This window comes from Nonomuraea candida, from assembly GCF_000725485.1.
In the GTDB taxonomy this organism is placed as follows: Bacteria; Actinomycetota; Actinomycetes; order Streptosporangiales; family Streptosporangiaceae; genus Nonomuraea; species Nonomuraea candida.
The window spans coordinates 57,154-101,517 of record NZ_JOAG01000025.1; the positions used below are offsets into that span (position 1 = coordinate 57,154).

The 44,364-nt window shown below is 73.7% G+C and carries 40 protein-coding genes (1 of these 40 only partly in view); 21 read left to right on the top strand and 19 right to left on the bottom strand.

Features of this window, described 5'->3' with window-relative positions; translation table 11 throughout:
- Positions 1-558, top strand: the 3' end of a protein-coding gene (locus IO39_RS23880) for a cysteine desulfurase-like protein (protein ID WP_043627346.1). The gene continues 621 nt to the left of window position 1, outside the view; 558 of the gene's 1,179 nt are visible here — the last part of the coding sequence; the start codon falls outside the window, past its left edge; its stop codon occupies positions 556-558.
- Here the strand turns inward: IO39_RS23880 and IO39_RS23885 are convergent, their stop codons facing one another.
- From IO39_RS23885 to IO39_RS23900, 4 genes are all read right to left on the bottom strand, one after another.
- Entirely contained in the window at positions 559-1,389 is an 831-nt protein-coding gene (locus tag IO39_RS23885; protein WP_043627349.1) for a sugar phosphate isomerase/epimerase family protein, read from the bottom strand.
- 69 nt (positions 1,390-1,458) lie between these two features.
- Complete coding sequence (locus IO39_RS23890; RefSeq protein WP_043627351.1) at positions 1,459-2,295, bottom strand: carbohydrate ABC transporter permease; 837 nt, start codon at positions 2,293-2,295, stop codon at positions 1,459-1,461.
- Positions 2,289-3,176, bottom strand: coding sequence for a carbohydrate ABC transporter permease (locus tag IO39_RS23895; protein ID WP_043627353.1), 888 nt, complete (start codon positions 3,174-3,176; stop codon positions 2,289-2,291). Before IO39_RS23895 ends, IO39_RS23890 begins: the two co-directional genes overlap by 7 nt.
- A gap of 12 nt (positions 3,177-3,188) precedes the next feature.
- The gene (locus tag IO39_RS23900; RefSeq protein ID WP_043627356.1) at positions 3,189-4,505 is read right to left on the bottom strand and encodes an ABC transporter substrate-binding protein; all 1,317 of its coding nucleotides are present in this window, start codon (positions 4,503-4,505) and stop codon (positions 3,189-3,191) included.
- 265 nt (positions 4,506-4,770) lie between these two features.
- On the opposite strand from IO39_RS23900, the gene IO39_RS23905 reads away from it, so the two are divergent.
- The 5 genes from IO39_RS23905 to IO39_RS23925 all read left to right on the top strand — a co-directional run bounded on the left by IO39_RS23905 (position 4,771) and on the right by IO39_RS23925 (position 9,077).
- The gene (locus tag IO39_RS23905; RefSeq protein ID WP_043627357.1) at positions 4,771-5,772 is read left to right on the top strand and encodes an SIS domain-containing protein; all 1,002 of its coding nucleotides are present in this window, start codon (positions 4,771-4,773) and stop codon (positions 5,770-5,772) included.
- 4 nt (positions 5,773-5,776) lie between these two features.
- A complete protein-coding gene (locus tag IO39_RS23910) occupies positions 5,777-6,649 on the top strand; it encodes a PfkB family carbohydrate kinase (RefSeq protein ID WP_043627359.1) in 873 nt (290 codons plus the stop codon).
- A gap of 15 nt (positions 6,650-6,664) precedes the next feature.
- Complete coding sequence (locus tag IO39_RS23915; RefSeq protein WP_043627362.1) at positions 6,665-7,753, top strand: LacI family DNA-binding transcriptional regulator; 1,089 nt, start codon at positions 6,665-6,667, stop codon at positions 7,751-7,753.
- Positions 7,754-7,845: 92 nt separating this feature from the next.
- Positions 7,846-8,061: a hypothetical protein gene (locus tag IO39_RS23920; protein ID WP_043627363.1), complete on the top strand. Its 216-nt coding sequence runs from the start codon at positions 7,846-7,848 to the stop codon at positions 8,059-8,061.
- A 224-nt stretch (positions 8,062-8,285) separates the two neighbouring features.
- Positions 8,286-9,077 (top strand): hypothetical protein, encoded by a 792-nt coding sequence (locus IO39_RS23925; RefSeq protein ID WP_043627368.1) that lies wholly within the window; start codon positions 8,286-8,288, stop codon positions 9,075-9,077.
- Positions 9,078-9,196: 119 nt separating this feature from the next.
- Here IO39_RS23925 and IO39_RS23930 read toward each other — a convergent pair whose 3' ends face one another.
- The 7 genes from IO39_RS23930 to IO39_RS23955 form a co-directional block, all read right to left on the bottom strand.
- Complete coding sequence (locus IO39_RS23930; RefSeq protein ID WP_043627371.1) at positions 9,197-10,840, bottom strand: helix-turn-helix domain-containing protein; 1,644 nt, start codon at positions 10,838-10,840, stop codon at positions 9,197-9,199.
- A gap of 55 nt (positions 10,841-10,895) precedes the next feature.
- The gene (locus IO39_RS23935) at positions 10,896-12,023 is read right to left on the bottom strand and encodes an S-methyl thiohydantoin desulfurase family protein (protein ID WP_211267139.1); all 1,128 of its coding nucleotides are present in this window, start codon (positions 12,021-12,023) and stop codon (positions 10,896-10,898) included.
- The gene (locus IO39_RS59020; protein ID WP_281200127.1) at positions 12,017-12,145 is read right to left on the bottom strand and encodes a hypothetical protein; all 129 of its coding nucleotides are present in this window, start codon (positions 12,143-12,145) and stop codon (positions 12,017-12,019) included. Before IO39_RS59020 ends, IO39_RS23935 begins: the two co-directional genes overlap by 7 nt.
- Complete coding sequence (locus IO39_RS23940) at positions 12,124-13,236, bottom strand: S-methyl thiohydantoin desulfurase family protein (RefSeq protein WP_043627373.1); 1,113 nt, start codon at positions 13,234-13,236, stop codon at positions 12,124-12,126. The genes IO39_RS59020 and IO39_RS23940 overlap by 22 nt, the downstream gene beginning before the upstream one ends.
- Positions 13,233-14,303, bottom strand: coding sequence for an S-methyl thiohydantoin desulfurase family protein (locus IO39_RS23945; RefSeq protein ID WP_043627379.1), 1,071 nt, complete (start codon positions 14,301-14,303; stop codon positions 13,233-13,235). Before IO39_RS23945 ends, IO39_RS23940 begins: the two co-directional genes overlap by 4 nt.
- Positions 14,304-14,306: 3 nt before the next feature.
- Complete coding sequence (locus IO39_RS23950; protein ID WP_043627381.1) at positions 14,307-15,884, bottom strand: hydantoinase/oxoprolinase N-terminal domain-containing protein; 1,578 nt, start codon at positions 15,882-15,884, stop codon at positions 14,307-14,309.
- A 183-nt stretch (positions 15,885-16,067) separates the two neighbouring features.
- Positions 16,068-17,393 (bottom strand): purine-cytosine permease family protein, encoded by a 1,326-nt coding sequence (locus tag IO39_RS23955; RefSeq protein ID WP_043627382.1) that lies wholly within the window; start codon positions 17,391-17,393, stop codon positions 16,068-16,070.
- Positions 17,394-17,712: 319 nt separating this feature from the next.
- On the opposite strand from IO39_RS23955, the gene IO39_RS23960 reads away from it, so the two are divergent.
- A complete protein-coding gene (locus IO39_RS23960) occupies positions 17,713-21,849 on the top strand; it encodes an nSTAND1 domain-containing NTPase (protein ID WP_052423293.1) in 4,137 nt (1,378 codons plus the stop codon).
- A gap of 19 nt (positions 21,850-21,868) precedes the next feature.
- Here the strand turns inward: IO39_RS23960 and IO39_RS23965 are convergent, their stop codons facing one another.
- The gene (locus IO39_RS23965) at positions 21,869-23,524 is read right to left on the bottom strand and encodes a SulP family inorganic anion transporter (protein WP_043627450.1); all 1,656 of its coding nucleotides are present in this window, start codon (positions 23,522-23,524) and stop codon (positions 21,869-21,871) included.
- Positions 23,525-23,730: 206 nt separating this feature from the next.
- Positions 23,731-24,735: an AraC family transcriptional regulator gene (locus IO39_RS23970; RefSeq protein WP_245642172.1), complete on the bottom strand. Its 1,005-nt coding sequence runs from the start codon at positions 24,733-24,735 to the stop codon at positions 23,731-23,733.
- A 72-nt stretch (positions 24,736-24,807) separates the two neighbouring features.
- Between IO39_RS23970 and IO39_RS23975 the strand changes: the two genes are divergently transcribed.
- Together IO39_RS23975 and IO39_RS23980 are read left to right on the top strand one after the other, a co-directional pair.
- Positions 24,808-25,671: an SDR family oxidoreductase gene (locus IO39_RS23975; protein ID WP_043627384.1), complete on the top strand. Its 864-nt coding sequence runs from the start codon at positions 24,808-24,810 to the stop codon at positions 25,669-25,671.
- 32 nt (positions 25,672-25,703) lie between these two features.
- Positions 25,704-26,048, top strand: a complete 345-nt coding sequence (locus IO39_RS23980) for a nuclear transport factor 2 family protein (protein ID WP_211267140.1) — start codon at positions 25,704-25,706, stop codon at positions 26,046-26,048.
- 96 nt (positions 26,049-26,144) lie between these two features.
- Here IO39_RS23980 and IO39_RS23985 read toward each other — a convergent pair whose 3' ends face one another.
- Positions 26,145-26,774, bottom strand: a complete 630-nt coding sequence (locus IO39_RS23985) for a TetR family transcriptional regulator (protein ID WP_043627452.1) — start codon at positions 26,772-26,774, stop codon at positions 26,145-26,147.
- 65 nt (positions 26,775-26,839) lie between these two features.
- Here IO39_RS23985 and IO39_RS23990 point away from each other — a divergent pair, with 65 nt between their 5' ends.
- From IO39_RS23990 to IO39_RS24015, 6 genes are all read left to right on the top strand, one after another.
- Entirely contained in the window at positions 26,840-28,843 is a 2,004-nt protein-coding gene (locus tag IO39_RS23990) for a HelD family protein (protein ID WP_052423294.1), read from the top strand.
- 87 nt (positions 28,844-28,930) lie between these two features.
- Positions 28,931-29,317, top strand: coding sequence for a hypothetical protein (locus IO39_RS23995; protein ID WP_157548814.1), 387 nt, complete (start codon positions 28,931-28,933; stop codon positions 29,315-29,317).
- Positions 29,318-29,391: 74 nt separating this feature from the next.
- The gene (locus IO39_RS24000; RefSeq protein ID WP_052423296.1) at positions 29,392-29,988 is read left to right on the top strand and encodes an NUDIX hydrolase; all 597 of its coding nucleotides are present in this window, start codon (positions 29,392-29,394) and stop codon (positions 29,986-29,988) included.
- 322 nt (positions 29,989-30,310) lie between these two features.
- Positions 30,311-30,970, top strand: a complete 660-nt coding sequence (locus IO39_RS24005) for a lysophospholipid acyltransferase family protein (protein WP_245642173.1) — start codon at positions 30,311-30,313, stop codon at positions 30,968-30,970.
- A gap of 78 nt (positions 30,971-31,048) precedes the next feature.
- On the top strand, positions 31,049-32,650 hold the full coding sequence (locus IO39_RS24010; RefSeq protein ID WP_043627389.1) for a penicillin-binding transpeptidase domain-containing protein: 1,602 nt from the start codon (positions 31,049-31,051) through the stop codon (positions 32,648-32,650).
- Positions 32,651-32,919: 269 nt separating this feature from the next.
- Positions 32,920-33,189: a TetR-like C-terminal domain-containing protein gene (locus IO39_RS24015; RefSeq protein WP_211267141.1), complete on the top strand. Its 270-nt coding sequence runs from the start codon at positions 32,920-32,922 to the stop codon at positions 33,187-33,189.
- Here IO39_RS24015 and IO39_RS24020 read toward each other — a convergent pair.
- Positions 33,186-33,917: a TetR/AcrR family transcriptional regulator gene (locus tag IO39_RS24020; protein WP_043627392.1), complete on the bottom strand. Its 732-nt coding sequence runs from the start codon at positions 33,915-33,917 to the stop codon at positions 33,186-33,188. The genes IO39_RS24015 and IO39_RS24020 overlap by 4 nt on opposite strands.
- A 96-nt stretch (positions 33,918-34,013) precedes the next feature.
- On the opposite strand from IO39_RS24020, the gene IO39_RS24025 reads away from it, so the two are divergent.
- Positions 34,014-34,760 carry a siderophore-interacting protein gene (locus IO39_RS24025; protein WP_245642175.1) on the top strand — a complete coding sequence of 249 codons (747 nt, stop codon included), beginning with the start codon at positions 34,014-34,016 and terminating at the stop codon, positions 34,758-34,760.
- 210 nt (positions 34,761-34,970) lie between these two features.
- Here IO39_RS24025 and IO39_RS24030 read toward each other — a convergent pair whose 3' ends face one another.
- Entirely contained in the window at positions 34,971-35,252 is a 282-nt protein-coding gene (locus tag IO39_RS24030; RefSeq protein WP_043627398.1) for a DUF3040 domain-containing protein, read from the bottom strand.
- Between the two features lie 134 nt (positions 35,253-35,386).
- On the opposite strand from IO39_RS24030, the gene IO39_RS24035 reads away from it, so the two are divergent.
- The 4 genes from IO39_RS24035 (at position 35,387) to IO39_RS24045 (ending at position 41,634) form a co-directional block, all read left to right on the top strand.
- The gene (locus IO39_RS24035) at positions 35,387-36,421 is read left to right on the top strand and encodes an Rv2578c family radical SAM protein (protein WP_043627400.1); all 1,035 of its coding nucleotides are present in this window, start codon (positions 35,387-35,389) and stop codon (positions 36,419-36,421) included.
- 303 nt (positions 36,422-36,724) lie between these two features.
- Positions 36,725-36,847: a hypothetical protein gene (locus IO39_RS59025; protein WP_281200128.1), complete on the top strand. Its 123-nt coding sequence runs from the start codon at positions 36,725-36,727 to the stop codon at positions 36,845-36,847.
- 146 nt (positions 36,848-36,993) lie between these two features.
- Positions 36,994-40,182, top strand: coding sequence for a S41 family peptidase (locus IO39_RS24040; protein WP_043627402.1), 3,189 nt, complete (start codon positions 36,994-36,996; stop codon positions 40,180-40,182).
- Between the two features lie 159 nt (positions 40,183-40,341).
- Entirely contained in the window at positions 40,342-41,634 is a 1,293-nt protein-coding gene (locus tag IO39_RS24045; protein ID WP_084773389.1) for a glycosyltransferase family 4 protein, read from the top strand.
- A gap of 158 nt (positions 41,635-41,792) precedes the next feature.
- On the opposite strand, the gene IO39_RS24050 is transcribed toward IO39_RS24045, so the two are convergent.
- The 3 genes from IO39_RS24050 to crcB (IO39_RS24060) form a co-directional block, all read right to left on the bottom strand.
- Positions 41,793-42,014, bottom strand: a complete 222-nt coding sequence (locus IO39_RS24050; RefSeq protein ID WP_043627405.1) for a PDZ domain-containing protein — start codon at positions 42,012-42,014, stop codon at positions 41,793-41,795.
- Between the two features lie 545 nt (positions 42,015-42,559).
- Positions 42,560-42,919: a fluoride efflux transporter CrcB gene (gene crcB, locus IO39_RS24055; RefSeq protein WP_043627407.1), complete on the bottom strand. Its 360-nt coding sequence runs from the start codon at positions 42,917-42,919 to the stop codon at positions 42,560-42,562.
- Between the two features lie 135 nt (positions 42,920-43,054).
- Positions 43,055-43,519 carry a fluoride efflux transporter CrcB gene (gene crcB, locus IO39_RS24060; protein ID WP_043627409.1) on the bottom strand — a complete coding sequence of 155 codons (465 nt, stop codon included), beginning with the start codon at positions 43,517-43,519 and terminating at the stop codon, positions 43,055-43,057.
- A 72-nt stretch (positions 43,520-43,591) separates the two neighbouring features.
- On the opposite strand from crcB (IO39_RS24060), the gene IO39_RS24065 reads away from it, so the two are divergent.
- Positions 43,592-44,305 carry an HNH endonuclease family protein gene (locus IO39_RS24065; protein ID WP_211267142.1) on the top strand — a complete coding sequence of 238 codons (714 nt, stop codon included), beginning with the start codon at positions 43,592-43,594 and terminating at the stop codon, positions 44,303-44,305.
- Positions 44,306-44,364: the final 59 nt, after the last annotated feature.

Genomic DNA, 44,364 nt, shown 5'->3' on the forward strand with positions numbered 1-44,364 from the left:
ACCAGCGCCTACAAGTGGTCGGGCCCGCACATCGGCGCGGTGGTCGCCGACCCGGCGCTGCTGGAGACGCTCGCCCCGGACAAGCTGGCCTGCTCGTCCGACACGGTGCCCGAGCGGTTCGAGACGGGCACGCTGCCCTTCGCCGACCTCGACGGGGTGACCGCCGCCGTGGACCACCTGGCCGCCATGGTGCCGGGCCCGGGCAACCGCCGCGAGCGCCTGCTCGCCTCGATGGCCGCCGCCGAGGAGCACGAGCAGGCGCTGTTCGCGGTGCTGCTCGAAGGGCTGGAGACGATGCCGCACGTGACGGTGTACGGCAAGCCGGCCAGGCGCACCGCCACCGTCTACTTCAACGTGGCCGGGCACAGCCCGCGCCGGGTGGCCGAGCACCTGGCCAAGCAGGGCGTGAACGTGTGGAACGGCCACAACTACGCCTGGGAGCTGACCGCCGCCCTCGGCGTGCGCGACTCGGGCGGCGCGGTGCGCGCGGGCCTGGTCCACTACAACGACCGCTCCGACGTGGACCGCCTCCTGGACGGGGTGGCCCGCCTGGGGTGATCAGGAGAGCGCGCGCACGGCGTCGAGGCAGCGCCGCACGGCGGGCCTCGGCGCCATGGCGTACGTGCCGTCCCCGAACAGCTCGAACGTCATGAGCCCGCCGTATCCCCGCCGCTCCAGGGCCTCCAGGTAATCGGCCAGCGGCAGCTCGCCGTCGCCCCACGCCAGGTGCCCGGCGGGCCGGCCGTCGATAAGGTGGACATGGCGGACCCGGTCGCCGAGCGCGTCGAAGTAGTCGTCCACGCTCTCCCCCGCCACCGCCATCGCCACGGTGTCCAGGACCGCGCCCAGGTTCGGCGCGCCGATCTCGGAGATCATCCGGGCCAGCGCCCGGGAGTCGTTGACCAGGTTCGACTCGGCGCGCTGCAACGCCTCCAGCACGCACGTCACGCCGAGCGTGCCCGCGTACGCGGTGATCTCGCCGATCGCGTCGGCCGCGCGCCGCCAGGCGTCCGCCACCGGCTCGTCCTCGAAGCCGCGCCCCGGCGTGAGCAGCAGCAGGCCCGCCCCGAGCTCGGCGCACAGCTCCGCGGCCCGCCGGAACATCGCCACGCTGCGCGCCCGCAGCCCGGTGTCCGGCGAGGCCAGGTTGACCGGGTACATCACCTGCTCGGGCGTCAGGCAGGCGACGGACAGGCCGCGCGACTCGGCGGCGCGCCGCACGGCCCGCGCCCCGGCGTCGCTCAGCTCCGGGACGTGCAGCTGCGGCGCGATGCCCCACAGCTCCAGCCGCTGCCTGCCGAGGTCGGCCGCGTCGTCGAGGAAGCGCTCGAACGGCAGGTGCTGGTAGGCGAAGTTCGACCCGGTGAACCGGTCGAGCGGGAACGTCACGACAACTCCTTCATCGTCTACTTGCCGATCCCATCGGCGCTGCTCACTTGCCGATCCCATCGGCGCTGCTCACTTGCCGATCCCATCGGCGAGGCCCTTCACGATGTAGCGCTGGCCCAGGAAGAACAGCAGCACCACCGGCAGCGCCGCGATCACCATGCCGGCGAACACGACCGGATAGTCGGTGCCGTGCTTGCTCATCAGGCTCGTCAGCCCGACCGGCAGCGTCTGCACGCCGGACCCGCTGGTGAAGATCATCGCGAACAGGTACTCGTTCCAGGTGAACAGGATGTGCAGCAGCACCGTCGAGGTGAGGATGGGCTTGCACATCGGCAGGATGACCCGCCAGAACGCCGTCCACCGGCCCGCGCCGTCCATCTCGGCGGCCTCGTCCACCTCGCGCGGCAGGTCGATCATGTACGCCCGGATGAGGAACGTGGTGAACGGGATGCGGAAGGCGGTGTAGAGGATGAGCAGCGCCCAGAACGTGTTGTACAGGCCCATCGACTGGAACAGCTTCACCAGCGGCACGAGCGCCACGGTCGGGGCCAGCATCAGCCCGCCGAGGATCGCCGCCGTGAGCGTCCGGTTCATCGGCACGTCCACCCGCGTCAGCCCGTAGGCGGCCCACGCGCTGACGAACACGGTCGCCACCGTCGAGGTCACCGTGACCAGCACGCTGGTGGTGAGATAGTCGCTGACGCCCCGGTTCCACGCCTTGGCGTAGTTGTCGAAGCTCCAGTCCAGCGGCAGCGCGAACGGGTCGCCGAACAGCTCGGCGTTGGTCTTGAACCCGTTGAGCGTCATCCACAGCAGCGGATAGAGCACGACCACCGCCAGGGCCAGCAGGAACGCCCACATGAAGACGCGGGCGATCACCCCGAGGAAGCTCAGGCGCGTCACCATTCCACCCTTCTCCTGCGGGTGAACCAGAGCTGCGCCACCGCCACGCCGAGCGTGATCACGAACAGCACGGTGGCGATCGCCGCGGCGTACCCGAAGTCGTTGCGCACGAACCCGCTGCGGTACAGCCAGGTGCCCAGCACCTGGGTCGAGTTGTCGGGCCCGCCTCCCGTCATCACCATCACCTCGTTGAACACCTGGAACGCGCCCGAGAGCGTGACGATCGCCATCAGCCCGGTCATCTCGCGCACGAGCGGCACCGTGATCCGGAAGAAGCGGCCGACCGGGCCGACGCCGTCGATGGCGGCGGCGCCGTAGATCTCGGCCGGGATGCGCTGGATCGCCACCGCGAACAGCAGCGTCGAGTAGCCGAAGCCCTGCCACTGGCTCATCGCGATGATCGCGGACATGGCGGTGCTCTCCTGGCCCAGCCAGGCCTGGGCGAGCTCGCCGAGGCCGGCGGCCCTCAGCGCGTGGTTGAGCGGGCCCAGGTTCGGCTCGTAGATGAAGTAGAACAGCAGGCCCGCGACGGTCAGCGAGATCGCCGACGGGATGAAGTAGACCGCCCGCAGCGCGCGCTGCCACCGCTGGCTCCGCACGCCCTCGATGAGCGCGGCGAGCAGCAGCGCGCCGAGCACCTGGAAGACGATGGAGATCGCCGCGTAGAGCGCGTTGTTGCCCAGGGACGACCAGAAGACGGGGTCCCCGGCCAGCTTGGCGTAGTTGGCCAGGCCGGCGAATTCCTGGCTGCCGCTGTAGATGTCCCACTCCAGCGTGCTGAAGCCCAGGTTCTGCACGAGGGGCAGGTAGACGAACACTCCGACGAGCACGAGGGCGGGCAGGACCCACGCGAGCCCGAGCGTCCTTCGCAGGGTGGCGCGCACGCGAGGACTCCCCTACCTGGCCGATTCCGAGGCCCGGCGCACGCTGTCGAGCACCTGCTCGGCCGTCTTCCCGCCGCTGACCAGCGCCTCGCCGCCGGCCAGCCACGCGTCGGCCACCTCGGGGACGGTGACGGTGTCGAGCCAGACGGCCAGCTTCGGCGCCTTGTTGACCAGCTGCATGCCCTCGTGGACGGCCTTGCTGGAGGTCTCCTCCGTGACGGCGCCGACGACGGTGCTCGGCTGTCCGTACGGCGGGGCGGACAGCGTCTTGGCGTTCTCCAGGCTGGTGGCGAACTTCATGAAGTCGACCGCGAGCGCGACCCTGGGCGACCTGGCGTTGATCAGGTAGCCCTCGGGCGACCCCTCCAGCACCGCCGGGTCACCGGCCGCGTTCGCCGGGACGGGGAGCGGGAAGATGCCGAAGTCGTCCGGTTCGAGCTTGCCGCCGGAGGTGGCGTTGTCGAACTCCAGGATCTCCTGGTAGTACATGGCGGCCTTGCCGCCGGCGAACGCCTCCTGGGCGGAGCTGTAGAGCACGCCGTTGGTGCCCTCGCGGGTGTCGGTGCACTGGCCGACCAGCGTCTTGAACTGGTTGAGCGCGGTGACGTAACCGGGGTGGGCGAGCTTGGCGGTGGCCGGGTCGAAGTCGGCCTGGAGGGTGGCGTCGGGCACGTTGTAGGCGAAGAGCTGCTGCAGGTAGTGCAGGGCGGGCCAGCCGTCCTTGTTGCCGAAGGCGATGGGCTCGTACCCGGCCTTGCGCAGCGGCCCGCAGGCGGCGATCAGCTCCTCGAACGTCTTGGGCACCGCGACGCCCGCCTTGGCGAAGGCGCTCTTGCTGTAGCCCATGAACTTGCCGTTGCCGTAGAGCGGGATGCCGTAGTACTTGCCGTCGCGGGCGAAGGCGGCCAGCGAGCCGGGGCTGAAGGTCTTCCCCCACGCGGTGTCGGGGCCGATCACCTTGGTCAGGTCGGCCGCGCGTCCGCCGCGGATGTAGTTGTCGGCCCAGTTGCCGGTCCAGGTGAAGTAGATGTCGGGCAGCGCGTCGGAGGCGGTGAGCGTCTTGAGCTTGTCCTTGACGCTCTGGTCGGTCTCCTGGATCAGCTCCACCTTCACCTGCGGATGCTGCTTCTGGTACGCCGCCGCGAGGTTCTCGAAGTAGGGCCCCGTGGGGTCGCCGGCGAACTTGGTGAGGATGCTCAGCGTGCCGGAGAACTCCGGCGGGGCGGCGGCGTCGGCCGCCGGGGCCTGGGGGGTTCCGCCGCCGGAGCAGGCGGCCAGGGTGAGTGTCCCGAGGAGTGCCGCGAACGTCGGCAGGGCGCGAGGGCGCATGGGCTTCCTTTCTCTACCGGCAAGCCGTGCGTGGTGTTGGCCGACCCTACAGCTCACCTGATACCGGTACCAGACCCGTAAGCCAAGATCTTTTCTTCGTTGCCCCGGCGTGACCTGGCGACACCGACAAGGCTCCAGCTCAGAACCGGTTGTACGAGAAGGGAGGTTGACGCCGTCCGGGACGGTGTGCCAACGTGACCCCCGCGTGATACCGGTATCAGGTCCCATTTGAACGGACGCCGGAAATCCCGGAAAGGACACGAAGATGCTCGGATTCGACGAGCCGGAATTTCTCTCCCAGGCAGCCAGCGCGGTGGCCCTGCGCCCGCGCATCGAGGAGCTGGTCGACCGGCTCGTGGACGAGGGGTTCGACACCCTGCTCCTCGTCGGGGCCGGCGGCACCTACGCGCAGATGTGGCCGTACGAGCACCTCGCCCGGCGCAGCTCGACGCTCGACGTGCGCGCGGTGATCGCGGCCGAGCTGGTCGCCTCCGGTGACGCCCGGCTGGGCGAGCGCACGGTGGCGCTGTTCACCTCCGTCTCGGGCACGACCGACGACAGCGTGCGGGCGATGGAGTACTGCAGGTCGAAGGGGGCGTACACGATCTCCTTCACCGGCCACCCCGACTCCCCCGTGGCCGCCAAGGCGGACACGGCGCTGATCTCCGAGCCCAAGACGTGGCCGTTCGACTTCCAGCTGCTGCTGTTCATGGGCCGGCTGCTGGCCCGGCGCGGCGAGTTCGACGGCTACGAGCGCCTCGCCGCCGAGCTGGCCGGGATCCCGCAGGTCCTGGTGGAGGTGGCCAGGCAGGCCGAGCCGGTGGCGGCCGCGTTCGCCGAGGCCCACAAGGACAGCGACTACTACTTCCTCATCGGCGGCGGCAACCTGTGGGGCTTCACCTACCTCTACTCGATGTGCATCCTCGAGGAGATGCAGTGGCTGCGCACCACCCGCGTGCACAGCGCCGAGTTCTTCCACGGCTCGCTGGAACTGCTGGAGGAGGACACCAGCGTGATCGTCTTCCAGGGTGAGGACGAGACCCGCGCCCTGACCGACCGCGCCGAGGCGTTCGCGCGGCGCGTCTCCAAGGACGTCACGGTCTTCGACACCCGCGACTACCCGCTGACCGGGATCAGCCCCGAGTTCCGCGGCCTGCTCGCGCCGCTCGTGCTCGACACCGTCATGAGCCGGGTCAGCAAGCACCTGGAGCGGGTCCGCGACCACTCGCTCGACCTGCGCCGCTACTACCGGGTCATGGACTACTGAGCCGATGAGAGTGCTCGGCTTCGGCGACAACATCGTCGACCGGTTCGTCGACCGGGGCATCGACTACCCCGGCGGCAACAGCGTCAACGTCGCCGTCTACGCCCGCAGGCTCGGCGTGGAGGCCGCCTACCTGGGAGTCTTCGGTGACGACGGGCTCGGCGGGTTCCTGCGCGAGTCGATCGCCGCCGAGGGCGTGGCCGTGAACCGCTGTGTCGTACGGGCCGGGGAGAGCGGCCTCTCCCGCCTGCGGGTGGACGACGGCGACCGCGTCTTCCTGGGCTGGAACGGCGGCGGCGTCACCGTGCGGGAGCCGCTGGTGCTCGACGCGGACCTGCTCGGCTACGTGGCGGGCTTCGACCTGGTGCACTCCAGCGTCTACTCGCGCAGCGAGCCGGAGCTGCCCAAGCTGGCCGGGCGCGGCCCGCTGGTCAGCTTCGACCTGTCCAGCGAGGAGGAGTTCCGCGACGCGGCCTACCTCGACCGCATCTGCCCGTACGCCGACCTGGTGCTGCTGTCCTGCTCCCACCTCGACGAGCGGGCCACGGCGGACCTGCTCGCCGAGGTGGTGGGGCGGGGCGCCGGGCTCGCGCTCGGCACCCGTGGCGTGGCCGGCGCGCTCGCCCACGACGGCCGGGTGACGGTGCCGGCCCCCGCCCGGCTCGCCGAGGGCCTGGTGGACACGATGGGCTGCGGCGACGCCTTCCTCGCCGGGTTCGCCGTGTCGCTGCTGGGCGACGGCTGGGCGGTGGGCGCGCCCGCGAGGCCCGCCGCGATCGAGCGGGCGCTGCGCCAGGGGGCCGAGGCGGCGTACGCGCAGTGCTTCGTCGAGGGCGCCTTCGGGCACGGCCGGGACAGTATCCTGTCCGGATCAAGGTGACGAGGGACGGGACGCATGCCGACTGACCGCGGCCAGGCGGGGCCGACGATCTCCGAGGTGGCGGCGGAGGCCGGCGTGGGCCGCGCCACCGCGGCCCGCACGCTGGGCGGCTACGGATACGTCAGCCCCGAGCTGCGCGCGCGGGTGCTGGCGGCGGCCGAGAAGCTCGGCTACCGCGCCAACAGGCTGGCCCGCAGCATGTCCACGGGGGTCAGCCACACGCTGGGCGTGATCGTGGCCGACATCGGCAACCCGTTCTTCGCCGGGCTGCTGCGGGGCGTCTCCGACACCTCGCGGGCGCGGGGGTTCGACGTGATCGTGCTGAGCACGTACGAAGACCTGCGGGAGGAGGTGGCGGCCACCAACGTGCTGATCGACAAGCGGGTCGACGGCGTCATCGTGGCCTCGGCCGCGCTCGGCCGCGACCAGGTCGCGCACCTGCGGGCCGCCATCGACCGGGGCATCCCGGTGGTGCTGGTGGACCGCGCGGTCCCCGCGCTCGACCTCGACGCCGTCGTCATCGACAACCGCGACGCGGCCCGCGAGGCCGTGGAGCGGCTCATCGCCGCCGGGCACCGGCGCATCGGCTTCGTCTGGGGGCCGCCGGTGGCGCAGGCCCCCGCCACCAGGCGCGAGCTGCTGGCGGCGGCCTCGCGCAACCTGTGGACCGACGGCGAGCGGCTGCGCGGCTACCTCGACGCCCTCGACGACGCGCACATCCCGTTCGACCCGCGGCTCGTGATGGTCGGCCCGAAGACCGAGGAGCGGGTCGTCACCGAGGTCGGCCGGATGCTCGCGCTGCCCGACCGGGTCACCGCCGTGTTCTGCACCGAGACCGACGGCATGACCGGCTCGCTGCGCGCCCTGCGCCAGGCGGGGCTGTCCTATCCGCGTGACGTGGCGCTGATCGGGTTCGACGACAGCTCGTGGGCGGCGGTGATGGACCCGCCGCTGACGATGATCGCCCAGCCGGTGCATGAGCTGGGCGCCAAGGCCGCGCAGGTGCTGCTCGACATCCTCGGCGGGGCCGAGCCCGCCCGCGAGATGCACACCCTGCGCTCCCGCCTGATCGAGCGCGCCTCGGTGGCCCCGCCGGGCTCCTGACGGCCGCTGTCGCTCTACCAGACGATCCTGGCCCACCGCGCCCCGCGAGAGACCGCCGCGCCGGAGACGCCGCCGGCCCGCCGGGCGCCCCGGTGGCCGGCGGTGGCCGTGCTGGCGGCCGGGACCGCGGGCGCGGCGACCCTGGGCTGGGTCCTGCTCACGCCGTCGGCGGGGACGGGAGCCCTGCGGGCACGTGCGACGACGACCTGATCGACACCCTGGCCGCCTGCTCCGCCCTCTACTCCACCCCGGCGGTCAGCCGCTTCCAGGACTTCAACGGCCCCCGCTCCTGGGAGTGCTGGGGCTGACTTCGGATGCGGCCGCCTTTCGTACCGGGACGGCCTGGGCACGTCAAGCCGGTCTCAGCGCCAGAAAGTCCTATATCCCGGCATGACTATACACCATCTGTTATAGCTCAATTACTTTATGTAGTTATAGCAGGTCGCGAGGGCATGACAGAGGACATCCATCGCATACGAAATCAGCTCGTGATGGATCAGGTTCCTCCACCCCCCACGAGAAAGGCCCCGCCATGGATCCCTCCCAGCACGTGGACGACATCAACCACCCCCACGACGACGAACACGGCTCCCCCGCCGCGGCGGCGGACCTCGCCGCCCAGCCCTGGGACCCGCCCGGCCGCAGAATCCGTTTCGCGGACACGGCGTGCATCGCCTTCAACGGCACCGGGCGCCCCGACGACCCCATCACCGCCGAGCCGGTGCTCAGCCCCGAGACGTGCAACGCCTTGCGCTGCACCGCCGACGGCCTGCTCGTGCCGGAGACAGGCATCGAGGCCGGGCCGGGCCTGCGCGTGACGCCCCCGGAGGAGGGCGACTGCCCGCAGGTGTGGCGCGTCGACGTGAACGGCGCGTGGACGCAGACCAGCGCCACGCTGGCCTTCCGGCACGACCTCACCTCCGGTGCCCGGGAATGGGAGATCCTCACCGAGGTTCCCACCCTCACCATCCCCCGCGCCGGCGTCTGGGAGGTCAACTTCCAGGTGCGCGGCTGGGTCTCCCTACCGGCACCGGTACGCGCCCAGGCGACCGGAGTCACCGCCGGCATGTACAAGAACGGCACGCTGGTCAACGGCACGGAACTCATGGTCGTCCACATCAGCGAGCCGAGCGGCGGCCCGGGCAATCACGTCCAGGCGACCGGCTCGCGGCAGTTCATGCACGGGTTCGACGCCGGGGACACCATCCGGCTCGCCGCACGCCGCACCACCACGGCCGGATCGGCGGCCGTGGTGAGCAACCTCGACGGCCGCACCTATCTCACGGCACACTGGGTCGCCCCCGCAGGGGACACGGCGGGATAGCGGAAGGCTCCCGCCGGCCCGGCCAACGGTCGCGCAAGGCACCGGCCGGCACGCCTACCGGTCCCGCAAGGCACCGGCCGGCACGCCTACCGGCCGCGGAAGGCACCGGCCGGGCGTGCCTACCGGCCGGGGAGGGTGACCGTGCGGCAGGCCAGGTGCAGGGCGAGGCGCTCGTCCCGGTGGCCGAGGTCCACGCCCAGGAGCCGCTCGACGCGGTCGATGCGGGCCGCCACGGTGTTGCGGTGCACGCCCAGCACGGCCGCCGTCTCCGCGATCGACGACTCGGCGTCGAGGTAGGCCGACAGGGTGCGGACGAGGTCGCCCGGCTGGTCGCGCAGGGGCGCCAGCAGCGCGCGGGCGGCGGGCTCGAAGGTGTCGGTCCTGGTCCACTCCAGCAGGAGCTGCGCCATGCCGAGCTGGTCCACCTGGAGGAAGTACCCCGCCTCCGGGCGGGTCGCGGCGAGCCTGGCCGCGTCGGTGGCTTCGGCGACCGTGCCGGCCAGGCCCTCGGGCCAGGGGTGCGGCCGGCCGACGCCCATGTGGTCGGCGATCGCGCCGCGCAGCTTGCGGTGGGCGGCGCGCAGCCGGCCCGCCAGGGCGCGGACCCGCGCCGGGGTCGGCTCCTGGGCGAACGAGGTCCACCCGGTCCATCCTTCGCCGTGCTCCACGACCACGGCCTCGACACCCTCCGCGCGCAGGACGCGGGAGATCTCCGCCGTCCTGGGCACCAGGTCGAGCGTGGAGACCGCGCCGATGCGCAGCCCGACGTGCCAGCCGCCGAGTTGCCAGCCCGCGTCCGCCACGCGCCTGCGGAGCTGGGCCGAGGGCTCGCCGTCCAGCCGCAGCAGGTCGCCCAGCAGCGCGGTGCGGGCCCGCGCGTCGCGCTCCAGCTCCAGGCGGTGGGCCAGCAGCCAGCGCTGCACCGCGACGGCCGCCACGGACAGGGCGGGCGGCACGATCTCCGCCCGCGCCGCCGCCGTCCCGCGCAACTCGGCCACCAGCCAGAACGTCGGCCGCGCCGGATACGGCAGCATCGCCGGGTGGGCCAGCAGCACCCCGTCGGCCAGCGCGACCCGCTGCGGGACGAACTCGTCCACGCGCACCGCGCCGGGCTCGGCGAGCCGGCCGGCCAGCGGCTGCCCCCGGTCGTCGAGCAGCGCCACCGGCACGCCGAGCAGGTCGCCCAGCCTGCGCATCACGTCCTCGGGCGCGCAGGCGCGGTCGTCGAAGGCCCGGTGCGCGGCCAGGACGAGCCGCGCGCGGTCGATCTCGGGCTCGGCCAGCAGCAGGCGGGCCGTGACGACCAGGTTCAGCGGGTCACCGCCGGCGGCCCCGAGCAGCGGCAGCCCGAGCCGCTCGGCCAGCAACACCGTCGCCCGCGCCGCCCCGGAACCCGCCACCACCCCGGAACCCATCACCGCCCCGGAGCCGGCCGTCATGCCCGAACCCGCTACGGCCCCGGAACCCGGCTCGGGCGCGGAGGCCACCGGCGCTCCGGAGCCCGCCGGCGGGCCGAAGGGGACGAGCACGCCGGCGCCACCGGCGTCCGCGACCCGGCGCAGCAGCGCGTCCAGCCGCCAGTCGGCGGGCTGTGGGGGTCCCGTGACGACGATCAGCTCGCCGGCCGCGACGGGATCGCCCGCGCCGGGGTCGGCGACCGGCCGGACCGCGCGCACCGGCGCGTCGAGCCCGGCCGCCCCGGCGAGCACGCGCACCGCGCCGCTCCACTCGGGCAGCGCCAGCAGCCTGCGCACGCTGCTCATCCCCTCACCCCCGAGCACGCGCGGACCGCCTGCCCCCGGAGCACGCCCCCGCCGATCATCTGGCCTCCCCCGGGCCGGGTGGCAGGAGGAGGGCGGGGTCGGCGTCGAGGCCGTAGGCGCGGGGGGCGAGGACGGCGAGCCGGCCCGGCTCGGTCCAGAACGGCGCGATCGCCACCTGCAGCACCAGCACCTCCATCCCCACCCGCACCGTGTCGCCCGCGATCGGCGCCCCGGTACGGCGGTCCAGCACCGCGATCACGTCGGGCGTGGACGCCACGACCCGCCCGTCACGCAGGGCGAGCAGGTATTCGTTCTCCATCTCCAGCCGCAGCAGCTCGTCCGTCCCGTGCCCCGTCACCGTGACGCTGCCCCGCGCGAACCCCGGCCGCCCGTGCGCCCCCGGCCCGGGACGCCGGGCCACCTCGGCCACCCGCCCCACGGACAGCACCCGGCCCCCGGTGGCGGCGGCCAGCCGGTCCGGGTCGGGCGAGTCGCCGAGGGCGAGCAGGCGCCGCCCCAGCCGTACCGCGGCGGAGACGGAGCCGGTGACGCAGCAGGCGGCCAGCTCGCCCGCCGGGACCGGCGCGAGCGCGAGCGCCGCCCACCCGCCCGCGCCCGGCAGGAACGTGCGGGCGGTGCGCTCCAGGTCGGCGGGCGCGCCGGTGCCCTGGACGAGCACCTGCCCGCTCGGCTCGGCCAGCGCGGCGGGGGTGATCGGGCGGCCGGCGGCGGCCAGGGAGAGCTGGTCGAGCCGCGGCAGCCCGCGCCCCGACAGGTCGGCGTCCACCGCGCCCAGGCCCAGGTCGCAGGCGGCGACCAGCGGCATGACGCCGTTGAGCCCGCCGATCTCGATGGAGACCAGCGCGTCGGCGCGCTCGCCCGTCCAGCGCTGGATGGCGTCCACGGCGGCGGCGACCTCGTGGCCGCCGGGCAGCTTCTCGGCGAAGACGGCGGTCGCGCCGACCACGCCCACCGGCACGACCCGGGCCCGCGGCGGCAGGGCGGCCAGCGGGCGCACGGCGACGTCGAGGCCGTCGGCCAGCCGCCGCCGCAGCAGGGTGGCCGCGGTCCGGCTGTCGCCGCCGCCCCCGGAGCCCAGCACGGCCACGCCCCGCTCCAGCGCGGCGACGTCCGGCAGGTCGATGCGCAGCATGCACCCCAGCTTGCCGTACGCGCTCAGCACAGCGTGTATCCGCCGTCCGGGTAGAACGCCGGCCGCCGGCCGCCGGCGGCCACGGCGGGCCTGGCCACCGGCGGCCCGACGCCCGCCCCGCCGCCGATGATCACGGCCGTGCGGCCGTCCACGTGCCCTCCTCGACGGGCCGGAACGGGTGCGGGAGGCCGAACGCGGCGGGCCCGAACACCGCGAGCGCCTCGGGGGTGCGCATCAGGGCGGGGGTGGAGATGCCGACGACCGTGATCCGCTGGCCGTAGCGCAGGCTCTCGGTGGTGATCGGCTCGGCCTGCTCCGCCTCCAGCACGCACACCAGGTCGGGGACGACGCAGCGCGCCTCGCCGTCCACCAGCGCGACCAGGTGCTCGTTCTGGAAGACCAGCTCCAGCTCGTGCCGCCCGTCGAACGACACCGCCGCCGCCCGGCCGCGCGCGAAGCCCGCCTCGGTGCGCCGTTCGACGTCGGTGACCTTGCCGCGGAACAGCACGCGCAGGTGCCCGTACAGGGTGTCGCGCAGGGTCTCGGCCAGCGCCTCGACGGGGTCGGCCGCGCGGTCGCGGGCCTGCCCGAGCGCGCGGCCGATGGTGCGGGCGAGGGACAGCGTGCGCGGCACCGCCGTGCGTTTCACCTGGGCGCCGCTCATCGGGTACTCGGCGATGTGGGCGACGCCGCCCAGGCGGATGGTGAGGCCGCGGGCCAGCCATTCCATGTGCGCGTTGTCGGCGCCGGTGTCGATGACCGCGGTCTCGCCGCGCTCGCCGGCCACGGCCATCGGCGAGCCGGGCACCCCGTACACCGCGAAGGTCTCCATCTGCAGCTCGGGGAAGGCGCGGCCCATGCCGTCGGCGTCCACGACGGGCAGGCCGGTCCTGGCGGCCACGACGAGGGGGATCATCGAGTTGACGCCGCCGCACTCGATGGGCATGGTGGCGCCGGCCTTCCTGCCCAGGTGCGCCTCCAGCGCGCGCAGCGCGGCGACCGGCTCGGTGCCGCGCGGCAGCTTCTCGTGCACCACCGTCGGCGCGCCCATCTGGGCGGTGGGGATCACCAGCGTGTCGTCGTCCAGGTCGTCCGGGTCGAGCACGGTGATGGGGCCGTGCTCGCGGATGGCCTGGCGCACCAGCAGCCGCCCGACGTAGGGGTCGCCGCCGCCGCCCGTGCCCAGCAGGGCTGCGCCGCGGGCCAGGTCGGGCAGGTCGCGTTCGGTCAGCTCCCAGCTCACCGGGGCGCTCCCACCGGGTCGAGGTCGTAGCCGAAGTAGCGCGGCCCGGCCAGCGCCAGCCCTTCGGGGGTGTGCCAGCGCGGGTCGGCGGGGGCGGCGATGACGGTCACCCGCTGCCCGTACCGCAGCGCCTCGGTGGTGACGGCCTCGCCGGTCTCCCGGTCGAGGGTGCAGATCAGGTCCGGTACGGTCGCCCGCACCCGGCCGTCCACCTCGGCGACCAGGTACTCGTTCTGGAAGCGCAGCACCAGCTCGCCCCCGGCGTCGCCGTCCAGGCCGGCCAGGGTGGCGGTGCCGCGGGCGAAACCGGTCACGGTGCGGCGCTCGACGTCGGTCACCTTGCCGGTGAACAACGTGCCGCCGCCCAGCCGCGCGACCACGGCGGCCACGGGGTCGGCGTGCGCGGCGCGCGCCTGGCGGACCAGCCGGCCCAGCTCGGCGCAGAGGGTGAGGGTGCCGGGCACGAGCGACTCGCGGGCCTGGGCGCCGGTCATCGCGTACGAGCTGATCATGGCCGAGCAGCCCATGTCGATGGTCGCGGAGCGGGCCAGCCGTTCGGCCCAGCGGTTGTCCACGGTGTCCAGGACGGCGCGGTTGCCCTTCTCGTCGGCGATGGCCATGGGGGTGGCGCGCACGCCGTACAGGGTGGGCAGGACCATCTGGATCTCGGGGAAGGCGCGGCCCATGCCGTCGGCGTCCACCAGCGGCAGCCCGAGCTGCGCGGCCGCGACGACCGGGATGAGCGAGTTGACGCCGCCCGCCTCGGCGCAGGCGATGTGGGTCAGGCCGCTGCCGAGGTAGCCGGCCAGCGCGCCGGCGGCGGCGGAGACCTGCTCGACCGAGGGCAGCTTCTCCACCATCACGGTCGGCGCGCCCATCATGGCGACCTGCACGAGCGCGGCGCCGGCGGGCAGCTCCTCCAGCGCGCACAGCCGCACCGGGCCGTGCTCGCGCACGGCGGAGGCGGCCAGCAGGCGGCCGATGTGCGGGTCGCCGCCGCCGCCCGTGCCCAGGATCGCCGCGCCGGTGGCGATGTCGTCCAGGTCGGCCAGGGTGATCTCGCGCATGTGTCAGCGTCCCTTCGCGTCGGTGAGCTGCAGTTCGCCCACGGCCTTGGCCCTGATGCGGGTGGCGTTGCCCGGCAGGTACGGGATCGGCACCTCGTCGAAGTCCACGATCTGCACCGTGGAGGGGGAGGCGCCGGCCGCCACCGCCCGGTCCACGGCCTCCTGCTTGGCGGCGTCCACGACGGCGTCGCGGCGGCCGGGCTCCACGGCGTACACGCGGTCGACCTCACCGCCGATCTGGGCGATGGCGGCGCCGATCGCGTTGGCCACGGCGTAGTGGTCGGGCCGCCGCACCTCGCCCGCGCCGGCCAGCTCGTCCGGCAGCAGGATGGAGCCGCCGCCGACGGCCACGACGGGGAGCGGCTCGGCGGAGGTGCGCATGCGCTCCACGACGTCGGCCACGTCGTCGGCGACGCGCCGCAGCGCCGCCGCGACCAGCTCCTTGTCCAGGTGCGCGACGAGGGAGGGGTCGCCGATCTCGGCGCGGCCGGCGGCCACCGCGATGTCGGTGGCGGTCAGCGTGTCGCCGCCGAACACCAGCGCCCTGGAGGTCAGCTCGTAGCCGACGGAGTCGGGGCCGACCGTGACCTCGCGGGCCTCGCGGACCTTGCGGGCCTCGCGGACGAGGCTGCCGCCGCCGATGCCGATGGACAGCACGTCCGGCATGCGGAAGTTGGTGCGGATGCCGGCGACGGTCACGTCGGTCGTGGCCTCGCGCGGGAAGCCGTGCCGCAGCACGCCCACGTCGCTGGTGGTGCCGCCCACGTCGACCACCGCGCAGATGTCGAGGCCGGACAGGACGGCGGCGCCGCGCATGGAGTTGGTCGGCCCGGAGGCGAACGTGGCCACCGGGTAGCGGCGGGCGAAGTCGACGTCCATGAGCGTGCCGTCGTTCTGGCTCAGGTACAGCGGCGCGGTGATGCCCGCCCCGCTGACCGAGGAGGCCAGGCCGTCCACGATGTGCGCGGCCAGCTCGCGCAGCGCGGCGTTGACGATGGTGGCGTTCTCCCGCTCCAGCAGCCCGATCCGGCCGATCTCGGAGGACAGCGAGATCGCCGCGTCCGGCAGCTCCGCCGCGACGATCTCCGCGGCGCGGGTCTCGAACTCGGCGTTGACCGGCGAGAACACCGACGTGATCGCGACGCTGCGCACCCCGGCCGCGCCCATGTCGGCGGCGGCCCTGCGCACCTCGGCCTCGTCCAGCTCGGCGATGTGCCTGCCGTCGAACTCGTGCCCGCCGTGCACCAGGTAGCTGCGCCCCGACACGGCCTCGATGAGCCGTCCCGGCCAGTCCACCATGGGCGGCAGCGACGCCCCTGCGGGCAGGCTCAGCCGCAGCGCCGCCGTCGGGGCCAGCCGGCGCGCCTCGACCAGGGCGTTGATGAAGTGCGTCGTGCCGATCATCACCGCCCGCACGTCCGCCGGCTCGAACGCCCGCTGCTCCTGCAGGCCCGCGATGGCGGCCACGATGCCGGAGGTGACGTCGGCGGTGGTGCCGGTCTTGACGGCGGCGAGCACCTGCCGCCCGTCCAGGAGGACGGCGTCGGTGTTGGTGCCGCCCACGTCTATGCCGATGCGCACGGGATCTCCCTTGTCTCTCTGCGGCTTTGTTTCTCTCGGTCGGCCGGATGTGCCGGACGGCCGCCTCCGAACGGCCGGGGTGAGGCGGCCGGAGTGAGGCGGCCGGGTTCAGGCGGCCGGGGTTCAGGCGGCCGGGGTTCAGGCGGCCGGGGTTCAGGCGGCCGGGGTTCAGGCGGCCGGGGTTCAGGCGGCCGTGGTGACGCGCGTGTCCGCGGTGCGGCTCGTGCCCACGCCGCGCACCAGGCCGAGTCTCCCGGCCACGACGTACAGCACGAACGCGAGGACCAGGGCGTTGATGCTGCCGAGCCCGATCTCCACGAACCTGCCCACCAGGGCCGCGACCAGCCAGATCACCAGCGTGGCCGGCACCCAGTCGGGGGCGCGCTCGGGCAGCCCGCCGCCCGCCCTGGCGGCCTCCAGGTCGCCGCGCCAGCGCCGGACCACGAAGTACTCGGCCACCATGATCCCCGCGATCGGCGGGAACGCCACGCCCAGCAGCGTCAGGAACTCGGTGAAGGCGTCGAGGATGCCGGCCGCGGCCAGCACGCTGCCCAGCACGCCGATGATCGCGGTGGCCAGGCCCCGGTGCACGCGCCGGCCGAAGACGGTGCCGACGAAGTTCACCAGGCCGAGGCCGGAGGAGTAGAGGTTCCAGTCGTTGATCTTGATGGTGCCCGCGACGATGACCAGGATGCCGACCCAGCCGACCGACGAGGTGACGATGGTGGTGATCTCACTGGTGCGTACGGCGTGCGCCAGCAGCACGCCGGCCAGGCCGATGACGTACTCGCCGAGCGTGACCCCGAGCACCGTCTGCTTGACCACGTCGGCCACGCTCCGGTTGAACCTGGTCATGTCCGGCGTGATGATCGAGCCCACGATGAACCCGCCCGCGACCAGCGTCGTGCCCTGCAAGAGGCTGAGCTGCGGGCCGGGCGGGGCGGAGGCGACCAGCGCGCCCACGTCGTGCCGGGACAGCTCGCTCACGATCGACCAGCCGACCAGGACGAGGAAGGCGGGCACGGTGATGTACGCGGTCCAGGCCATGGAGTTGAAGCCCCACAACACGATCGCCGTGACCAGCAGCCCGAACACCAGCGACCAGCCCCACTCGGGCAGCACGCCCACCAGCGCGGCCAGCCCCTGCGCGGAGACCGCCGACTGGATGCCGAACCACCCCACCAGGCTGATGCCGATGGCCAGCCCGATCAGCGCCGAGCCGGACCGGCCGAAGCCCGTCCAGCGGGCCAGCATCGAGGTGGACAGGCCCTCCCGCACCCCGATCACGCCGACGAAGACGGCCACCACCTCCAGGATGACGGCGCCCAGGGTGAGCGCGAGGAACGCCTCCCAGAACCCCATCCCGAAGCCGAGCGTGGCGCCGAGCAGGAACTGGCTCAGCGCGGAGACCTGGCCGAACCGTTGCACGGCGACCGACCACCAGGAGTGGCGGGCACTCTGGGGGACCCTGGTGAGCGCGTAATCGTCGACACCGACAGCCGAGGTCATGCCGAGCTCCTTCGCAAGCGGGACGTTTGCTTGACCCGCCTCACCGTATGCGCTGGTCAGACAGGTGTCAGTGGTCATATCCCACAGCCCCGCACCCTCCACCGTGCACCATGCACAGTCACCCGCCCCCGACCGTGCCGCTCCACACCCGCACACTCTTCGCACCCAATCTTGCACAGTACGTGACCGAACTGGTTACCGTGGGTACGGGGATCGGGGCCGCGGACGAGGGAGGGCCGGGAATGAACACGCTGGCGGTGACGGCGGGGAACGGGCGAGGGACCCCGGAGACGGCCCGCGACCGGCGCTCCACCCCGCGATGACCCCTCCGCCCGGGCACGAGCCCACCGAAGACGGAACCGGCCTTCCCGGACGCCGGCTGGCCGAGAGCCCGGCGTCCGGCCGGGAGCCGGCCGAGAGCCGGGGGGCCCGGCGGGAGCCGGTCGAATGGCAGGAGCCGCGCACCGAGGTGCACCTGCAGATCTCCGGCGACGGCCGGGGTTATGCGGCCGGCCGGGACCTGCACGTCATCCTCCAGCACGGGGTGGAGAGCACGCGGCACACCCGGACGGCCCGCCCGGCGACCGAGTGCCCCTATCCGGGGCTGGCGGCCTTCGGGCCGGAGCAGGCCCAGTGGTTCTTCGGCCGCGAGACGGCGGTCGGCGACCTGCTCGCCCTGCTGGGCACCCGCCTCACCGGCGGCGGCCTGCAGATGGTCGTGGCCCCCTCCGGCGCGGGCAAGTCCTCCCTGCTGCGCGCCGGGCTGCTGCCCGGCCTGGCCGGCGGGAAGCTGCCCGGCTCCGCCGGCCGGCCCGTCCTGTTCCTCACTCCCACGGCCGACCCGCTGCGCGCCCTGGCCGTACAGCTCTGCGAGGGCACCGGAGCCGACGCCGGCCGGGTGGCGGGGGAGCTGGCCGCCGACCCCGGCCGCGCGACCGCCCTGGTGCACCGGCTGAGGTGCGGGGGCGCCGCCCGGCCCCCGGCGCTGGTGGTGGTCGACCAGTTCGAGGAGCTGTTCACCCAGTGCTCCGACCCGTCCGCCCGCGCCGCCTTCATCCAGGTCCTGACCCACCTGACCACCCCGGCCCCGGGAGCGGCACCCGGCGCAGGACCGGGAGCGGCGCGTGGAGCGGGCGCGGAGCCGGGACTGGGACTGGGACTGGGACTGGGGCTGGGACCAGGCGCAGGGCTGGGACCAGGCGCGGGGCCGGGGGCGTTGGTGGTGGCCGGGCTGCGGGCCGACTTCTACCCCGCCTGCCTGGCCCACCCGGAGCTGCGCGCCGCGCTGGCCGACCGGCCGCTGCTGCTGGGCGCGATGACCACCGCGCAGGTCCGCGAGGCGATCCTCTACCCCGCCGCGCTGGCGGGCCTGGACGTCGAGCCCGGCCTGGTCGAGCTGCTCCTGCGCGACCTGGGCGTCCACGACCCGGCGACCCAGGCGCGGGCGGGCGCCCGGATCCCGGGGGACGACGCGGACACGGAGGACGACGAGAACGACGAGAACGACGAGAACGACGAGAACGACGGGGACGACGGGGACGGGCCGGAGGCGCAGGACAGGCGGCCCCGCCTCGGCGCGTACGAGCCGGGCGGCTACGAGGCGGGCCGGCTGCCGCTGCTCGCCCACGCGCTCTACACCACCTGGGCGCACCGCCACGGCAACACGCTGACCGTGCGGGGCTATCGCGACAGCGGCGGCATCGACCTCGCCCTCGCCAGGACCGCCGAGAACGTCCACACCGCCCTGTCCAGGAAGGCGCGGCGGGCGGCCCGGCCGTTGTTCCTGCGCCTGATCAGGATCGGCGACGGCACCGAGGACACCCGCCGCACGCTGCCCCGCGCCGGGCTGCTCGACGCCGCCGCCGACCCGGCCGCCACCGCGGCCGCGCTCGACGCCTTCACCCAGGCCAGACTGCTCACCCAGGACGACGGCACCGTCCAGATCACCCATGAGGCGCTGCTGAGCGGCTGGCCCCGGCTGCGCCGCTGGCTGGACGACGACCGCGCCGGCCACCTGCTCCACCAGGACCTGGAGGAGGACGCCGCCGCCTGGACGCGCGGCCGCCACGACACGGCGCTGCTGTACCGGGGCAGCCGCCTCGAGGCCGCCCGCGCCTGGGCCGAGGCGCGCCCGCACCGCCTGCGCCACGAGCTCAGCCCGGCGGCGCGCGCGTTCCTGGCCGCCTCGGACCGGCACCGCCGCCGCAACCAGCGGCTGCGCACCACCGTCACGGCGGCGCTGACCGTGCTGGCCCTGGCCACCACCGCCGCCGCCGGCCTCGCCCTGGTCAACCAGCGGGAGGCGGAGCGCCAGCGCGACATCGCCGTCCACCAGCGCATCCTGTCCGAGGCCGACCGCACCGCCGACACCGACACGGCCGTGTCCGCCCAGCTCACCCTGCTGGCCCACCGCAGGCGGCCGGCCGGCCGGCACCCGGACGAGACGTACACCCGGCTGCTGGCCACCCAGCACGTCCCGCTGCCCACGCCGCTGCTCGGTCACACCGGCGAGGTGCACACGCTGGCGTTCAGCCCCGACGGCAGGACGCTGGCCACGGCCGGCGCGGACGGGGTGCGGCTGTGGGACGTGCGCGACCCGGCCCGCCCGGTCCCGCGCGGCCGCCCGCTGACCGGCCACACCCATGTCATCTGGGCGCTGGCGTTCAGCCCGGACGGCGGGACGCTGGCGAGCACCGGCGCGGAGACGGTGCGGCTGTGGGACGTGCGCGATCCCGCCCGCCCGGCGCCGCGCGGCCGGCTGACCGGCCATGCCAAGCCCGTCATCTCGGTCGTGTTCAGCCCCGACGGCGAGACGCTGGCGAGCGGGGGCGAGGACCGCCGGGTCCGGTTGTGGGACGTGCGCGACCCGGCCCGCCCGGCGCCGCGCGGCCGTCCGCTCACCGGCCACGCCGACATCGTGCACGCGCTGGCCTTCAGCCCGGACGGCGAGACGCTGGCCACCGCCGACACCCGTGCGGCGGCGCGGTTGTGGGACGTGAGCGACCCCGGCCGCCCGGTCCCGCGCGGCGCGCCGATCACGGGCCACAGCGGGACCGTGAACGAGGTGGCCTTCAGCCCGGACGGCACGACCCTGGCCACGGCGGGCGCGGACGGCTCGGTGCGCCTGTGGGACGTGCACGATCCGCGCCGCCGGCCCACGCCGCGGGGCAGCCCGCTCACGGGCCACTTCAACGCCGTGCGCGACGTGGCGTTCAGCCCCGACGGCAGGACGCTGGCCAGCGCCGGCGGCGACCAGTCGGTGCGGTTGTGGAACGTGAGCGACCCCGATCTGCCGGGCCGCCGCGGCGCTCCCCTGCGGGGCCACAAGGGCACCATCGACGCGGTGCGGTTCAGCCCGGACGGCGAGACGCTGGCCACGGCCGGCGACGACGGCACCGCCCGGCTGTGGCGGCTCCCGCTCGGGCACGGCGCCGGCCACGGCAACGGGGTGACCGGGGTGGCCTACCATCCGGACGGCAGGACGCTGGCCAGCTCCGGCGCCGACGGGTGGGTGCGGTTGTGGGACCTGAGCGACCCCGACCGCCCCGTCCCGCGCGGCGATCCGCTCACCGGCCACACCGGGCTGGTCTTCGCGGTGGCGTTCAGCCCCGACGGCCGGACCCTGGCGAGCGCCGGCGAGGACCGTACGGTGCGGCTGTGGGACGTGGGCGGCCCCGGCCCTCCGACGCTGCGCAAGCGTCTCACCGGGCACGTGGGCAGCGTCATCTCCGTGGCGTTCGGCCCCGACGGCAGGACGCTGGCCAGCGGCGGCTGGGACCGTACGGTGCGGCTGTGGGACGTGGCCGACCCCGGCGCGGCCGCCTCCCTCGGCGGTCCTCTCACCGACGGCATCGACGACGTGGACGTGGTGGCGTTCAGCCGGGACGGCGCGACGCTGGCCGCCGGCGACGCCTTCGGGGCGGTGCGGCTGTGGGACGTGCGCGACCCCGCCCGTCCCGCCCCGCGCGGCGAGCTCCTCACCGGCCACACCAGCTCCGTCTACGCGGCGGCGTTCAGCCGCGACGGCGCGACCCTGGTCACCGGCGGCGCCGACGGCTCGCTCCGGGTGTGGGACGTGCGCGCTCCCGCGCCCCGGGGCGGGCCCGTCACCGGTCACGCCGACGCCGTGCGCGACCTCGCGTTCAGCCCCGACGGCAGGACGCTGGCCAGTGTCGGCAGCGACCGGTCGGCGCGGCTGTGGGACGTGAGCGCGGCGGCGCCGCGCCCGCGCGGCCGGCCCCTCGGCGGGTACGACGACAACGTCCTGTCGGTGGCGTTCAGCCCGGACGGCGCCAGGCTGGCCACGTCCACCGCCGATGGGCAGGTGTGGACGTGGGACCTGGACGCCGGCCGGGTCGGCGAGCGGATCTGCGCCCTCACCCGGGCCCTGTTCACCCGGTGGGAGTGGCAGGCCCACGTCGGCGAGGACCTCCCCTACGCGTCACCGTGCCCGTGACGCGCGGGCCGGGCGGGGGTCAGCCGGCCAGGCGGGGCACGATGCCGGTGGTGTGCAGGCGCTCGCGGGCCGCCGCGATGGCCGCGTCGGTCGTGGCGAACACCTGCCCCGCCGCGTGGAGCCGGGCGAGCACGCCGAGCGCCTCCAGCGGCTGATGGTGCCCGTCGGGGATGCCTGAGACGTACACCATGATGCCGCGCCTCTGGAGGCGTTCGATCGTGTCGGCCAGCAGCTTCGCCCCGCTGGCGTCGATGGTGGTGACGCGGCGCAGGCGCAGCACCACCACCGTCACGCCGGTCACCTCCGACAGCTCCAGCAGCAGCCGGTGGGCCGCGGCGAAGAACAGCGGCCCGTCGAGCCGGTAGGTGACGATGTGCTCGGCGAGCAGCGCGTGCTCGTGCTCGGTGTGGTGCGGCTGCAGGTCGTGGCGGAGCGGCTCGCGGTGGGTGCGCACGTTGCGCGCGATCGTCCGCAGCGCCAGCGCCCCGGCCACCACCAGCCCGATGATGACGGCCAGGACGGTGTCGAGGGTGAGCGTGGCCACGGCGGTCAGCACGAGCACGGTGGCGTCGCCCCTGGTGGAGCGGAACATGGCGCGCACCGAGTCGCGCTCGATCATGCGTACGGACGTGGCCAGCAGCACCCCGGCCAGCGCGGCGAGCGGGATCTTGGCGACGAGCCCGGCGGCGAGGTAGACGATCCCGCCCAGGATCACCGCGTGGGCCAGCGCCGCCAGCCGGGAGCAGGCGCCGGAGCGCACGTTGACGGCGGTGCGCACGATGGCTCCGGTGCCGGGCATGCCGCCGAACAGCGGCGTGACGAGGTTGGCGATGCCCTGGCCGAACAGCTCCCTGTCGGGGTCGTGCCGGTGTTTGCCGGTCATGTTGTCGGCCACGGCCGCCGACAGCAGTGACTCCAGCGACGCCAGCGCGGCCACCGCGATGGCCGGGGCCAGCAGGGAGGACACCATCGCCGGGTCGAGGAAGTCGAGGGACGGCGCGGGCAGCCCGGGGGGCAGGTGGCCGATCGTGGCCAGCGGCAGCCCGGCCACCTCCGCGACGATCGTGACGACCACCACGGCCACCAGCGAGAACGGCACGGTGGGCCGCAGGCTCGCGCCGACCAGCAGCACCGCGGCCACGACGAGGGTGACGGACATGGCCCACCAGTGGGGCCGGGCGAGGAAGTCGAGCACGGCGTGCCAGGCCACGACGGCGACCTTGTCGCTGATGCGCGGGGGGACGCCGAGGGCGTGGGGCAGCTGTTGCAGCCCGATGACGCACGCGATGCCGACGGTGAAGCCGGCCACCACGGGGGCGGGCACCAGGGACATGTAGCGGCCGGCGCCCGCCAGGGCCAGCCCGATGAGCAGCAGCCCGGCCATCAGGCCGACGGTCAGCACGCCGGTGGCGCCGTGGCTGCTCATGATCGGCATGAGCATGACGGTCATCGCGCCGCTGGTGCCCGTGACCTGCAGCGCCGAGCCGCCGAACAGCGCGGCCAGCGACCCGGCGATCACCGCCGTGGCCAGCCCGGCGGCGGCGCCGAGCCCCGAGGAGATGCCGAAGCCGAGCGAGAGCGGCAGCGCGACGATCGCGACCGTGAGGCCGGCCATCAGGTCTTTGCGGGGGTGGCGGGTCATGGCCGCCAGCGCGGCCCGCTCCGGCAGCACCATGCGGACGCGGCCCCAGCCGGCGGAGAGCAGGGCGCTCACGTTGTGTCGCCGATCGTGTCGTTTCTGTGATCACATATGCCCGTGAAAGGTCCTGTCACCATCACTCCCTTACGTCAAGAACAACCCCGCATCGTCCCAAATCGGAGAAATTTGCATGCGGGAAGAAGAAGGTTTTCAGAATATCAAGTACACCCTCTCCTACCTGGTTAAACTTCCCTGACCCTGCGATATTCGCCGGGTGTGAGACCATGCCATTGTTTGAATGCCAGATGAAAACCCACGGTCGAGTGATAACCCACGCGCCGGGCCACGGAATGGTGCGCGAGCCCCGTCTCCGACAGCAGCCGGGCGGCCTCCTGCATGCGGCGGGCCGTCAGGTGCCGCATCGGTGAGTCGCCGACCAGCCGCCTGAAGGTCGCCGCGAACGCCGAGCGCGACATCCCGGCCTCGGCGGCCAGCCGTTCCACCGTCCACGGCTCGGCGTACCTCGTCTGCACGGCCAGCAGCGCCGCCCCGATCGCCGGGTGCCGGAGCGCGCGCAGCACGGGCTCGCCGTCGGCCAGGTTCGCCAGGGCCGCGCGCAGGGCCAGCACGAAGGCCAGCTCGAACGCCCGTACCGCGACGATCTCCATCCCGGACTCCCCCGCACCCCGCCCTTCCGCCGCCCCCGGACCTTCCGCCGCCCCCGGACCTTTCGGCGCCCCCGGACCTTTCGGCGCGGTCGTGGCGGCGCCGCCGGCCAGGCGTTGCAGGAGGTCGCCGAGCAGCGGCTCGCCGGCCACCGCGGCGCGGTCGAGCACGAGCACCTGCGGCAGCGCCCGGTACAGCGGCGCCGCCCCCGCCGGGTCGTAGTGCAGCCCGCCGCAGAGGATGGCGACCGGCTCCCCCGACCCGCCGATCGACACCGTGCGCGCCGAGCCCGGCTCCCGCCCCGGCAGCAGGCCGTCCAGCGGCACCACGGGCCGCCCCGGCGCGTCGGCCACCCGGTGCGCCGCCCCGTGCGGGAACACGGCCAGCTCCCCCGCCTCCAGCCACACCGGCGCGGCGCCCGGCAGCTCGATCACGCACCGGCCCTCGCTCACGTAGTGCACCAGGGCGCAGCTCTCCCGCTCCCCCTCCACGCCCCACGGCGCCCGCGCCAGCCACCGGCTGTGGAACACCCCGCGCAGCCGCAACGGCGCGAGCAACTCGCTCAGCAGGTCACCATCCACCGGACGATCCTTAACCATCGGAAGCCTTCTCTTTATGGAGACTACGGCCGCCTCCCGGACAGACTGCCGTTCATGAGAGTTCTGGTGATCGGCGCCACGGGCGCCCAGGGCGGCGCGGTGGCGCGCCGCCTGGCCGGGCAGGGGCACGAGGTCCGCGGCTTCTCCCGCACGCCGGCGGCCGTCCCGCCCGGGGTGAGTCCGTTCCCCGGCGACCTGGGGGACGCGGCGCGGGTGAAGGAGGCGTTCGCGGGGGTGACGCACGCGGCGGTGCTGCTGCCCATGGTGTACGACGCGGCGACGGTCTCGGCGTACGTGCGCCACGTGATCGACGGGGCGCGGGCGGCCGGGGTGCGGCGGCTGGTGTTCAACACGGGCAACCGGCTGCCGGGGACGGTGACGGGGGTGGCGGCGTTCGAGACGCGCAGGCACGCGGCGGCGGCCCTGCTGGGCAGCGGGGTGCCCACCGTGGTGCTGCGCCCGCCGATCTACGCCGACAACCTGCTCGCGCCGTGGGTGCGGGGCGCGGGGGTGGTGCGGTATCCGCTGCCGGCGGGGCTGGCGGTGCCGTGGCTGCCGCACGCCGGGCTGGCGGCGGCCACGGCGGCGGCGCTGACCCGCGACGGCCTCGACGGCGCCACCCTGGACGTGGGCGGGCCGGACACGGTGACCGGGCCGGAGCTGGCGGCGCTGTTCGGCCCGGACGTGCGGTACGAGGAGATGGACGTGGCCGAGTTCGAGGCCGGGCTGGCGCGCGTCGCGGGGGCGCGGATGGCGGCCGAGGTGGCGGCGACGTACCGGTGGATCCGCGACGACTTCTCCCGCGCGGGTGGCCCGGCCCGGGACGGCGGCGGGTTCTTCGGCACGGCCGGTGACGTCCAGGAGCGGCTCGGGGTCCGGATCGGCGGGGTGCGGGACTGGGTCCGGGGACTGGCATGAGCGCGGCAGAGGAGGTGAAGCGCCATCATCGGATGATCGAGCGCTGGCTGACCGGGGTCGCGGAGCGGCCGGAGTTCGCCGCCTTCGCCGACGCCCACGCGCCGGAGTTCACGCTGGCCGGGCCCGACGGCACGGTGCTGGGCCGCGAGGAGGTGCTGAAGGGCTTCGGCGCCGCCCACGGGGCCGCGCCGGACCTGACGATCACGATCACGAACGCGCGCGTGGCGGCGGAGTCGGGCGACCTGCTGGTCGTGACCTACGAGGAGTGGCACCACACCGCGACCGGACGGCGGGGCCGCCGCGCGACGGCGGCCCTGCGCCGCGCGCCCCGCTGGCGCTGGCTGCACCTCCACGAGACCTGGCTCCCGCGCCCCTGAGGAACGCGGGAGCCGGAACGCGAACGCACGCGGCCGATCGGCGCGGACCGCACCGGGGCGGGGGCGGGCCTCACCCCGAGGCGGGCAGGACGGGCGTCAGGTGCGGCGAAGGCGGGGCGGGAAGCCGGCGGGGAGCATGCCGAAGCCCTGTTCGGCGGCGCGGACCGCCTCGGGCTCGACCTCGGCCATCGGCCGCCCGTCCGCCAGCCACTGCCAGTTGCGCCGCGCCAGCACCCGCTGCGTGGCCACCAGCTGCCCGGCCAGCAGCCGGGCCGTCAGCTCGTCGGCGCTCTCCGCGAGCGCCTCGGCCAGCGCGTCCTCGTCCATCGCCATGTGCTGGTGCAGCCGCGCCAGCAGGCTGGGCGTGGTGAAGAACACCATCCGGTGGTAGGCCACCACCTCGGGGTCGTCGTTGAGCCCGGTGATGGGGTCGTGCCGGGCCAGCCCGTCGAGGAAGTGCCGGCGCAGCGCCTCCACCGGCCCCTCCCCCGGCGCGCGCCCCCGCACCACCCGGGCCGACTCGCCCAGGTGATCGGAGATGCGGTGCAGGACGAGGTCCTCCTTGGTCGGGAAGTACTTGAACAGCGTCGGCTTCGACACCCCGGCCGCCGCCGCGACCTCCGTCACCGGCACCTCGTCGAAGCCCCGCGCCAGGAAGAGCCGGATGGCCACCGTGGAGATGGCCTCGTGCACGCGCTGCCGCTGCAGCTCCCGCAGTCCCGTCATGAGCACACCCTACCAAAGTGTTAACCTGGTTAAATTCTTGACTGAGTTAACACTTGGGAGGTGTGATGGGCACGCTCGACGAGGAGCGGGAGCACGTCGAACGCTGCCGGGCCGGCCTGCGCAGGATGCTGGCGGGCGCGCGGGACAACGTCATCGTCGGTGAGACCGTGGCGGGCGACCGCTACAGCGCCGAACGGCTGGGCCGCCACCTCAAGAGCCTGGCCAAGGAGCTGAGCGAGGAGCCGGACGGCCCGCCGTTCTTCGGGCGGCTCGACTTCGGCCCGGGCTCCGCCGAGCATTCCGGCCGCTCGTACCACATCGGCAGGCGGCACATCAGCGGCGAGCACGGCGGCCCGCCCGTGGTGATCGACTGGCGCGCGCCGGTCTCGCGCGCCTTCTACCGGGCCCGCGCCCGCGACCCGCAGGGCGTGGCCGTGCGCCGCCGCTTCGGCTGGTCGGGCGGCACGCTCACCGGCTTCGAGGACGAGCGGCTCGGGCAGGGCGAGGAGGGCGAGAGCAAGATCCTGGCCGCCGAGATCGAACGCCCCCGCGTCGGCCCCATGCGCGACATCGTGGCCACCATCCAGCCCGAGCAGGACGACCTCGTCCGCGCCGGCCTGGACACCTCGATCTGCGTCCAGGGCGCGCCGGGCACCGGCAAGACGGCGGTGGGCCTGCACCGGGCCGCCTACCTGCTCTACGCGCACCGCCACCGGCTCCAGCGCACCGGCGTGCTGGTGCTCGGCCCCAACCGGGCCTTCCTCGGCTACATCTCGGCCGTGCTGCCCGCGCTGGGCGAGGTGGACGTCGAGCAGACGACGCTGGAGGCGCTGCTGTCCACCGTCCCCGTCACGGCGGCCGACGACGAGGCGGCGGCCGTGGTCAAGCACGACGCGCGCATGGCGGAGGTGCTGCGCCGGGCGCTGTACGGGCGGGTCCGCAAGCCGGTCGAACCGGTCGCGGTGCCCGACGGCTCCACCACCTGGCGGGTCTACGAGGACGAGCTGCGCCGCTTCGTGGACGACACCCGGCGCGAGTCCGTCCCGTACGCCGTCGGCCGCGAGCGCGTCAGGGCGCGGGTGGTCGAGGCGATCCGCCGGCAGGCGGAGGCCCGCGGCCGGACGGCCGGCGCGCCCTGGCTGCGCAGGATCGGCCGCGGCGTCACCGCCTGGCTCGACACGGTCTGGCCGTCCGCCACGCCCCAGGACGTCCTGTACGAGGTCCTGCGCGGCGCGGCGGAGCCCGCGCGCGGCCTGTTGACGGGCCTGTTGACGGGCCTGTTGACGGAGGCCGAGCGGGCCGCCATCACCTGGGCCCGGCCGCCGCGCAGCGTCAAGAGCGCCCGGTGGTCGGCGGCCGACCTGGTGCTGCTCGACGAGATCGCCGCGCTGATCGAGCGCCCGCGCGGCTACGGCCACGTCATCGTGGACGAGGCCCAGGACCTGTCGCCGATGGAGTGCCGGGCGGTGGCCAGGCGCAGCGAGCACGGCTCGCTGACCGTGCTGGGCGACCTGGCCCAGGGCACCACGCCGTGGGCGGCCACGTCCTGGCCGGAGCGGATGGCGCTGCTCGGCAAGCCGGAGGCCGAGGTCATCGCCCTCACGACCGGATTCCGGGTCCCGGCGGCCGTGGTGGAGCTGGCCAACTCGCTGCTGGCGGCGCTGGACGCGCGGGTGCCGGAGACCCGCTCGTACCGCTCGGACGGGCGGCTGCGGGTGACGCGCGTGGGCGCGCTGGAGAAGGGCGTGGCCGCGGCGGCGCGGGAGGCGCTGGCGTTCGAGGGCTCGATCGGGGTGATCGCGGCCGACGCCGACGTGGAGGCGGTCACGTCCGCGCTGTGGGACGACGGCCTGGACCTCGGCGGCCGGCTCTCCGTGGTGCCCGCCTCGATGTGCAAGGGCCTGGAGTACGACCACGTCGTCGTCGCCGAGCCGGCCGCCATCGCCGAGGCCGAGCGGCGCGGCCTCAACCGCCTGTACGTCGCGCTCACCCGCGCCGTCTCCCGCCTCGACGTCGTGCACGCCCGCCCGCTCCCGCCCCCGCTCTCCCTTCCGGCGCGGGCCATCTGAGATGCGCGGACACCCGTGCGGGCGCGCTCGACAGGACGCGCCGGGCCGGTGTGTGATGAGGGTGCCCGCGCCGAGAGGAGCCCGGCCGTGACCTCTCCCCCGCCCCCGTCCTCGGACGGCCCCCGGCCCGCCTCAGGCTCCCCGCCTCCGCCCCCGGACGACCCCCCGCCCGCCTCGGGCGCCCCGCCCTCCGCTTCCGGCACCCGGCCCGTGCTGCGGGTGGGGTGGCGGCCGCCGCCCAGGGCGCCGTCCGCGCCGCGGCCCCGGCCGGCCGACCAGGTGCTGGCGGTCACCGGGTTCGCCTGCGCGGCGGTGGCCGTGCTGTTCAGCCCGGTCGTGTTCGGGCTGGCGGGGGTCGTGCTGGGCGTCGTGGGGCACCTCCGCGGCGAGCCCCTGGGCCGGTGGGCCGCCACCGCCGCGGGCGCGGGAATGCTGCTGGGCACGCTGCTCAGCATCCTGCTCACCGCCGCCTGAACGCTCCCGCGCCGGCCCCGCGCCGCAGGCCCCTCCCGCACTCCCCGCGAAGCCCGGCGTGCGATCCTTGAAGGGTGCTTCCGCCGATCGAGCTGCTGCGCCAGCAGGTCACCGCCCGGCTGGCCGCCTTCGAGCGCCGGCAGGTCCCGCCGGCCGGAGGGGTGCGCAGGGCGGGCGTCACGGTGTGCGTGCTGGAGGACACCGGGCACGACCCGTACGTCGTCGTCATCAGGAGGGCGGCCCGGGGCCGCAACCCGGGGCAGTGGGCGCTGCCCGGCGGGCGGGCCGACGACGGGGAGCAGCCGGTGGCGGCGGCGCTGCGCGAGCTGGCCGAGGAGACGGGCATCACCGGGGTCGAGGTGGCGGGGCTGCTCGACGACTTCGTCACCGACTCCGGGTTCGTGATCACGCCGGTGGTGGCGTTCGGCGGCCGTCAGGAGCCGGTGCCGGACCCGCGCGAGGTGGCCTCGGTGCACGAGGTGCCGCTGGAGTGGCTCCTGGCGCCGGGGGTGCCGCGCTGGCAGGGCGAGCTGCTGCAGATGCCGCTGGGGCCGTCCATCGTGATCCACGCGCCGACGGGGGCGATCCTGTGGCAGTTCGCGGAGGTGGCGCTGCGGGGGCGTGAGCTGCGCGTCTTCGACGTGGCGCAACCCCACTGGACCAGGACGTGACCGGGCCGGGCGGGCGGGGCGGCGTTGCGCGGGCTTTCCCCCGGGCGTGATCGCTTTCCCTGATGTTGGCCCCGCGGTGACGCCACGAGTACCTCGTTGCCGCGGACATGTGGTTAACTCAAGATTGCCGATGTGGTCTGTGTCCCCCGGGCCGCAAATTACCGCCTTCACGGAATACCGTTCGGCTGGAGCCGTGTTGTGCATCTCGCCGAGGAGGCGACCGCCACATCGGCCTAACAGCTTTCCCAGGCGTCCTGCCGCACCGGCGGGGCGCCTGCTTTATTGTGGGGTGGCCGCCCGCTCCGATGATCAGGAGAGCTCGTTGCTGTATCAAGTGGTCAAGTTCGCCGCCGCGCCGCTCGCGCACGCGATGTGCCGGCCGCACATCTCGGGCGCGGCTCACGTGCCGAGGTCCGGCCCGGCGATCCTGGCCGCCAACCACCTGTCGGTCCTCGACTCGTTCCTGCTGCCGGCGCTGCTGCCCAGGCATGTCACGTTCACCGCGAAGAACGAGTACTTCGACGGCAATCCCGTCTCCGGGTTCTTCATGCGCCTGGGCGGCAGCCTGCCGATCGACCGCGAGAGCGCCCACGCCGCGCAGGCGATGCTCGACGAGGCCGCGGCGCTGCTGGAGCGGGGCGAGTTGTTCGGCATCCACCCGGAGGGCACCCGCTCCCCCGACGGCCGCCTCTACCGCGGCAAGATCGGGGTGGCCTGGCTGACGCTCAAGACCGGCGCGCCGGTGCTGCCGGTGGCGCTCAACGGCACCGAGAAGGTGCTGCCCCTCGGGTCGAAGGTGCCCAGGCCGGCCAGGATCGGCATCACGATCGGGGCGCCGATGCGGTTCGAGGGCGACCACCGCAGCGCGCGCGACCGGCGGCGGGTGACCGACGAGATCATGACGGCCATCCAGCGGCTGTCCGGCCAGGAGTACGTGCCGACGTACGCCGCCAGTTACAAGGCGTCAAATGGCATGTCGTGATTCGTCACACTTGATCCGATAGTTCATTCCACACCGCTAAGCTCGGACACTCGTCGTCGAAGAGCAGGGGGCTGATCAGTGGCGCGGGGCCGTACCATCGCGATCATTTCCGGCGCCACCGTGCTCGCGGTGGGGGCCGCGGCCGGTGGCGCGTACTACGTGCTGCACACCAGGGGCACCCCGGCCGAGACCGCGCAGCGCTTCGCCGCCGCGTGGCAGGCCGGTGACAAGACCGCCATGACGGCCGAGCTGGCCACGCCGAAGCAGCTCGGCGCGTACGACCAGCAGCGCACCGCGCTCTCGGTCGAGTCCGCCGCGATCAGGCTCGGCCGGGTGACCGAGGGCGACGGCCGGGCCAGCGTCCCCTACACCGCCACGTTCGGCCTGAAGAACATCGGCGCGTGGTCCTACGAGGGCAAGATCGACCTGGTGGTGGCCGACCGCACCTGGAAGGTGGACTGGAAGCCCGCCACGCTGCACCCGTCGATGACCGAGGGGGCCACGTTCTCCATCAAGACGCGCTGGCCCGAGCGGGCCGAGATCACCGACGCCGAGGGCGACCGCATCGACACCGGCACGGTCGGCGGGTCCGTGCAGCAGCTCGTCGGCTACCTCGACAAGGCGACCAGGAAAGACGTCGCCAAGCTCGGCTCCTCCTACAAGGTGGGGCAGGCGGTCGGGCGCGGCGGGCTCCAGGAGACCTTCCAGGAGCGGCTGGCGGGCACGCCCACGACCGAGATCCGGCTGGGCGACAAGACGCTGGAGACGATCGAGGGCGCCAAGGGCGAGCCCGTGCGGACCACGCTCGACCCGCGGGCGCAGGCCGCCGCGGTGACGGCGATCAAGAAGGTCAAGAAGCCCGCGTCCCTGGTGGCGATCCGGGCTTCGACGGGCGAGATCCTGGCTGTGGTCAACAACGTGGGCGGCTTCAACCGGGCGCTGGACGGCCGCTACCCGCCCGGCTCGACGTTCAAGGCCGTCACGGCGATCGGGCTGCTGGAGGCGGGGGTGTCGCCGCAGGACAAGGTGACCTGCCCTCAGTACGCGACGGTGGGCGGCCTGAAGATCCGCAACTCCGACAAGGAGTCGTTCGGGACGGTGTCGTTCCTCGACTCGTTCGCGCACTCGTGCAACACCACGTTCGCGCCGCTGGCCCAGGCCAAGCTGGGCGCGGACAAGCTGCTCGACACGGCCGAGGACGTCGGCTTCAACCAGCCGCTGAACATCGGGGTGCCCGCCACGCAGGCCAGCTTCCCCAAGGCGGAGTCCGACGCCGAGCTGGCCGCGGAGTCGTTCGGGCAGGCCCGCATCACGGCCAGCCCGCTGTCCATGGCCTCGGTCGCCGCCGCCATCGCCGACGGCACGTGGCGCCCGCCCACGCTGGTGCCCTCGATCAAGCAGCAGGCCGCCGAGCGGCGGCTGCCCGCGCGCGTGAAGTCCGGGCTGCACACGATGATGTCCGCCGTGGTGACCAAGGGCACCGCCAAGTCGGCGGGGCTGCCGGCGGGCACGCACGGCAAGACGGGCACGGCCGAGTACGGCACGGGCGAGAAGCTCGACTCCCATGCCTGGTTCATGGGCTTCAAGGGGGATGTGGCCTTCGCCGTGGTCGTGGAGGGCGGGGGCGGCGGCGGCGCGGTCGCCGCCCCCATCGCGGCCACGTTCCTCAAGAACCTCTGAGGCCGGCGTCCGTTTCGAAGCGGCGGGCCGGCCGGCCGGTAACGCGTTCGACGGTGCCGGTGACCCGGCCCTCCGAGCCGCCGCGGATGTCGTCGTCGAGCGCGGCCAGCAGGGCGGCGTACTCCGGCGACAGGCCCCGCTCGGCGAAGTGCCGGGCCAGCTCCTCGACGGAGACCGGCCGGTGGCGCAGGGGCCGGCCGGTCCGCCGGGCGAGCAGCGCGGCGACGTCGTCGTAGCTCAGCGCCTCGGGGCCGGTCAGGATGTGGTCGGTGTTGTGCGGCGTCTGCTCACTGCGGGGCGACCTGCGCGCCCTCCTCGGCGCGCAGCTCGAATGGCTCGCCGATCCGCCGGTCGCCCGGGTGGTGTTCGAGCGGGCGATCGGGCGCGGCGAGCTGCCGGCGGACGCCGACCTGGAGCGCGTCCTCGATCTCGTGGCCGCGCCGATCCACTGGCGGCTGACCGTGCGGGGCGCGCCGGCCGGGCCCGGTTATCTCGACGGGCTCACCGACACGATCCTGCGGGCCGCCCGCGCCGCCTAACGCGCGGCGCCGCCGGGCGGGGGCTCGTACGCGAGGCCGAGCCTGGGCGCGATCTCCCGCAGGCACTCCTCGAACACCGGCTCCATGTCCGTGAAGAGGAAGTCGAGCTGGTTCAGCATCTCCATGCAGAGCAGGCCGTCCAGCCTGATCCAGCACGACATGAAGACGTGGATCACCTCCACCGGCAGCTCCAGGCCGGCGGAGGCCGCGTACGCCGCCAGTTGCTTCCTGATGGACGGGTCCAGCTCCTCGGGGGCGGGCACCGGGAACGGGCGGCTGTGCCACAGGGCGGCGACCTCCTCCAGGAAGACCTGCTCGAAGTCGCGCCCGGCCAGCTCGCGCGCCGAGCCGGGCCGCCGCTCGGAGGTGATCGGACTGCCGAACACCCACCTGAACTCGGCCGGATGCGTGATGGCCCACTGCCGCATCGCCCGGCAGGCCGACAGCAGCCGCCGCCCGTGCTCCCCCGCCGGGTACGCGTCGCGCGCCGACTCCAGCGCCTGCGTCAGCTCGCGGAAGAAGTCGGCGGTCACCGCCCCGACCAGCTCCTCGTGGCTGCCGTAGTAGTGGTAGAGCGCGGGGCCGCTCATCCCCATCTCTCTGGCCACCGCGTTGATCGTGACGGCCTGCGGCCCCTGCTCGATCAGCAGCCTGCGGGCCGCGGCGCGGATCTCCGCGAGCGTCGTCTGCCGGATCCGCTCACGCCTGCTGACACCCTGCGCGGCCATCGCCCACCTTTCCTCCGGGAACCTGCGTTGACATTCTAAAGCATCTATGTTTCCTTAATGCCTCTAAGCAAATTTACCCTCATTAGGGAGATGGGCATGGCACGCAACCCCCTGGCGGGCGCCTTCGCCAAATACGTGATGGAGGCGCGGGTCACCGACGCCGAGCCGGTCACGGCCTCCATGCGGCGCATCCGGCTGGCGACCGACGCGCCGATCGCGTTCCCGTACCGGCCGGGGCAGCACATCCGGGTCCAGCTCAACGACCCGCTGTCCCTCCACGGGATCATGCGGCCGGCCGACACGCTGCGGACGTACACGATCTGGGACCTCGCCCCGGACCGGCGCGCGCTGGAGCTGCGGGCGCACCTCTACGACGGGGACGGCATCGGGCTGCGCTGGGCCCGCGAGGCGGCGCCCGGCGACGCGGTCACGTTCTGGTGGCCGCAGGGCGACTTCTTCACCAGCGACGACGCCCCCTTCCACCTGTTCGCCGGCGACGAGACGGCCGCCGCGGCGTTCGGGCCGATGCTGCGCGCGCTCGGGCGGGACGCGCGGGTGCTCGGGGTGCTGGAGAGCGAGTCCGCCGAGCACGACCTGCCCATGCCCGGCCCGCACGAGCTGCGCCGCGCGCACCGCCACGGCGCCCCGGCCGCCTCGTCGAAGACGCTGCTCTCCGCGGTGGCCGGCCTGGAGCTGCCCGGCAACGGCGGCGCCGCCTATGTCGCGGGGGAGGCCCGGACGTGCCGGCTGATCCGCGACTTCCTGGTACGCGAGCGCAACTGGCCGCGCAAGTCCATCAAGGTCAAGCCGTTCTGGACGCCGGGCAAGCGCGGCCTGCACTGAGCCCCGCGGCGAACCGGCCTGTCTGACCCGCCGGACCGAGGCCCACCCGCGCCCAGGGCACCAGACACCAGGGCACCAGGGCACCAGGGCACCAGGGTCACGATGGCAGGTGGTGCGGCGGCGGGCGGACGTGAGGTGAGAGGCGTCGAGAGGCGGGGCGGGTGTTCAGCAGGCGGGTGTTCAGCAGGCGGGTGCTAAGAAGGCGGGTGCTCAGAAGGCGGCGGTCAGCGCGAGCGCCGCGGCGGCCTCGTTGCGAAGGACCATGATCAGGAGAGTGGCGACGAGCGTGGCGATGAGCAGCCAGCTGATCAGGATGATGACGGTCGAGCGGCGCGGCCGGCTCTTGGGGGCGGGCTGCCCCTTCGACTTCGCCTCGCTGCGACGAACCCGCTCGTTGAACGACTCGAGCCGTGCGACGAGTCGCGGATCGTCATCGACGAGGTGCTGCTCGATCTGGGCCAGCATCCGCTCCTCGTCCTGCGACCAGGCCATAGATGAACCTCCCGAACGCAAGCTCCGTGGCGTCTTTCTGCCCAACCCTGAAGATCATTAGCCCCCGCCTTGCCAGGTAATTGCCACCTCTTTTCAGTTTGCGATCAAGATCGAACCCTTGTTCTAATCATGGCATGCGCTGGGACAACCTGCGCCTGGCCGGGCCCGGCCGGGACGATCCGGCCGTGCCGCTCTTCGCCCGCGGCGCGGTGACCCGAACGTTCGACACGCCCGAATTCAGAGGGATGACCTTCTATGAGATTCAGGCCAGATCCATCATCAACCGGGTTCCCGGGGCGAGCCGGGTGCCGTTCGACTACACGATCAATCCCTATCGGGGCTGCGGCCACCGGTGTATTTACTGTTTTGCCCGAAAAACGCACGAATATCTAGATTTGGATGCCGGTGCGGACTTCGACTCCAAGATCGTGGTCAAGGTCAACGCCGCCGAGCTGGCCCGCAAGGAGCTGGCCTCGCCGCGCTGGGGCGGCCACCACGTCGCCATGGGCACCAACGTCGACTGCTACCAGCGCGCGGAGGGCCGCTACCGGCTCATGCGCGGCATCCTGACCGCGCTGCGCGACGCCGCCAACCCGTTCTCGATCCTCACCAAGGGCACCCTGATCCTGCGCGACCTCGACCTGCTGACCGAGGCCGCCGACGTGACCGACGTCGGCGCGTCCGTCTCGGTCGGCTTCGTCGACCCCGACGTCTGGCGCGCCGTCGAGCCCGGCACGCCCAACCCGGGCCGCCGCCTGGAGACGTGCGCGACGCTCAACGACAACGGCGTCGCGTGCGGCGTCCTGATGGCGCCCATCCTGCCCTACCTCACCGACTCCCCCGCCCAGCTCGACCGCACGGTCAAGGCGATCGCCGACGCGGGCGCGACCCACCTCTCCCCCATCGTGCTGCACCTGCGGCCCGGGGCCCGGGAGTGGTGGCTGACCTGGCTCTCGCGCGAGCATCCCCGGCTGGTGCCGCGTTACCTGGAGCTCTACGGCCGGGGCGCCTACGCGCCGAAGTCCTACCAGCAGCGCGTGACAAGCCTGGTCAGGGAGCTGGCCGAGCGCCACGGGGTCGGCCGCGCCACCCCCGCCAGGGCCCGCCGCGTCCCACCCCGCCCCATCGCCCGCCCCTCCCCCCAACCCGAACAACTCCGCCTGCTCTGACCCGGGGTTCGAGGCCGTGGGCGTGCTCGACGCGCTGGAGCTCTCTTCGCAGGAGCTGCTCGGCGTCGATCAGGCGGCCCTCCCGCAGCAGGCCGTAGGCGAGGTCGAATGCCGTGGGTGATTCGGACATGCGGCGAGTATAGAGATCAGCACCGACGAGAGCCGGAGATCGCATCCGTCGGGATATTAAGCCAGCCAATCCGGACTGATAGGTGGTATGTCGGGTTTCGCCGTTAGATGGGTAGTAACGGGCTTAGTGCACCAATCCGGTGCATCTCATCCGTACAGGGGGGAATCTCGAAAATGGCTGACACGAAGAAGAAACCCGCGTCCAAGTCCGGCAAGTCCAAGAAGGCCGCCATCAAGACCAACCGGCAGGCCAAGGAGACGAAGCGGGAAAGCCGGAAGACGACCGACGAAGGGTGACCCGGGGGCGGCCGTCGACGGCCGCCCGACGGTGACGTGATCGGACGGCCGCGGCCCCGCAGAGAGTCCGGGCCGTCCGATCGTCCGGTGGACCCGCCCGTGGATCCGCCCGTGGATCCGCCCGTGGACCCGCCCGTGGAGCTGTCATGTCGGCTTACCTGCGTTTCCCCGCCGTCTTCCAGGACGTGGTGGTCTTCGCGGCCGAGGACGACCTGTGGATGGTCTCCGCCCAGGGCGGGCGGGCCTTCCGGCTGACCGCCGGGCTGGCCGAGGCGGGCTATCCGCGCATCTCGCCGCGCGGCGACCGGCTCGCGTTCGTGGGGCGCGAGGAGGGCCCGGAAGAGGTGTACGTCATGCCGTCCGGCGGCGGCGCGGCCCGCCGGGTGACCTTCCACGGCGCCCGCTGCGCGGTGACCGGATGGGACCCCGAAGGGCGCATCCTGTACGCCAGCGACCAGTCCCAGCCGTTCGAGGGCCGCAAGTGGCTGCACCGGGTGGCCCCCGGCGGGGTGCCGGAGCGGCTGCCGTACGGACCGGCGAACTCGATCGCGTACGGCCCCGACGGCATGATCGTGCTGGGCCGCAACACCGCCGATCCGGCGCGGTGGAAGCGGTACCGCGGCGGCACGGTCGGCGACCTGTGGATCGACCCGCGCGGCGACGGCGAGTTCCGGCGGCTGATCAGGCTGCCGGGCAACCTGGCCTCGCCCTGCTGGAGCGGCGGGCGGGTGTGCTTCATCTCCGACCACGAGGGCGTCGGCAACGTGTACTCGTGCGCCCCGGACGGGCAGGACCTGCGCAAGCACACCCATCACGACGACTACTACGCCCGCAACCTGTCCGGCGACGGCCGGCGGCTGGTCTACCACGCGGGCGCGGACCTTTACCTGCTGGAGCCCGGCGAGCGGCCGCGCCGGCTGGAGGTGCGGCTGGACAGCTCCAGGACGCAGCGCAACCGCCGGTTCGTCGACGCCGCCGACTACCTCGACAGCGCCACCCTGAGCCCGGACGGCAGCGCGCTGGCGATCACCTCACGCGGCAAGGCGTACGCGATGGCGGACTGGGAGGGCCCCGTCCGCCAGCACGGCTCCCCCGACGGCGTCCGCTACCGCTTCCTGACCTGGCTGAACGACGGCGTGCGGCTGATCGCGGCGGCCAGCGACGACGGCGACGAGGAGCGGCTGGTCGTCCTGGAGGGCGGCGAGGGCGGCCCCGGCACGGAGGTGGCCCGGCTGGGCCGGATCAACGACCTGGTGCCCGACCCGGCGCACGACCGGGTGGCGGTCGTCAACCACCGCAGCGAGCTGCACCTGCTCGACCTGGCCACGGGCCGGTCGGAGCTGGTCGAGGCCAACCCGCACGGCCCGCCCGGGAACCCGGCCTGGTCGCACGACGGCCGGTGGCTGGCGTACGCGAGCCCGCTCAACGCCCAGACCACCGCGATCAAGCTGCACCACCCCGAGACGGGACGGACCGTGCAGGCCAGCGAGCCGGTGCTCCAGGACTCGATGCCGGCCTTCGACCCGCGGGGCCGCTACCTGTACTTCATCGGCCAGCGCGTCTTCAATCCCGTCTACGACCAGCTCCAGTTCGACCTGGGCTTCCCGCTGGGCACCCGGCCGTACGCGGTGGCGCTGCGCGCGGACGTGCCGGACCCGTTCGTGCCCCGCCAGCGCCCGCTGGCGGACAAGGACGAGGATGACGACGACGGCAATGACCATGGCGACGGCGAGGACGCCGCGGGGGACGGGGCGGGGGGCGGCGCGGGGGACGGGGGCGAGGGCGGCGGGCCCGGGCCGCTGCGCGTGGACCTGGACGGCCTGGCCCGCCGGGTGACCGCGTTCCCGCTGCCGGAGGGCCGTTACGAGCGGGTGGCGGGGCTGAAGGGCAAGGCGCTGATCCTGACCAGCCCGCTCGAAGGGGACGGCACGCTGCACCTGTTCGACTTCGCCAAGGGCGAGAGCGAGACGTTCGCCGAGGGCGTCACCGATTTCGAGCTGGGCCGCGACCACCGGACGCTGCTGTACCGGGCGGGCGCCAGGCTGCGCGTGGTCAAGGCGGGCGAGGTGCCGGGCGAGGAGGAGACGCCGGGGCGCGAGAGCGGCTGGATCGACCTGTCGCGCATCAAGGTGTCGGTCTGCCCGGAGGCGGAGTGGCGGCAGATGTTCCGGGAGGCGTGGCGGCTGCAGCGGGAGAACTTCTGGACCGAGGACATGGCGGGCGTGGACTGGCCGGCCGTCTACGACCGCTACCGGCCGCTGGTGGAGCGGGTGACGACCCGGGGCGAGTTCTCGGACCTGCTGTGGGAGCTGCACGGGGAGCTGGCCACCAGCCACGCGTACGAGAGCGGCGGGGAGTACCGTCCCGGCCCCGACTACAGCCAGGGCAAGCTGGGCGTGGACTGGTTCCTGCGCGACGGGGTCTACCACATCGCCGCCATCGTCACCGGTGACCCGTGGGACCCGCGGGCGACCTCGCCGCTCAACCGGGTCGGGCTGGACGTCCGTACGGGTGACGCGGTCCTGGCCATCGACGGCGCGCCCATCGGGGCGGCGACGGCCACCCCGAACGAGCGCCTGGTCAACCAGGCCGGCGAGGAGGTCGAGCTGACGCTGCGCCGCGGGGAGCGGGTCTTCACCGTCACCGTGCGCGCCCTGGCCGACGAGCAGCCGGCCCGCTACCGCGACTGGGTGAACCTCAACCGCGCCCGGTGCCACGAACGCTCCGGCGGCCGGGTCGGCTACCTGCACGTGCCGGACATGGGGGCCGACGGGTTCGGGGAGTTCCACCGGGGCTTCCTGGCCGAGTACGACCGGCAGGCGCTGGTCGTGGACGTGCGCTTCAACGGCGGCGGGCACGTCTCGGCGCTGCTGCTGGAGAAGCTGGCCAGGCGGCGCCTCGGCTACGACTATCCGCGGTGGGGCGATCCGGAGCCGTACCCGCCGGAGTCGCCGCGCGGCCCGCTGGTGGCGATCACGAACGAGTGGGCCGGCTCCGACGGCGACATCTTCAGCCACACCTTCAAGCTGCTCAGGCTGGGCCCGCTGGTCGGCAAGCGCACGTGGGGCGGCGTGATCGGGATCTGGCCGCGCCACCGGCTGGCCGACGGGACGGTGACGACGCAGCCGGAGTTCTCCTTCGCCTTCGACGACGTCGGCTGGCAGGTGGAGAACTACGGCACCGACCCCGACATCGAGGTGGACATCACCCCGCAGGACTACGCCGCCGGCGTGGACACGCAGCTCGAACGGGCCATCGACGTCGCGCTGGACCTGCTGGCCGAGCACCCGCCGCACACTCCAGATCCCCGACACAGGCCGCGCATGCAACCTTAATGACCTTTCTGGCGTCTAAAGATCATAGGTGGGGTTAGTGCATCGGGGATGAACAAAATGCACCCACCGACGGAAAGACATTGGGCCGGTGGTGAGGCAACCGTTCTCGCCACCGGCCATGTGTGTTGTGACCTTCCATGACTAAGGGGGATTTGTCAGGTGCGCGCATTGGCACGCAAGGGCAAGTCGGCAGTGGTACGGCTCTACCGGGGATACAACCGGCGCAAGATACGCAACGCGCCGCCACCGTCGACCGAGAAGGTCCGCATCCTGCTGCTGCACGCCTACGGGATGGGCGGAACGATCAGGACCGTGTTCAACCTGGCCAGCTACCTGGCCGAGAAGCACGACGTGGAGATCGTCAGCATCCTGAAGGAGGCCGAGGAGCCGTTCTTCCCCATTGACCCGCGCGTGAAGTTCCGCTTCCTGGACGACCGGCTCGACCCCGGCTCCGACCCGGTGCGCGCGATGTTGTCGAAGATGCCGAGCAAGCTCATCCCCAAGGAGGAGAACGCCTACCACAGGTTCAACCTGTGGACCGACCTCAGGCTGGCCCGCTACATCCGCTCGCTCGACACCGGCGTGCTGATGGCCACCCGCCCCGGGCTCAACCTCGCGATGGCCCAGTTAGCGCTGCCGGGCGTCATCACGATCGGTCAGGAGCACGTGGCCCTGGCCACCCAGCCCGAGCCGGTGCAGGAGCTGATCAAGTGGCGCTACCGCCGCCTCGACGCCCTGGTCACCCTCACCAAGGCCGACCTTCGCGACTACCGCGAGACCCTGCCGAAGAAGCCGCGCAGGCTGGCGCGCATCCCCAACGCCGTGCCCCCCATGACGGGCGGCGTGTCCAAGCTGGACGCCAAGGTCGCCGTGGCGGTCGGCCGGATGACCCGCATCAAGGGCTTCCACCGGCTGATCACCGCCTGGGAGACCGTGGCCGCCGCCCACCCCGACTGGAAGCTGCGCATCTACGGCGCCGGGCCGCAGCACGACAACCTGGCCAAGCAGATCGTGGAGGCGGGCCTGGAGGGCAAGGTCGAGCTGCCGGGGCCGACCACCGACGTGGGCGCCGAGCTGGAGAAGGCCTCGATCTACGTGCTCAGCTCGCGCCACGAGGGCTTCCCCATGACGATCCTGGAGGCCATGGCGAAGGGGCTGGCCATCGTCAGCTTCAACAGCCCGCACGGGCCCAAGGAGATGATCACGAACGAGGTGGACGGGCTGCTGGTCAAGCCGCGGACGAACGACAACCTCGCGGCCTCGATCATCCGCGTCATCGAGGACGAGCAGCTGCGCCGCGACCTGGCCGCCGGGGCGGTGGAGACCGCCCGGAACTACGACGTGGACGTGATCGGGCAGAAGTGGGACGAGCTGCTGGCCGACCTGCTGGCCCGCCGCCAGGGCAGGTCCCGCCCCGCCACGCCGGAGCCCCCCGCTCCCCCGCACCCGTGACCCCTCCCGGTCACCGCCGTCTTCGCCGGTGACCGCCGCGGGGCTCGGTCAGCGCAGCCGGGCTCGGTGAGTGCCGGCGTCGGTGAGTGCCGGCGTCGGTCAGTGCCTCCGAGCTCGGTGAGTGCATGCCGGGGTCGGTGAGTGCCGGCGCGGCGGGTTCAGACGCCCGAGCCGGTGAGTTCCACCGGCTCGGCGATGACGTCCACCAGTGCGCCGTTGCGGTAGACGGTGATCGGCAGGGGCCGCCCGATCGCCTCGGCGAACATCAGCCGCTGCAGGCTCTGCGCGTCCGCCACCGGGCTGCGGCCGGCGCTCAGCACGAGATCGCCCGCGCGCAGCCCGGCCCGGTGCGCGGGCGAGCCGGGCACGACCTCGACCACGCGCAGGGCGGCGGGTCTTGCGCATGGTGTCCCCCGGTGAGGAGTGCTGTGTCATGGCGGAGGGCGTTCCATGGCGTTCCGCAGGGTTCCGGGGGTGTTTCGGGGGCGTTCCGTCCCGTTCCATCCGGCACGGCGCGTGACCTGGGGACGGTTCGGGCTGTCACCGGGGTCACACGCTACGTGTCATCCGGAGCACAGCCCGCCCGGCGGGCCTCGCCCAGACTGGCACCAGGCACGACCGCACGACCTGGAGGAACACATGCGACACCTCAGCGGACGCCGCCGCGCCGGCGCAGCAGCCCTCCTCCACCCCACCGCCTCCCGCCGGCCCGCGCGTCTCCACCCGGCCCGGCGCCGGCCCGGTCGCAGCCCCGCTCCTGCTTCAGATCTCGCTGCCGGCGCCGATCCCGGGTCCTGCCCAGATCCGGGGTCCTGCCCAGATCCGGGGTCCTGGCCCTGATCCCCGGTCCTGGCCCTGATCCCGGGTCCTGGCCTGGCCCTGATCCCGGGTCCTGGTCCGGGACCCGCCGGCCGGGCGGCCCCCGTCAGGTCATCGTCTGCGCCAGCGCCAGCCCGCAGGAGGCCGCGCCGAGCCCGGCCACCACGCTGGCCGCCGCGTTCGCGACGGCGTGGAAGCGCGCCCCCTCCTCCACCAGCCGCACCGTCTCATAGCCCAGCGTCGAGTACGTCGTCAGCGCCCCGCAGAACCCCGTCCCCAGCAGCGCCATCACCCCGTCCCCCGCCGGCAGCCCGGCCAGGAACCCCAGTAGCGCCGACCCCGCGACGTTGACCGTCAGCGTCCCCCACGGGAACACCGTGTCGTGCCGCGCCTGCACCGCCCGGTCCGCCAGGTAGCGCAGCGGCGCCCCCACCGCGGCCCCCAGCACGATCAGCACCACCGTCATCGCGCCCGCACCGCGCTCCCCGGCCCCGCCACCGCTGCGGCCACCGCCCCGATCATCGTCCCGGTCACCCCCCGATCATCGCCCTGGTCACCGCCCTGGTCGCCGCCCTGGTCGCCGCCCCGATCATCGCCCCTGTCACCGCGCGCCCGTCCGGGTCAGGGCGGCCGCCCTCCGGGTCAGCCACATGCCCGCCGTAACCGCCGCGAGCGCCGCCGCCAGGGTCCCGGCCAGGTAGAGCAGCCCCGTCACCGGCGCCCCCTCCGCGATCGTCCGCTGCACGTCCACGGCGTAGGTGGAGAACGTCGTGTACCCGCCCAGCACCCCCACCCCCAGGAACGGGCGTACCAGCCGGTGCGCCCGCCGCACCTCGGTGATCACCACCATGAGCACCCCCATGAGCAGGCAGCCCGACACGTTGACCAGGAATGTCGCCCACGGGAAGTCGGCGGGCCCGGCGGGCAGCGCCACCTGCGCGGCGTACCGGGCCAGCGCCCCGAGCGCCCCGCCCGCGGCGATCACCGGCAGCACCTGCCGGAGCGGCTCGGTACGCTGCGCAGGCACATGGAGATCGACGTCCGGGTCGATCGGGCGATCGGTCACCTGACCCTCCCTGTGTCAAAACCGTCGATGCCGGGAATTTCTCTAGACAACCTGGAGCTCAGGGAGGCCTGCTTGAGCACCAAGGACGCGGTCGCCGTCCTCACCGGAGCCATCATCATCGTTTCCCTCGTCGGCAGCGCCAAGATCCAGCCGGCCACCGCCGCCGGCCCGCTCGGCAACGTCAGCGGAACGCTGCCGGGTCTGGCCCCCATCATCTCCGACGCCGAGAAGGCCGAGGCACGCGGCCTCATCAAGGACCTGCGCGTGCGGGGTTTCGGCCCCAACACCGGCTACCGGCGCACCCGGTACGGGGACAACTGGGCCGACGACGCCACCGGCGTGCCGTACGCGCGCAACGGCTGCCGCACCCGTGACGACCTGCTGGCCCGTGACGGCCAGGACGTGAAGTACCGGGCGGGATCGACCTGCGAGGTGGTCTCGATGGTGCTGGCGGACCCCTACACCGGGCGGCTGATCCACTGGCGCAAGGACGACGCCGACGAGGTGCAGGTCGACCACGTGGTGCCGCTCAACTACGGCTGGCGGATGGGGGCGCCGCGGTGGCCGATGTCGAAGCGGCTCGACTTCGCCAACGACCCGCTGAACCTGCTGCCGGTGGACGGCGACGCCAACGAGCAGAAGGACGCCTCGGGCCCGGCCGGCTGGCTGCCGCCGCGCCGGGACATCCGCTGCGCCTACGTCACCCGTTTCGCGCAGGTCGCCCTCAAGTACGACCTGCCCGTCACGCCCGCCGACAAGAGGACGATGCTGGCCCAGTGCCGGTGACCGTCCTCGGCCCGCCCGCCCCGGCGCGGGCGGGGCGGGCGGGGCGGGCGGGGCGGGCG

Bases quoted from the DNA above. Each gene is read 5' to 3' on its own strand.
- IO39_RS24030 (WP_043627398.1), bottom strand. From the start codon at position 35,252: ATGGCCTGGTCGCAGGACGAGGAGCGGATGCTGGCCCAGATCGAGCAG.
- IO39_RS23910 (WP_043627359.1), top strand. From the start codon at position 5,777: ATGAGAGTGCTCGGCTTCGGCGACAACATCGTCGACCGGTTCGTCGAC.
- IO39_RS23930 (WP_043627371.1), bottom strand. From the start codon at position 10,840: ATGAGCAGCGTGCGCAGGCTGCTGGCGCTGCCCGAGTGGAGCGGCGCG.
- IO39_RS23945 (WP_043627379.1), bottom strand. From the start codon at position 14,303: ATGCGCGAGATCACCCTGGCCGACCTGGACGACATCGCCACCGGCGCG.
- IO39_RS23905 (WP_043627357.1), top strand. From the start codon at position 4,771: ATGCTCGGATTCGACGAGCCGGAATTTCTCTCCCAGGCAGCCAGCGCG.
- IO39_RS23985 (WP_043627452.1), bottom strand. From the start codon at position 26,774: ATGACGGGACTGCGGGAGCTGCAGCGGCAGCGCGTGCACGAGGCCATC.
- IO39_RS23975 (WP_043627384.1), top strand. From the start codon at position 24,808: ATGAGAGTTCTGGTGATCGGCGCCACGGGCGCCCAGGGCGGCGCGGTG.
- IO39_RS59025 (WP_281200128.1), top strand. From the start codon at position 36,725: ATGGCTGACACGAAGAAGAAACCCGCGTCCAAGTCCGGCAAGTCCAAG.
- IO39_RS24025 (WP_245642175.1), top strand. From the start codon at position 34,014: ATGGCACGCAACCCCCTGGCGGGCGCCTTCGCCAAATACGTGATGGAG.
- IO39_RS23890 (WP_043627351.1), bottom strand. From the start codon at position 2,295: ATGGTGACGCGCCTGAGCTTCCTCGGGGTGATCGCCCGCGTCTTCATG.
- IO39_RS24040 (WP_043627402.1), top strand. From the start codon at position 36,994: ATGTCGGCTTACCTGCGTTTCCCCGCCGTCTTCCAGGACGTGGTGGTC.
- IO39_RS23915 (WP_043627362.1), top strand. From the start codon at position 6,665: ATGCCGACTGACCGCGGCCAGGCGGGGCCGACGATCTCCGAGGTGGCG.
- IO39_RS24020 (WP_043627392.1), bottom strand. From the start codon at position 33,917: ATGGCCGCGCAGGGTGTCAGCAGGCGTGAGCGGATCCGGCAGACGACG.
- IO39_RS23960 (WP_052423293.1), top strand. From the start codon at position 17,713: ATGACCCCTCCGCCCGGGCACGAGCCCACCGAAGACGGAACCGGCCTT.
- IO39_RS23980 (WP_211267140.1), top strand. From the start codon at position 25,704: ATGATCGAGCGCTGGCTGACCGGGGTCGCGGAGCGGCCGGAGTTCGCC.
- IO39_RS23955 (WP_043627382.1), bottom strand. From the start codon at position 17,393: ATGACCTCGGCTGTCGGTGTCGACGATTACGCGCTCACCAGGGTCCCC.
- IO39_RS23965 (WP_043627450.1), bottom strand. From the start codon at position 23,524: ATGGTGCTGCCGGAGCGGGCCGCGCTGGCGGCCATGACCCGCCACCCC.
- IO39_RS24035 (WP_043627400.1), top strand. From the start codon at position 35,387: ATGCGCTGGGACAACCTGCGCCTGGCCGGGCCCGGCCGGGACGATCCG.
- crcB (WP_043627407.1), bottom strand. From the start codon at position 42,919: ATGACGGTGGTGCTGATCGTGCTGGGGGCCGCGGTGGGGGCGCCGCTG.
- IO39_RS23990 (WP_052423294.1), top strand. From the start codon at position 26,840: ATGGGCACGCTCGACGAGGAGCGGGAGCACGTCGAACGCTGCCGGGCC.
- IO39_RS23900 (WP_043627356.1), bottom strand. From the start codon at position 4,505: ATGCGCCCTCGCGCCCTGCCGACGTTCGCGGCACTCCTCGGGACACTC.
- IO39_RS23925 (WP_043627368.1), top strand. From the start codon at position 8,286: ATGGATCCCTCCCAGCACGTGGACGACATCAACCACCCCCACGACGAC.